Origin of the sequence: Kosakonia sp. R1.Fl, from assembly GCF_023516815.1 — a bacterium.
In the GTDB taxonomy this organism is placed as follows: domain Bacteria; phylum Pseudomonadota; class Gammaproteobacteria; order Enterobacterales; family Enterobacteriaceae; genus Kosakonia.
The window spans coordinates 3,616,495-3,673,350 of record NZ_JAMGSQ010000001.1 but is presented as its reverse complement, the minus strand read 5'-3'; the positions used below and the strand labels follow the sequence as shown (position 1 = coordinate 3,673,350).

53 protein-coding genes, 2 tRNA genes and 4 other RNA genes (1 of these 59 only partly in view) are annotated in these 56,856 nt (G+C 54.0%); 31 read left to right on the top strand and 28 right to left on the bottom strand.

All coding sequences use genetic code 11. The annotated features are described in order from the left end of the window. Positions 1–50 precede the first annotated feature (50 nt). Complete coding sequence (gene adhE / locus M8Q36_RS17400; RefSeq protein WP_016495837.1) at positions 51–2,729, top strand: bifunctional acetaldehyde-CoA/alcohol dehydrogenase; 2,679 nt, start codon at positions 51–53, stop codon at positions 2,727–2,729. 65 nt (positions 2,730–2,794) lie between these two features. Here the strand turns inward: adhE and tdk are convergent, their stop codons facing one another. Further along, the gene (gene tdk / locus M8Q36_RS17395; protein WP_016495836.1) at positions 2,795–3,409 is read right to left on the bottom strand and encodes a thymidine kinase; all 615 of its coding nucleotides are present in this window, start codon (positions 3,407–3,409) and stop codon (positions 2,795–2,797) included. 546 nt (positions 3,410–3,955) lie between these two features. Between tdk and hns the strand changes: the two genes are divergently transcribed. Continuing rightward, positions 3,956–4,369, top strand: a complete 414-nt coding sequence (gene hns / locus M8Q36_RS17390; RefSeq protein WP_017457162.1) for a histone-like nucleoid-structuring protein H-NS — start codon at positions 3,956–3,958, stop codon at positions 4,367–4,369. Positions 4,370–4,644: 275 nt separating this feature from the next. On the opposite strand, the gene galU is transcribed toward hns, so the two are convergent. From galU to rssA, 3 genes are all read right to left on the bottom strand, one after another. Further along, the gene (gene galU / locus M8Q36_RS17385; RefSeq protein ID WP_017457161.1) at positions 4,645–5,556 is read right to left on the bottom strand and encodes a UTP--glucose-1-phosphate uridylyltransferase GalU; all 912 of its coding nucleotides are present in this window, start codon (positions 5,554–5,556) and stop codon (positions 4,645–4,647) included. A gap of 198 nt (positions 5,557–5,754) precedes the next feature. Beyond that, a complete protein-coding gene (gene rssB, locus M8Q36_RS17380; RefSeq protein WP_017457160.1) occupies positions 5,755–6,768 on the bottom strand; it encodes a two-component system response regulator RssB in 1,014 nt (337 codons plus the stop codon). A gap of 90 nt (positions 6,769–6,858) precedes the next feature. Then, on the bottom strand, positions 6,859–7,767 hold the full coding sequence (gene rssA, locus M8Q36_RS17375; protein WP_249881719.1) for a patatin-like phospholipase RssA: 909 nt from the start codon (positions 7,765–7,767) through the stop codon (positions 6,859–6,861). Positions 7,768–7,877: 110 nt separating this feature from the next. Here rssA and M8Q36_RS17370 point away from each other — a divergent pair, with 110 nt between their 5' ends. From M8Q36_RS17370 to M8Q36_RS17335, 8 genes are all read left to right on the top strand, one after another. Next, positions 7,878–8,336 carry a YchJ family protein gene (locus M8Q36_RS17370; RefSeq protein WP_071925192.1) on the top strand — a complete coding sequence of 153 codons (459 nt, stop codon included), beginning with the start codon at positions 7,878–7,880 and terminating at the stop codon, positions 8,334–8,336. Between the two features lie 48 nt (positions 8,337–8,384). Continuing rightward, on the top strand, positions 8,385–9,227 hold the full coding sequence (gene purU / locus M8Q36_RS17365) for a formyltetrahydrofolate deformylase (RefSeq protein WP_016495830.1): 843 nt from the start codon (positions 8,385–8,387) through the stop codon (positions 9,225–9,227). Between the two features lie 194 nt (positions 9,228–9,421). Further along, positions 9,422–9,538: non-coding RNA, RtT sRNA (locus M8Q36_RS17360), on the top strand. Between the two features lie 30 nt (positions 9,539–9,568). Then, a tRNA-Tyr gene (locus M8Q36_RS17355) sits at positions 9,569–9,653 on the top strand. Positions 9,654–9,696: 43 nt separating this feature from the next. Continuing rightward, positions 9,697–9,828: non-coding RNA, RtT sRNA (locus tag M8Q36_RS17350), on the top strand. A 34-nt stretch (positions 9,829–9,862) separates the two neighbouring features. Next, positions 9,863–9,947, top strand: a tRNA-Tyr gene (locus M8Q36_RS17345). 45 nt (positions 9,948–9,992) lie between these two features. After that, a non-coding RNA gene (locus M8Q36_RS17340) (RtT sRNA) lies at positions 9,993–10,124 on the top strand. Positions 10,125–10,169: 45 nt separating this feature from the next. After that, positions 10,170–10,301, top strand: a non-coding RNA gene (locus M8Q36_RS17335) — RtT sRNA. A gap of 155 nt (positions 10,302–10,456) precedes the next feature. Here the strand turns inward: M8Q36_RS17335 and M8Q36_RS17330 are convergent. Further along, positions 10,457–10,900: an Lrp/AsnC family transcriptional regulator gene (locus M8Q36_RS17330; RefSeq protein WP_249882798.1), complete on the bottom strand. Its 444-nt coding sequence runs from the start codon at positions 10,898–10,900 to the stop codon at positions 10,457–10,459. Between the two features lie 109 nt (positions 10,901–11,009). Here M8Q36_RS17330 and M8Q36_RS17325 point away from each other — a divergent pair, with 109 nt between their 5' ends. Further along, positions 11,010–11,897 (top strand): DMT family transporter, encoded by an 888-nt coding sequence (locus tag M8Q36_RS17325; RefSeq protein WP_249881718.1) that lies wholly within the window; start codon positions 11,010–11,012, stop codon positions 11,895–11,897. A 31-nt stretch (positions 11,898–11,928) separates the two neighbouring features. Here the strand turns inward: M8Q36_RS17325 and narI are convergent, their stop codons facing one another. The 5 genes from narI to M8Q36_RS17300 form a co-directional block, all read right to left on the bottom strand. Further along, the gene (gene narI / locus M8Q36_RS17320; RefSeq protein WP_249881717.1) at positions 11,929–12,606 is read right to left on the bottom strand and encodes a respiratory nitrate reductase subunit gamma; all 678 of its coding nucleotides are present in this window, start codon (positions 12,604–12,606) and stop codon (positions 11,929–11,931) included. Then, positions 12,606–13,316 carry a nitrate reductase molybdenum cofactor assembly chaperone gene (gene narJ, locus M8Q36_RS17315; RefSeq protein ID WP_249881716.1) on the bottom strand — a complete coding sequence of 237 codons (711 nt, stop codon included), beginning with the start codon at positions 13,314–13,316 and terminating at the stop codon, positions 12,606–12,608. The genes narI and narJ overlap by 1 nt, the downstream gene beginning before the upstream one ends. After that, a complete protein-coding gene (gene narH / locus M8Q36_RS17310) occupies positions 13,313–14,848 on the bottom strand; it encodes a nitrate reductase subunit beta (RefSeq protein ID WP_249881715.1) in 1,536 nt (511 codons plus the stop codon). The genes narJ and narH overlap by 4 nt, the downstream gene beginning before the upstream one ends. Further along, positions 14,845–18,588 carry a nitrate reductase subunit alpha gene (locus M8Q36_RS17305; protein ID WP_249881714.1) on the bottom strand — a complete coding sequence of 1,248 codons (3,744 nt, stop codon included), beginning with the start codon at positions 18,586–18,588 and terminating at the stop codon, positions 14,845–14,847. Before M8Q36_RS17305 ends, narH begins: the two co-directional genes overlap by 4 nt. A gap of 396 nt (positions 18,589–18,984) precedes the next feature. After that, positions 18,985–20,376 carry a NarK family nitrate/nitrite MFS transporter gene (locus M8Q36_RS17300; RefSeq protein ID WP_249881713.1) on the bottom strand — a complete coding sequence of 464 codons (1,392 nt, stop codon included), beginning with the start codon at positions 20,374–20,376 and terminating at the stop codon, positions 18,985–18,987. A 308-nt stretch (positions 20,377–20,684) separates the two neighbouring features. Between M8Q36_RS17300 and narX the strand changes: the two genes are divergently transcribed. Continuing rightward, on the top strand, positions 20,685–22,487 hold the full coding sequence (narX, locus tag M8Q36_RS17295) for a nitrate/nitrite two-component system sensor histidine kinase NarX (protein WP_249881712.1): 1,803 nt from the start codon (positions 20,685–20,687) through the stop codon (positions 22,485–22,487). After that, complete coding sequence (gene narL / locus M8Q36_RS17290; RefSeq protein WP_016495820.1) at positions 22,480–23,130, top strand: two-component system response regulator NarL; 651 nt, start codon at positions 22,480–22,482, stop codon at positions 23,128–23,130. The genes narX and narL overlap by 8 nt, the downstream gene beginning before the upstream one ends. A 4-nt stretch (positions 23,131–23,134) precedes the next feature. Here the strand turns inward: narL and M8Q36_RS17285 are convergent, their stop codons facing one another. After that, complete coding sequence (locus tag M8Q36_RS17285) at positions 23,135–24,505, bottom strand: YchO/YchP family invasin (protein WP_249882797.1); 1,371 nt, start codon at positions 24,503–24,505, stop codon at positions 23,135–23,137. 145 nt (positions 24,506–24,650) lie between these two features. On the opposite strand from M8Q36_RS17285, the gene M8Q36_RS17280 reads away from it, so the two are divergent. The 4 genes from M8Q36_RS17280 (at position 24,651) to M8Q36_RS17265 (ending at position 27,984) form a co-directional block, all read left to right on the top strand. Further along, positions 24,651–25,199 carry a YbhB/YbcL family Raf kinase inhibitor-like protein gene (locus tag M8Q36_RS17280; RefSeq protein ID WP_249881711.1) on the top strand — a complete coding sequence of 183 codons (549 nt, stop codon included), beginning with the start codon at positions 24,651–24,653 and terminating at the stop codon, positions 25,197–25,199. Between the two features lie 78 nt (positions 25,200–25,277). Next, positions 25,278–25,631: a DsrE/DsrF/TusD sulfur relay family protein gene (locus tag M8Q36_RS17275; protein ID WP_016495817.1), complete on the top strand. Its 354-nt coding sequence runs from the start codon at positions 25,278–25,280 to the stop codon at positions 25,629–25,631. A 107-nt stretch (positions 25,632–25,738) separates the two neighbouring features. Then, positions 25,739–27,523 carry a methyl-accepting chemotaxis protein gene (locus M8Q36_RS17270; protein WP_249881710.1) on the top strand — a complete coding sequence of 595 codons (1,785 nt, stop codon included), beginning with the start codon at positions 25,739–25,741 and terminating at the stop codon, positions 27,521–27,523. A 215-nt stretch (positions 27,524–27,738) separates the two neighbouring features. Further along, positions 27,739–27,984, top strand: coding sequence for a DUF1883 domain-containing protein (locus tag M8Q36_RS17265; RefSeq protein WP_016495815.1), 246 nt, complete (start codon positions 27,739–27,741; stop codon positions 27,982–27,984). A 9-nt stretch (positions 27,985–27,993) separates the two neighbouring features. On the opposite strand, the gene M8Q36_RS17260 is transcribed toward M8Q36_RS17265, so the two are convergent. Both M8Q36_RS17260 and chaB read right to left on the bottom strand, forming a co-directional pair. Then, positions 27,994–28,692, bottom strand: a complete 699-nt coding sequence (locus tag M8Q36_RS17260) for a gamma-glutamylcyclotransferase (protein WP_249881709.1) — start codon at positions 28,690–28,692, stop codon at positions 27,994–27,996. A 171-nt stretch (positions 28,693–28,863) separates the two neighbouring features. Next, positions 28,864–29,094, bottom strand: coding sequence for a putative cation transport regulator ChaB (chaB, locus tag M8Q36_RS17255; RefSeq protein ID WP_249881708.1), 231 nt, complete (start codon positions 29,092–29,094; stop codon positions 28,864–28,866). Positions 29,095–29,368: 274 nt separating this feature from the next. On the opposite strand from chaB, the gene chaA reads away from it, so the two are divergent. Further along, entirely contained in the window at positions 29,369–30,469 is a 1,101-nt protein-coding gene (gene chaA, locus M8Q36_RS17250; protein WP_249881707.1) for a sodium-potassium/proton antiporter ChaA, read from the top strand. A 43-nt stretch (positions 30,470–30,512) separates the two neighbouring features. Here the strand turns inward: chaA and kdsA are convergent, their stop codons facing one another. The 6 genes from kdsA to hemA are packed head-to-tail and all read right to left on the bottom strand — an operon-like array spanning position 30,513 to position 35,830. Then, the gene (kdsA, locus tag M8Q36_RS17245) at positions 30,513–31,364 is read right to left on the bottom strand and encodes a 3-deoxy-8-phosphooctulonate synthase (protein WP_016495811.1); all 852 of its coding nucleotides are present in this window, start codon (positions 31,362–31,364) and stop codon (positions 30,513–30,515) included. Between the two features lie 36 nt (positions 31,365–31,400). Then, complete coding sequence (gene sirB1, locus M8Q36_RS17240; RefSeq protein ID WP_016495810.1) at positions 31,401–32,210, bottom strand: invasion regulator SirB1; 810 nt, start codon at positions 32,208–32,210, stop codon at positions 31,401–31,403. A 3-nt stretch (positions 32,211–32,213) separates the two neighbouring features. After that, positions 32,214–32,606 carry an invasion regulator SirB2 gene (gene sirB2 / locus M8Q36_RS17235; RefSeq protein WP_249881706.1) on the bottom strand — a complete coding sequence of 131 codons (393 nt, stop codon included), beginning with the start codon at positions 32,604–32,606 and terminating at the stop codon, positions 32,214–32,216. 6 nt (positions 32,607–32,612) lie between these two features. Beyond that, positions 32,613–33,452, bottom strand: a complete 840-nt coding sequence (gene prmC, locus M8Q36_RS17230) for a peptide chain release factor N(5)-glutamine methyltransferase (protein ID WP_249881705.1) — start codon at positions 33,450–33,452, stop codon at positions 32,613–32,615. Continuing rightward, positions 33,452–34,534 carry a peptide chain release factor 1 gene (gene prfA, locus M8Q36_RS17225; RefSeq protein ID WP_249881704.1) on the bottom strand — a complete coding sequence of 361 codons (1,083 nt, stop codon included), beginning with the start codon at positions 34,532–34,534 and terminating at the stop codon, positions 33,452–33,454. The genes prmC and prfA overlap by 1 nt, the downstream gene beginning before the upstream one ends. Positions 34,535–34,573: 39 nt before the next feature. Then, a complete protein-coding gene (gene hemA / locus M8Q36_RS17220) occupies positions 34,574–35,830 on the bottom strand; it encodes a glutamyl-tRNA reductase (RefSeq protein WP_086868608.1) in 1,257 nt (418 codons plus the stop codon). Positions 35,831–36,028: 198 nt separating this feature from the next. Here hemA and lolB point away from each other — a divergent pair, with 198 nt between their 5' ends. The 4 genes from lolB to dauA all read left to right on the top strand — a co-directional run bounded on the left by lolB (position 36,029) and on the right by dauA (position 40,373). Further along, entirely contained in the window at positions 36,029–36,649 is a 621-nt protein-coding gene (gene lolB / locus M8Q36_RS17215) for a lipoprotein insertase outer membrane protein LolB (protein WP_200550798.1), read from the top strand. Beyond that, on the top strand, positions 36,646–37,512 hold the full coding sequence (gene ispE / locus M8Q36_RS17210) for a 4-(cytidine 5'-diphospho)-2-C-methyl-D-erythritol kinase (protein ID WP_249881703.1): 867 nt from the start codon (positions 36,646–36,648) through the stop codon (positions 37,510–37,512). The genes lolB and ispE overlap by 4 nt, the downstream gene beginning before the upstream one ends. 125 nt (positions 37,513–37,637) lie before the next feature. Continuing rightward, the gene (gene prs, locus M8Q36_RS17205) at positions 37,638–38,585 is read left to right on the top strand and encodes a ribose-phosphate diphosphokinase (RefSeq protein ID WP_017457137.1); all 948 of its coding nucleotides are present in this window, start codon (positions 37,638–37,640) and stop codon (positions 38,583–38,585) included. Between the two features lie 108 nt (positions 38,586–38,693). Next, a complete protein-coding gene (dauA, locus tag M8Q36_RS17200) occupies positions 38,694–40,373 on the top strand; it encodes a C4-dicarboxylic acid transporter DauA (protein ID WP_249881702.1) in 1,680 nt (559 codons plus the stop codon). Here the strand turns inward: dauA and M8Q36_RS17195 are convergent, their stop codons facing one another. Together M8Q36_RS17195 and ychH are read right to left on the bottom strand one after the other, a co-directional pair. Next, entirely contained in the window at positions 40,374–41,408 is a 1,035-nt protein-coding gene (locus M8Q36_RS17195) for a MerR family transcriptional regulator (RefSeq protein WP_249881701.1), read from the bottom strand. A 113-nt stretch (positions 41,409–41,521) separates the two neighbouring features. Further along, positions 41,522–41,797: a stress-induced protein YchH gene (ychH, locus tag M8Q36_RS17190; RefSeq protein ID WP_016495800.1), complete on the bottom strand. Its 276-nt coding sequence runs from the start codon at positions 41,795–41,797 to the stop codon at positions 41,522–41,524. 271 nt (positions 41,798–42,068) lie between these two features. On the opposite strand from ychH, the gene pth reads away from it, so the two are divergent. Both pth and ychF read left to right on the top strand, forming a co-directional pair. After that, a complete protein-coding gene (gene pth, locus M8Q36_RS17185; RefSeq protein WP_249881700.1) occupies positions 42,069–42,653 on the top strand; it encodes an aminoacyl-tRNA hydrolase in 585 nt (194 codons plus the stop codon). Between the two features lie 126 nt (positions 42,654–42,779). Then, on the top strand, positions 42,780–43,871 hold the full coding sequence (gene ychF, locus M8Q36_RS17180; RefSeq protein ID WP_016495799.1) for a redox-regulated ATPase YchF: 1,092 nt from the start codon (positions 42,780–42,782) through the stop codon (positions 43,869–43,871). Between the two features lie 234 nt (positions 43,872–44,105). Here the strand turns inward: ychF and M8Q36_RS17175 are convergent, their stop codons facing one another. After that, a complete protein-coding gene (locus tag M8Q36_RS17175) occupies positions 44,106–44,630 on the bottom strand; it encodes a lipocalin family protein (protein ID WP_249881699.1) in 525 nt (174 codons plus the stop codon). Between the two features lie 118 nt (positions 44,631–44,748). Between M8Q36_RS17175 and M8Q36_RS17170 the strand changes: the two genes are divergently transcribed. Further along, a complete protein-coding gene (locus M8Q36_RS17170) occupies positions 44,749–45,477 on the top strand; it encodes a MerR family transcriptional regulator (RefSeq protein ID WP_249881698.1) in 729 nt (242 codons plus the stop codon). Between the two features lie 401 nt (positions 45,478–45,878). Next, positions 45,879–46,838, top strand: a complete 960-nt coding sequence (locus M8Q36_RS17165; protein ID WP_249881697.1) for a YbgA family protein — start codon at positions 45,879–45,881, stop codon at positions 46,836–46,838. Between the two features lie 174 nt (positions 46,839–47,012). On the opposite strand, the gene M8Q36_RS17160 is transcribed toward M8Q36_RS17165, so the two are convergent. After that, positions 47,013–47,681 (bottom strand): class I SAM-dependent methyltransferase, encoded by a 669-nt coding sequence (locus tag M8Q36_RS17160; RefSeq protein ID WP_249881696.1) that lies wholly within the window; start codon positions 47,679–47,681, stop codon positions 47,013–47,015. A gap of 161 nt (positions 47,682–47,842) precedes the next feature. Here M8Q36_RS17160 and M8Q36_RS17155 point away from each other — a divergent pair, with 161 nt between their 5' ends. Further along, on the top strand, positions 47,843–48,193 hold the full coding sequence (locus M8Q36_RS17155; protein WP_249881695.1) for a DUF1304 domain-containing protein: 351 nt from the start codon (positions 47,843–47,845) through the stop codon (positions 48,191–48,193). Positions 48,194–48,267: 74 nt separating this feature from the next. Here M8Q36_RS17155 and M8Q36_RS17150 read toward each other — a convergent pair whose 3' ends face one another. Beyond that, complete coding sequence (locus tag M8Q36_RS17150; protein ID WP_249881694.1) at positions 48,268–49,056, bottom strand: AraC family transcriptional regulator; 789 nt, start codon at positions 49,054–49,056, stop codon at positions 48,268–48,270. Positions 49,057–49,133: 77 nt separating this feature from the next. Between M8Q36_RS17150 and M8Q36_RS17145 the strand changes: the two genes are divergently transcribed. From M8Q36_RS17145 to M8Q36_RS17135, 3 genes are read left to right on the top strand one after another with little or no spacing between them, the layout of a single operon-like run. After that, a complete protein-coding gene (locus tag M8Q36_RS17145; RefSeq protein WP_502825476.1) occupies positions 49,134–51,197 on the top strand; it encodes an FUSC family protein in 2,064 nt (687 codons plus the stop codon). Further along, entirely contained in the window at positions 51,190–51,405 is a 216-nt protein-coding gene (locus M8Q36_RS17140) for a DUF1656 domain-containing protein (RefSeq protein ID WP_249881693.1), read from the top strand. The genes M8Q36_RS17145 and M8Q36_RS17140 overlap by 8 nt, the downstream gene beginning before the upstream one ends. Beyond that, positions 51,402–52,313 carry an HlyD family secretion protein gene (locus M8Q36_RS17135; RefSeq protein ID WP_249881692.1) on the top strand — a complete coding sequence of 304 codons (912 nt, stop codon included), beginning with the start codon at positions 51,402–51,404 and terminating at the stop codon, positions 52,311–52,313. The genes M8Q36_RS17140 and M8Q36_RS17135 overlap by 4 nt, the downstream gene beginning before the upstream one ends. 74 nt (positions 52,314–52,387) lie before the next feature. On the opposite strand, the gene M8Q36_RS17130 is transcribed toward M8Q36_RS17135, so the two are convergent. The 3 genes from M8Q36_RS17130 to M8Q36_RS17120 form a co-directional block, all read right to left on the bottom strand. Further along, entirely contained in the window at positions 52,388–53,566 is a 1,179-nt protein-coding gene (locus M8Q36_RS17130) for an alpha/beta hydrolase-fold protein (RefSeq protein WP_249881691.1), read from the bottom strand. Between the two features lie 385 nt (positions 53,567–53,951). Continuing rightward, positions 53,952–54,362, bottom strand: coding sequence for an ASCH domain-containing protein (locus tag M8Q36_RS17125; RefSeq protein WP_249881690.1), 411 nt, complete (start codon positions 54,360–54,362; stop codon positions 53,952–53,954). 100 nt (positions 54,363–54,462) lie between these two features. Next, a complete protein-coding gene (locus tag M8Q36_RS17120) occupies positions 54,463–54,738 on the bottom strand; it encodes a hypothetical protein (protein WP_249881689.1) in 276 nt (91 codons plus the stop codon). Positions 54,739–54,970: 232 nt separating this feature from the next. Here M8Q36_RS17120 and M8Q36_RS17115 point away from each other — a divergent pair, with 232 nt between their 5' ends. Further along, complete coding sequence (locus tag M8Q36_RS17115) at positions 54,971–55,891, top strand: ATP-grasp fold amidoligase family protein (protein ID WP_249881688.1); 921 nt, start codon at positions 54,971–54,973, stop codon at positions 55,889–55,891. Here M8Q36_RS17115 and M8Q36_RS17110 read toward each other — a convergent pair whose 3' ends face one another. Continuing rightward, on the bottom strand, positions 55,892–56,856 hold the 3' portion of the coding sequence (locus M8Q36_RS17110; RefSeq protein ID WP_249881687.1) for an ATP-binding protein. The gene runs 109 nt beyond the window's last position; 965 of the gene's 1,074 nt are visible here — the last part of the coding sequence; its start codon lies off the right edge, out of view; it ends in the stop codon at positions 55,892–55,894. It abuts the gene before it with no gap.

The following is a 56,856-nucleotide window of genomic DNA, read 5'->3' as shown; positions in this document are numbered from 1 at the left end:
ATTAGGCAGCTGGTTTACTAAAAGAGTTTAAACATTATCAGGAGAGCATTATGGCTGTTACTAATGTCGCTGAACTTAACGCACTCGTTGAACGCGTGAAGAAAGCCCAGCGTGAATATGCCAACTTTACTCAAGAGCAAGTAGATAAAATCTTCCGTGCTGCCGCTCTGGCTGCCGCAGATGCTCGTATCCCGCTGGCAAAAATGGCGGTTGCCGAATCCGGCATGGGTATCGTTGAAGACAAAGTGATTAAAAACCACTTCGCTTCCGAATATATTTATAACGCGTATAAAGACGAGAAAACCTGCGGCGTGCTGTCAGAAGATGACACCTTCGGCACAATTACCATCGCAGAACCAATCGGCATTATCTGTGGTATCGTTCCGACCACTAACCCAACCTCTACCGCTATCTTTAAATCGCTGATTAGCCTCAAAACCCGTAACGCAATCATTTTTTCCCCGCATCCGCGCGCTAAAGATGCCACCAATAAAGCAGCTGATATCGTACTGCAAGCAGCCATTGCCGCTGGTGCTCCGAAAGATCTGATCGGCTGGATTGATCAACCGTCTGTAGAACTGTCTAACGCATTAATGCATCACCCGGATATCAACCTGATCCTCGCCACTGGCGGCCCGGGCATGGTAAAAGCGGCGTACAGCTCCGGTAAACCGGCGATCGGTGTAGGCGCGGGTAACACCCCGGTTGTGATTGATGAAACTGCCGATATCAAACGTGCAGTAGCGTCTGTACTGATGTCTAAAACCTTTGATAACGGCGTTATCTGTGCTTCTGAACAGTCCGTTGTTGTAGTTGATTCTGTCTACGATGCGGTTCGTGAGCGTTTCGCCAGCCACGGCGGTTACCTGCTTCAGGGCAAAGAGTTGAAAGCCGTTCAGGACATTATCCTGAAAAATGGCGCGCTCAACGCCGCTATTGTTGGTCAGCCTGCTTATAAAATCGCTGAACTGGCCGGTTTCACCGTTCCAACGACCACTAAGATCCTGATTGGTGAAGTGAAAGTTGTCGATGAGAGTGAGCCGTTCGCCCACGAAAAACTGTCACCGACGCTTGCCATGTACCGCGCGAAAGATTTCGAAGACGCGGTCGAAAAAGCAGAGAAACTTGTCGCTATGGGCGGTATCGGTCATACCTCTTGCCTGTATACCGACCAGGATAACCAGCCAGATCGCGTTGCTCACTTCGGCCAGAAGATGAAAACCGCGCGTATCCTGATTAACACCCCGGCTTCTCAGGGTGGTATCGGTGACCTGTATAACTTTAAACTCGCGCCTTCCCTGACTCTGGGTTGTGGTTCCTGGGGTGGTAACTCCATCTCTGAAAACGTTGGTCCGAAACACTTGATCAACAAGAAAACCGTTGCTAAGCGAGCTGAAAACATGTTGTGGCATAAACTTCCGAAATCTATCTACTTCCGCCGTGGTTCTCTGCCAATCGCGCTGGATGAAGTGATTACTGATGGTCACAAACGCGCGCTTATCGTGACTGACCGTTTCCTGTTCAACAACGGTTATGCAGACCAGATCACTTCTGTGCTGAAAGCGGCTGGCGTTGAAACCGAAGTGTTCTTCGAAGTTGAAGCAGACCCAACACTGACCATCGTGCGTAAAGGCGCTGAATTGGCGAACTCGTTTAAACCAGACGTAATTATCGCTCTGGGTGGCGGTTCCCCGATGGACGCCGCGAAAATTATGTGGGTGATGTACGAACATCCGGAAACCCATTTCGAAGAGCTGGCGCTGCGCTTTATGGATATCCGTAAACGTATCTATAAGTTCCCGAAAATGGGCGTGAAAGCGAAAATGATCGCTATCACCACTACTTCCGGTACCGGTTCTGAAGTTACGCCGTTTGCGGTAGTAACCGATGATGCAACAGGTCAGAAATATCCACTGGCAGACTACGCTCTGACGCCGGATATGGCGATTGTCGATGCCAACCTGGTGATGGATATGCCGAAATCCCTGTGTGCCTTTGGTGGCCTGGATGCGGTAACTCATGCACTGGAAGCTTACGTTTCCGTACTGGCTTCTGAGTTCTCTGATGGCCAGGCGCTGCAAGCGCTGAAATTGCTGAAAGAGAACCTGCCAGCGTCTTACAACGAAGGTTCAAAAAACCCGGTTGCTCGTGAACGTGTTCACAGTGCCGCTACCATTGCCGGTATCGCCTTTGCCAACGCCTTCCTTGGTGTGTGCCACTCCATGGCGCACAAACTGGGTTCGCAGTTCCACATTCCGCACGGTCTGGCTAACGCCCTCCTTATCTGTAACGTTATTCGCTATAACGCGAACGACAACCCGACTAAGCAGACCGCGTTCAGCCAATATGACCGCCCGCAGGCGCGCCGCCGTTATGCAGAAATCGCCGACCATTTAGGTCTGACTTCTGCCGGTGACCGTACCGCAGCGAAAATCGAAAAACTGCTGGCATGGCTGGAAAGCATCAAAGCTGAACTGGGTATTCCGAAATCTATCCGTGAAGCTGGCGTACAGGAAGCTGACTTCCTGGCCAACGTGGATAAGCTGTCTGAAGATGCGTTTGATGACCAGTGTACTGGTGCTAACCCGCGCTACCCACTGATCTCTGAACTGAAACAGATCCTGCTGGATACTTTCTACGGTCGTGAGTACAAAGAAGGTGAAGTGGCGGTAGTGAAAGCTGAAGCTGCTCCCGTTAAAGCAGACAAAAAAGCGAAGAAACCCGCTTAATTGTTAACGTTAATAAAAAAACCCGCTTCGGCGGGTTTTTTATTGCGAAAGAGAGGAAGCAAAAACTAACCTCTGACGCGTTGCTGAATCGTCGTTAAAGAGCCCTCTTGCAGCGCTTCTTTGTAGTGTTTGCGGCACACGGATACATAGCGTTCATTGCCGCCAATAACCACCTGTTCGCCTTCGTTATAAGGGCGCCCCTCTTGATCAAGGCGCAGCACCATACTGGCTTTACGACCACAGAAGCAGACAGTTTTCAGCTCAACCAGTTTATCTGACCAGGCCAGCAAATATTGGCTACCGACAAATAACTCACCGCGAAAATCCGTGCGCAAACCGTAACAAAGCACCGGAATATCCAGTTGATCGACAACTTCAGATAACGCGTACACCTGCTCGCGCGTTAAAAACTGGCACTCGTCGACCAGCACACAATGCACAGCTTGTTGTTGATGCTCAGCGTTGATTTCGTCAAACAGCGATGAGTTGTGATTAAACAAACGCGCTGGTGAAGATAAGCCGATACGAGAGCTAACCTTGCCTGCTCCGAAGCGATCGTCAATTTCGGCGGTGTAAACCACCGTGCGCATCCCTCTTTCCTGATAATTGTAAGAGGATTGTAATAACGCCGTTGATTTCCCCGCATTCATTGCTGAATAGTAGAAATAAAGCTGTGCCATTGCGTGCAAAACCCCAATCAAAGTGTGATATTCCCGGCGCGGAGTGTAGCATATTTTATCTGCTCATCCTGCCGTTGCTCCGCGATTGAAGTAAATCAATTCCCGATAGCAAACTCATAGATATTCCAATAGTTAATCATCTGAGTTGTTACTGACAAAGAAACAGCAATAAGAAATTCATGATCTTACAATTTTTTTTAATCGGAACATTCTCACCCCAGTATACGGAAATTATTAATAATTTAAGGAAGAAGCACATCCAACGCTGGAATACTCAAGGTCGATATTTATCCATAATGGCTATAAACACGGATCAGATTAATCAGAAGTTTATGCATAAACACGCCGTCAAAGGCGCTGCCAGTACATCGGTATAAGATGTTTTTTGTGCGTTTCTTCAAGAAAAATTTAAGTTAGCGATATTTATAAATCGACTTAATAAAGCGGCATTTTGAATTCCTTACATTCACAGCTATTGCACTGGCGAAATTAACGCTCTATTATTAGCCCGACAAACCACCCCAATATAAGTTTGAGATTACTACAATGAGCGAAGCACTTAAAATTCTGAACAACATCCGTACTCTTCGTGCGCAAGCAAGAGAATGCACTCTGGAAACGCTCGAAGAGATGCTGGAGAAATTAGAAGTTGTGGTTAATGAGCGCCGCGAGGAAGAAAGCGCTGCCGCAGCTGAAGTTGAAGAGCGTACGCGTAAATTACAGCAATATCGTGAAATGCTGATCGCTGACGGTATTGATCCGAACGAATTGCTGAACAGCATGGTTACCGCTAAAACCGGCACTAAAGCAAAACGTGCAGCACGCCCGGCTAAATATAGCTATGTTGATGAAAATGGCGAGACCAAAACCTGGACGGGTCAGGGTCGTACTCCGGCAGTAATCAAAAAAGCAATGGACGAACAAGGCAAACAACTTGACGATTTCCTGATCGAGGAGTAATCAAGCCAGATTTCAAAAGGATCCCGCCAACTGGCGGGATTTTTTTTGACAAAGCACACATTCTCTTCACAAATATAGTGTATGGCATTTGGAATATACGTTTCTCGAATGCATATTGCTCAAATCCTGGTCAATTCATTTATTGTTTTGTGCGATATCTCCTGCACAGCTTTGCCGTAACCTTTTCATTCGGAACATTCACAAATAAAAAAGGCCGGAGATAAGCAGTGCAATGCACTATTATCTCCGGCCTTATTCAGACTAAAGAAAGCCTATTATGCTTTCCCGGCGCCGACAGTTTCTTCGAGCCAGGCTTTAAATTCCTCGCCCAGCGAATTGTGACGAATACCATACTCTACGAATGCGCGCATATAGCCAAGTTTATTACCGCAGTCATGGCTTTTACCTTTCATGTGATAGGCTTCTACGGTTTCTTTTTCGATTAGCATATCGATAGCATCGGTAAGCTGGATCTCATCACCCGCTCCCGGAGGTGTTTTCGCCAGCAGCGGCCAAATTTCTGCGCTCAGAACATAACGACCTACAACGGCAAGATTAGAAGGTGCTACGTTAGCTTTCGGTTTTTCAACCACGCCCACCATTGGAACGCTATCACCCGGATTCAGCGTTGCGCCTTTGCAATCCACCACGCCGTAAGCGGTAACATCATCCACAGGTTCAACCATGATCTGGCTGGCACCGGTTTCGTCAAAACGTTTAATCATCTCAGCCAGGTTATCCTGGGACAGATCGGATTCGTATTCATCCAGAATCACATCCGGCAGAATAACCGCTACGGGTTCGTTACCGACTACCGGGTGCGCGCACAATACGGCATGTCCCAGACCTTTCGCCAGCCCCTGACGCACCTGCATAATAGTCACGTGCGGCGGGCAAATAGACTGAACTTCTTCCAGTAACTGACGTTTTACGCGTTTTTCCAGCATTGCTTCGAGTTCGAAGCTGGTATCGAAGTGGTTTTCGATAGAGTTTTTAGATGAATGTGTTACCAGAACGATTTCAGTAATGCCAGCAGCGATACACTCATTTACGACATACTGAATTAATGGCTTATCAACCAGCGGTAACATTTCTTTAGGAATTGCCTTAGTCGCTGGTAACATCCTGGTTCCCAATCCCGCAACCGGGATTACTGCTTTAGTCACTTTCGAATTTATTGCAGCCATTGAAAATCTCCTGGACTGTCCATGCTTGAACATGTTCATGAATTAACTCGCGTCTGAGTATATCAGTACCAACCCATCGACCAGGTCTGAAAAGGACGCGCTTACATCTAATTAGGACTAATACGCATAAACTGCGGCGATAGTACCACCCGTTTTTATGCGGAGGGTAAATCTATCTGCAATGTATGATTCGATCGCTCATTCCGCGCTCAACATTAAACGCAGACGCCCGCCGGCACCCCACACCTGACATTGCCAGGAGTCGCAACGCTGGCTCAACTGATTTAAATAAGTATTGCCAAGCGTACCGAGAGGGACTCCATTGCTGATTTGAATTTGATGATCGCCGGTATTTAACGTTGCGTTAAGACCAGCCGAAACGAGTATCAGGTTTTTCAATTCACTGTGGTAATAACCCACAAGTAGCGGGAACTGACCGGGTAAATTAGCCTGGTGCAATAATTGATTTACCTGCTTGAGCAGCGCGCCCATCTCGGGTAAACGCTGGCGCTGGTGAGAAAGTTGTTCTTGCAGTAACCCATTAAATAAGGCGCGCAGCAGCAGCGCCGCCAGCACGCCGTTATTTTCTGCACGCGTCACGTCCAGGCAATAAAACGCGAGATCCTGACCTGATATCGGCGCGATATCAAGCACCAGACCGGGGCTTTCAACAGAAACCAGTTGGCGATAATTTACCCGACAACCGGAAATAACTTGTTGTACCGGTGGCTGAAGTTCCTGCAATAAATTCGCCGCGGCCTGTGGATTATCGACCAGCGCGTCCCAATCCTGGAACAAGCGCTCCTCTTCCTCAACGCGTGAATTAAACATATTGGGATAAAGACAGGCAAAGAGCGTTTCTTTTAATCGATTAAGATCTTTAACGGGTTTAAGAACGACATCCTGAACGCCAAGACGCAATGCTTTGGCGATATCCGCCATGTTTTCTGTCGCCGATATCACAAGCACCGGCGTTTGCATGCCCCGATTGCGTAACGTCTCAATGAGAACAAGGCCATTCATACGCGGCATTGCAAGATCGCAAATCATAAGATCGGGTTTATTTGCTGCCAACAATTCGAGCGCGACGACCCCATCTTCCGCCAGCAGCGTTATCGCACCTAAAGATTGCAACCACGAATCCAGCAGAGAGCGGAAAACGGGCTCGTCTTCAACGATCAGTATCTGTTTTCCGGTCAACGGCTGCGTCATCTTATCTCCCCTGCCTGACGATAGATCAATAGTGGCATGCTTCGCCGATAATCGCCTGTCAGAATTTGCTGAAGTCTATAAAAACTCTACTTACGAAAGGGTCCGCACTAACGGAAGCAACTCATCCATTTTCTTTTCTGTCGCCAGTTGCCCCGCTGCAATAGCGGCATCTGCCCGATGAAAATCGAGTGTCGAAATTTGTGGGCAGAGAGGTTGCAACAGAATATCTGGCGGATCGCCAGCCATACGATTACGTTTGAGCCGGTTTTCGAGCACCTGAATCGAGGTGCTCATGATTTCCATTGCTGTGGGCGCGATTGGCCGTTTTGGCGTTATCCGCCCCAGCCGTTCACGCAGGCGTTGATGCCAGCGCTGCGTGGCAACCGTGTCGCTGTCTTTATCGTTATTAGAAAGATTCACTGACAGCAGATCTTGCTGCATCAGATGGGCGTCATGCTGCAAATCTACGGCAATCACCACATCCGCACCTAACGCGCGGGTAAGGGAAACCGGTACGGGATTCACTACCGCACCATCCACCAGCCAGTAACCATTATGCGGAACCGGTGACATTAACCCAGGCATACTGCAGGAGGCGCGAACGGCATGATGTAAATCCCCTTCAGTGAACCATAGCTCGCGCCCGGTGCTAAGGTTGGTTGCCACGGCGCCGAAGCGTTTCTGGCAATGGCTAAAATCCGCGAACGGCAACAACTGGCGATACTGATTGAACACGCGTTCACCGCGTAACAGACCACCTCGCTGCCAGGAGAGATCCATCAGCCGCAGCACATCCCAGTAACGAAAAGAGCGTACCCATTTTTCCAGCGACGGCAGACGTCCACACGCGTAAGCAGCACCAACCAGTGAACCAATGGAACACCCTGCCACAATATCAATTTCGATACCCGCGCGTTGCAATGCGTTAATCACGCCGATATGCGACCAACCTCTGGCCGCGCCGGAACCGAGCGCCAGACCAATTTTTACCTTTCTCATAACGCTTATTTTACTTCCCCCGGCTTACTGTAGCCACAGCGCTACGGCTCAGTTAACATATCGCTACCCTGGCGCTAACGCGCCGTTATTTTTATTCCTGGAATGCTATTTTGTCACAATCTTGCCCTTGCGGTAGCGCTCTGGAGTATAGCCTATGTTGCCAGCCTTATCTGTCTGGTGCGCAGCTTGCGCCGGATCCGTCACGCCTGATGCGATCGCGCTATACGGCTTTTGTGTTACATCAGTCAGAGTACCTGGTAAAAACCTGGCACCCATCTTGTGGCGCGGAGGCGTTCCGCCAGCAAATTGAAGCGGGTTTCGCGGCGACCACATGGCGCGGGCTGACGGTATTTGAGCACGCTTACGGCGAAAATGATAATGAAGGCTTCGTCAGCTTCGTGGCGCGGTTTAATGAGCACGGCAAAGACGGCGCAATTATCGAGCGTTCCCGATTCTTAAAGGAGAACGGCCAGTGGTACTATATCGACGGAACGCGGCCGCAATTTGGCCGTAACGATCCCTGCCCTTGCGGGTCAGGTAAAAAATTCAAAAAGTGCTGCGGACAATAAGCCTGCCAGCACCTTATAGCAAACACCATCAACAGGATTTACCCGGCAATGCATTCAACACAACGTAAAATTTTGCGCACCATTTGCCCAGACCAGAAAGGCCTCATCGCGCGAATCACCAATATTTGTTACAAGCACGAACTGAACATTGTGCAGAATAATGAATTTGTCGATCACCGCACCGGGCGTTTCTTTATGCGTACCGAGCTCGAAGGTATTTTTAACGACGCCACATTGCTTGCGGATCTCGATAGTGCGCTTCCGGAAGGTTCTGTACGCGAGCTGAATCCAGCCGGTCGTCGCCGCGTCGTCATTCTGGTCACCAAAGAGGCGCATTGCCTTGGCGATTTGCTGATGAAAGCAAATTATGGCGGACTGGATGTCGATATTGCCGCCGTGATTGGCAACCATGAAACGCTGCGTTCTCTGGTTGAGCGTTTTGATATTCCGTTTGAACTGGTTAGCCATGAAGGCCTGACGCGTGAAGCCCATGATCAGCAGATGGCGCAGGCCATTGAAGCGCACCAGCCTGATTACGTGGTACTGGCGAAATATATGCGCGTATTAACGCCAGAATTCGTGTCCCGCTTCCCGAATAAGATCATCAATATTCACCACTCGTTCCTGCCCGCTTTCATTGGCGCCCGCCCTTATCATCAGGCTTACGAGCGCGGCGTGAAGATCATCGGTGCCACCGCGCACTACGTAAATGACAATCTGGATGAAGGCCCAATCATTATGCAGGACGTGATTCATGTGGATCACACCTATACCGCCGAGGATATGATGCGCGCGGGTCGGGATGTCGAGAAGAACGTATTGAGCCGCGCGTTATATCAAGTGTTAGCACAACGCGTGTTCGTTTACGGCAATCGCACGATTATTCTTTAACCATTAATTTAATGCGTTGTTCGGCTTTGCATCGTTGCGGGCAAAAAGCAGACAACTGATTCATTTTTCTCGTTTCAACGCTTTACAGCGGCGCGTCATTTGATATGATGCGCCGCGCTTCCCGAGATGGAAGCAGGCCAGTAACAAATAGCTTTACCCAGTGGTGGGGTTCCCGAGCGATCATTAGGTAGCTGACTGCAAATATGCCGTCATCGACTTCGAAGGTTCGACTCGAGTGCCAGCGAGAGAACGTTGCCAGAGGCAACGGCCCGAAGGGTGAGGAGCGTTAGCTCCGAATAATCCTTCCCTTTCGCAACATCACAACAATGTAGTATCCCCGTGGTGGGGTTCCCGAGCGGCCAAAGGGAGCAGACTGTAAATCTGCCGTCATCGACTTCGAAGGTTCGAATCCTTCCCCCACCACCATTATTCATCACAGCGATGTGATAACACCGTTAAGTGGTTTTGATGCATGCACTTATCGGGAAGGGCGAGAACCTTCGATTAAGGTTCGACTCGAGCGAAAGCGAGAGAACGTTGCCAGAGGCAACGGCCCGAAGGGTGAGGAACGAAGTGACGAATAATACTTCCCTCACCACCATCTACATCTTGCATCGACAATTTGATTTTCCCCTGGTGGGGTTCCCGAGCGGCCAAAGGGAGCAGACTGTAAATCTGCCGTCATCGACTTCGAAGGTTCGAATCCTTCCCCCACCACCATCTCTTCAAATAAATCCTCAGTCTCAGCAATTGCGCCAATTCTTCATATTCTCCGTTTGGGGAAGGAGGAGAAGCTTCGATTAAGGTTCGACTCGAGCAACGCGAGAGAACGTTGCCGCAGGCAACGGCCCGGAGGGCGAGGAGCGCAAGCGACGAGTAATCCTTCCCCCACCACCATCTCTTCAAATAAATCCTCAGTCTCAGCAATTGCGTCAATTCTTCATATTCTCCGTTTGGGGAAGGACGAGAACCTTCGATTAAGGTTCGACTCGAGCAACGCGAGAGAACGTTGCCGCAGGCAACGGCCCGAAGGACGAGGAGCGCAAGCGACGAGTAATCCTTCCCCCACCACCATCTCTTCAAATAAATCCTCAGTCTCAGCAATTGCGCCAATTCTTCATACTCTCCGTTTGGGGAAGGATGAGAAGCTTCGATTAAGGTTCGACCCGAGCGCATACGAGAGAACGTTGCCGCACCGGGACACCTGACGCGCGTCTGGCGACCGGGCCTTACAGCGGCGGTAACCGCCGTTTAACCGGCGAGCTTTTCACTATCGACGTATTACACTGCGCATATTCGGCAATACCATCCAGCAACGTATCCAGTTGCTCAATCGAGCGCACCACCAGCCGCATAACAAAACAGTCTTCTCCTGTCACTTTGTCGCATTCGATGCATTCCGGCAGCGACTGGAGCATTTTATCCACCTTCTGCAACATGCCTGGCATCGGGCGAACACGCACCAGCGCCTGCAAGCGGTAATCCAGTGCGGTCAGGTTTACGCGCGCGCCATAGCCTTCAATCACGCCGCGCTCTTCCAGCCGTTTCACGCGCTCTGCCGTGCTCGGTGACGTCAGCCCTACTCTCGCACTTAACACCTTCAGTGACTGGCGGGCGTCCTCTGCCAGACAGGCCAGAATCGCTCTGTCGATATCGTCAATAAGGTAATCCATCATCTTTACCTAATTTTTAAAGGAATTAATAGCCATACACCTTACAACAACCATATAAAGCTGGTCGCCATTTTTTCACAATATGCCAACAACCTTCAGGAGATGAAAAATGAAAACTATCCCTAATGGCACCTGGCAGATGAGCCTGGCAATGCTAATTTCCGGGTCGATTGGCGCATTTGTGCTGCTTAGCGGTCTGCCGGTGATAGATGTCGTTTTCTGGCGCTGCCTGATAGGCGCCGGCGCACTATTTCTTTTTATCCGCTTTGGCCGCCAGCCGTTCGTGCGCCTTGCGTTCCCGGTATTACTGCTGGCGATAGCGAGCGGCATCGCGCTGGTGATTAACTGGCTGCTGCTGTTCGCCGCTTACAGCCGCATTTCAATAGGGCTGGCCACCGTGGTCTACAACACCCAGCCTTTTATGTTAGTGCTGATGAGTATGTTGCTCGGCGAGCGCGTTACGCTTACGAAGTGGGGATGGCTGCTGCTGGCGTTTTCCGGCGTTGTCCTCTTGTTGCTCAGTGAATTGCATCACCCGAACACCCAGTGGCTTACCGGCATTGCCATGGCGCTGGGTGCTGCCTTTTTCTATGCCGTCACCGCGTTAATCACCCGCCACCTGAAGCAACTTCCGCCACAGCATATCGCCCTGATTCAGGTATTAACCGGCACGGTGATGTTATTACCGCTGGTGCATCTGCCTGCGGCCGGCGGGACATTCCCGTGGGGTATTTTGTTAACGCTCGGCATTGTACATACCGGCGTGATGTACCAGTTGTTGTATAGCGCGATACAAAAGCTACCCACCCCGCTGATTGGCTCGCTGTCGTTTATCTATCCGCTGGTAGCGATTGTGGTGGATAACGCGCTGTTCGGGCATACATTAAGCGCGGTGCAAATGGCGGGTGGCGTGTTAATTCTGCTGGCAGCCGCAGGTAATAACCTTGGCTGGGGTGAGCGGAAAAGCGCGCCCGCGACAATGCCAACGCGACAGTAAAAAAAGCCCCGCGTTGCGGGGCTTTTTCTGATTAGCGACGGGCGCGAACAATCTGGTATTTGCGTGTCAGGTACTCCACCGGCGCGCTCCAGATATGCACCAGGCGGGAGAACGGGAACAGCACAAACAGCGTCATGCCCAGCACCAGATGCACACGGTAAATAAAGGCCACACCCTCAAGATACGCGGAAGCGCCAGGATGGAACGTCACGACCGACTGCGCCCAGCCAACCAGCTTCATCATTTCGCTGCCATCCATATGCTGAGCAGAGAACGGAATGGTCAGCAGCCCCAGCGCACACTGCACCATCAGCAGCGACATAATCAGGATATCCGCCGCAGTTGAGGTCGCACGAATACGCGGGTTGAATAAACGGCGTTTCAGCAGCAGCAAACCACCCACCAGACACAACACGCCGCTGGCACCACCGCCAATCATTGCCATCTTCTGTTTCACTTCAATCGGCAGGAAGGATTCATACATCCAGTGCGGTGTTAACATACCGAGGAAGTGACCGGCAAAGATCCCCAGAATACCGATATGGAACAGGTTCGAAGCCAGCGTCATCCCTTTACGATCCAGCATCTGGCTGGAGCCCGCCCGCCAGCTGTACTGACCATAGTCGTAGCGCAGCCAACTACCGAGCAGGAAAACGGCCCCGGCAATATACGGATAGATGTCAAAGAAGAACATATTAAGGAAGTGCATTAGCGCTCTCCTCCTGTTGTGATATTCAGATATTGCGGCGCAACGGCACCCGCAAAACGACGCTGATGCGCGGTGATATCAGAATCACCGCAGCCCTGTTCGGCGAAGAATTTCACCTGCTCTTCTTCCCACACAGCATCCAGCGCCTGCGGCGTATCATCGCGGGCTTCACCGGCAATTTTTTCCGCGACCTGCGCGCTATCCACCTGCGTATTCGCCAGCGATAACAGCGCGTCGAACAGCGTTGCATAATGGCTTTCGCGCTGCGCTAAACGCGCTTTTAACAGCGCGAGGATCGGCGCGATATCCTGCAAACCCCCGATAGCCTCAGCCAGGGGCAGCTGTGCCAGATATTCCAGATAGAGCGGCAAATGGTCCGGCAATTCACGGCTATCCAGTTGCAGGCCGTGGCGCTCATACTGCGCCAGCAGATCGACCATCGCCTGCCCGCGATCGCGGGATTCACCGTGGACGTGTTCGAACAGCAGCAGTGAGGTTGCGCGACCACGATCAAACAATTCGCTGTAGTTCGCCTGGGCGTCCAGCAGATCCTGAGACGTCAGATCCCGCAGGAAGACGCCAACCTGTTGAGCGTCGGCTTTGGTCAGGTTTTCACCCGACGCCAGCGCATCGAAAACTTCCTGCTGATGCTGCCATAAGGCAGCGTCCGGGTACTCGAGCAAACGGGAAATAACCACCAGTTCAATCATGGGTGCGGCTCCGTTTTCACTGTCACATCCACAGCGTCAATACGACGGCTGTTGAACAGGTTGAATTTGGTGTCCGAACCGTGGCAACCATCGCCGAAGCTAAAGCCACAACCGTTTTTCTCCGGGAAGGCTTCACGCGCCAGCTCACGGTGGCTCGACGGCACCACGAAACGATCTTCATAGTTAGCAATCGCGAGGTAACGGTACATCTCCTGCGCCTGGGCGGTTGTCAGGCCAACTTCTTCCAGCGCGCGGGTATCTTCAATGCCATCCACGGTTTCCGCACGTTTGAAGTGGCGCATTGCCAGCATACGTTTTAGCGCCAGCAGAACCGGACCGGTATCGCCTGCGGTCAGCAGGTTCGCCAGGTACTGCACCGGAATGCGCAGGCTTTCCACATCCGGCAAAATGCCGTTGCTGCCCAGCTCGCCCGCATCCGCAGCAGACTGGATCGGTGACAAAGGCGGCACGTACCAGACCATCGGCAACGTGCGGTATTCCGGATGCAGCGGCAGCGCCAGTTTCCAGTCCATCGCCATTTTGTAAACCGGCGATTTCTGCGCCGCGTCAATCACGCTCTGCGGCACGCCATCTTCCAGCGCCTGAGCAATCACCGCCGGGTCGTTTGGATCGAGGAACACATCCAGTTGACGCTGGTAGAGATCTTTTTCACTCTCGGTGCTGGCGGCATTTTCAATCGCGTCGGCGTCGTACAGCAGAACGCCGAGGTAACGAATACGGCCCACACAGGTTTCCGCGCAGACTGTCGGCATGCCCGCTTCAATGCGCGGATAGCAGAAGATGCACTTCTCGGATTTGCCGCTCTTCCAGTTGAAGTAGATTTTTTTGTACGGGCAGCCGGTTACGCACATGCGCCAGCCGCGGCATTTATCCTGATCGATCAGCACAATGCCGTCTTCTTCACGCTTGTAGATAGCACCGCTCGGGCAGGTCGCGACACAGGCCGGGTTCAGGCAGTGTTCGCACAGGCGCGGCAGATACATCATGAAGGTGTTTTCAAACTGGCCGTACATCGCCTTCTGCATGTTCTCGAAGTTCTGATCGCGGCTCAGCTTGTCGAACTCACCGCCCAAATCATCTTCCCAGTTCGGGCCTGCGGTGATTTTGTCCATCCGCTGACCGGTTATTACTGAACGCGGGCGGGCAATCGGCTGATGTTTGCCTTCCGGCGCGTTATGCAGGCGCTGGTAGTCAAAATCAAACGGCTCATAGTAATCATCGATTTCCGGCATGTGCGGGTTAGCGAAAATTTTACCCAGCAACATCGGACGGTTACCCATGCGCGGTTGCAGTTTGCCGTTGATTTTGCGGATCCAACCGCCCTTCCATTTTTCCTGGTTTTCCCAGTCGGTCGGGAAACCGGTGCCCGGTTTGGTTTCTACGTTGTTGAACCACGCGTACTCCATCCCTTCCCGGCTGGTCCAGACGTTTTTACAGGTCACTGAACAGGTATGACAGCCGATGCACTTATCGAGATTCAGCACCATGCCGACTTGTGAACGAATTTTCATTTTGCGCTCTCCTGTACCTGGTCATTGCCTTCGCCATCCAACCAGTTAATGTTCTTCATCTTACGCACCACCACGAACTCATCGCGGTTGGAACCGACCGTGCCGTAGTAGTTAAAGCCATAAGCCAGCTGGGCGTAGCCGCCGATCATATGGGTCGGTTTCGGGGTAATACGGGTAACGGAGTTGTGGATCCCGCCGCGCTGCCCGGTAATTTCTGACCCCGGCAGGTTCACAATACGTTCCTGCGCGTGGTACATCATGGTCATACCGGCCGGCACACGCTGGCTGACAACCGCACGAGCCGTCAACGCACCGTTAGCGTTAAAGACTTCGATCCAGTCGTTATCCTCAATGCCGATCTCTTTGGCATCTTTATCGCTCATCCACACCACCGGACCACCGCGCCCCAGCGTCAGCATCAGCAGGTTGTCGCTGTAGGTGGAGTGGATGCCCCATTTCTGGTGCGGCGTCAGGAAGTTCAGCGCTTTTTCCGGGTTACCGTTGGATTTCGTACCCATCACTTCTTTCACCGAATGGGTATCAATCGGCGGACGGTAAACCAGCAGGCTTTCGCCGAAGTCACGCATCCACTGATGATCCTGATACAACTGCTGACGACCAGAGAGAGTACGCCACGGAATCAGCTCATGGACGTTGGTGTAACCGGCGTTGTAGGAAACGTGCTCATCTTCAAGGCCAGACCAGGTAGGGCTAGAGATGATTTTGCGCGGCTGCGCCTGAATATCGCGGAAGCGAATTTTCTCTTCCTCTTTATTCGTGGCCAGATGCGTATGGTCGCGGCCGGTAAATTCACTCAGCGCCGCCCAGGCTTTCACCGCCACATGACCGTTAGTTTCCGGTGCCAGCGTGAGGATCATCTCTGCGGCATCAATGGCGGTATTGAGCATCGGCTGCCCTTTCGCCGGGCCGTCCGCTTTGGTGTAGTTCAGCTTACGCAGCAGATCCATTTCGCTCTGGGTATTCCAGGCGATGCCTTTACCACCGTTGCCGATTTTTTCCATCAGCGGGCCGATGGAGGTAAAGCGCTCGTAGATTGCCGGGTAGTCGCGTTCCACCGGAATAATGTGCGGTGCGGTTTTGCCCGGGATCAGGTCACATTCGCCCTTCTTCCAGTCTTTCACATCCAGCGGCTGCGCCAGTTCAGCAGCGGAGTCATGCTGAATTGGCAGCGTCACGACATCGGTCTCTTTGCCTAAATGTCCAACGCACAACGCGGAGAAGGATTTGGCGATACCTTTGTAGATTTCCCAGTCGCTTTTGGATTCCCATGCCGGGTCAACAGCGGCAGAAAGCGGATGAATAAATGGATGCATATCCGAGGTATTCATGTCGTCTTTTTCGTACCAGGTTGCGGTTGGCAGCACAATATCTGAGTAGAGACAGGTGCTGGACAGACGGAAATCGAGGGTGACCACCAGGTCCAGTTTGCCGTCGAGGCCGTTGTCATGCCATTCCACTTCTTCCGGTTTCACGCCGCCCTGTTTGCCCAGATCTTTGCCCTGAATACCGTGTTCGGTGCCCAGCAAGTACTTGAGCATAAACTCGTGACCCTTACCGGAAGAACCCAGCAGGTTGGAGCGCCAGATAAACAGGTTACGCGGGTGGTTTTTGCCGTTTTCCGGCTGTTCAGCTGCGAAACGCAGCGAACCGTCTTTCAGCGATTTAACGGTGTAATCGACCGCGCTCATGCCCGCTTTTTCCGCTTCAGCGGCGATACGCAGCGGGTTGGTGCCCAGTTGCGGCGCGGACGGCAGCCAGCCCATACGTTCAGCGCGCACGTTAAAGTCAATCAGATGGCCGGTATAGCGGGATTTATCCGCTAACGGCGACAGGAATTCCTGCGCAGTTACTGTTTCGTAACGCCACTGGCTGGAGTGGTTATAGAAATAGGAGGTGCTGTTCATGTGACGCGCCGGACGCTGCCAGTCGAGGGCAAATGCCAGCGGCTGCCAGCCGGTTTGCGGGCGCAGTTTTTCCTGACCAACATAGTGCGCCCAGCCGCCGCCGCTCTGTCCCACGCAACCGCAGAAGACCAGCATATTGATGATCCCACGGTAGTTCATATCGAGGTGATACCAGTGGTTCATCCCGGCACCGATGATAACCATAGAACGGCCATGCGTTTTATCGGCGTTATCGGCGAATTCACGGGCGATACGAATAATTTGCGCCTGTGAAACCCCGGTGACTTTCTCAGCCCAGGCCGGTGTGTAAGCTTTGACTTCGTCGTAACGAGTTGCGCAGTTTTCATCACCCAGACCGCGATCCAGGCCGTAGTTCGCCATGGTCAGGTCGTAAACGGTGGTCACCAGCGCGGTGGAACCGTCAGCTAATTGCAGGCGTTTAACCGGCAGTTTGTGCATCAGGATATTATCAAGTTCAACGCCAGCGAAATGCTCGGTGTTGTCGCCACCAAAGTACGGGAAGCCGACCTGCGCGATATCGTCTTGTTTACCCAGCAGGCTCAAGTTCAGCTCTACGTCCGCACCACTGCTGCCATCGCGCTGCTCAAGGTTCCACTTACCTTTTTCACCCCAGCGGAAACCGATGGAGCCATTCGGCGCGGTCAGGTTACCTTCGCTATCGAGGGCAACGGTTTTCCACTCCGGATTATTTTCCTGGCCCAGCGCATCCACCAGATCGGCGGCGCGCAGCATGCGGCCTGCCGCATAGTAACCGTCGCGCTCTTCGAGCATGACCAGCATCGGCATGTCGGTATAACGGCGAACATAATCGGTGAAGTACTGGCTTGGTTTATCGAGATGGAATTCACGCAGCATGACGTGGCCCATCGCCATTGCCATTGCCGCATCGGTGCCCTGCTTCGGCGCCAGCCACAAATCACACAGTTTGGCGATTTCGGCGTAGTCCGGCGTGACCGCAACGGTTTTGGTGCCTTTGTAGCGTACTTCGGTAAAGAAGTGCGCGTCCGGCGTACGGGTCTGCGGAACGTTAGAGCCCCAGGCGATGATGTAGCTGGAGTTGTACCAGTCGGCGGATTCCGGCACGTCGGTCTGCTCGCCCCAGGTTTGCGGAGAGGCAGGCGGTAAGTCGCAGTACCAGTCGTAGAAACTGAGACAGGTGCCGCCCAGCAGCGAGAGATAACGCGCGCCAGAAGCGTAAGACACCATCGACATCGCCGGGATCGGCGAGAAGCCTGCGACACGGTCCGGGCCGTACGTTTTCACGGTATAAACGTTCGAAGCCGCAATCAGTTCGTTCACTTCCTGCCAGGAGGAGCGCACAAAACCGCCGCGACCACGCGCCTGTTTAAAGCTCTTCGCTTTTTCCGCATCTTCGATGATGGAAGCCCAGGCATTAACCGGATCGCTGTGCTGCGCTTTCGCTTCTCGCCACAGTTTGATCAGGCGTTTACGCATCAGGGGGTATTTCAGGCGGTTCGCACTATAGAGGTACCAGGAGTAGCTGGCACCACGCGGGCAGCCACGCGGTTCGTGGTTCGGCATATCTGGACGGGTGCGCGGGTAGTCTGTCTGCTGGGTTTCCCAGGTGACCAGACCGTTCTTCACGAAGATCTGCCAGCTACACGAGCCCGTGCAGTTTACGCCATGGGTAGAACGCACGATTTTGTCGTGCTGCCAGCGGTTACGGTATCCGTCCTCCCAGTCCCGGTTGGTGTTTAAGAGCTGGCCGTGCCCATCGGCAAAGGTTTCGCCTTTCTGTTTGAAGTAGCGAAACCGGTCCAGGAATTTACTCATCGGGGGTTCTCCTGTTGGAGCCTGTCAGGCTCTCTTGGTAAATCGACATTGCTGCAATTGCGGCGAAGGTAACCCCCACAAAGACAAAGAGAATTGATGGTGATCAAGCTGCCAAAGCTTCGTTTCTGTGCCAAAAACACGGAGTACCCACAAAGAGTTAGGGTTTTCTATTTTTTAATCCATTGATAAATAATGGTTTTATATAAACTTGCAGCGGTGCAAGCAGATAATTCCGCGTTCCGGGGTATTAAGGGGTAGATGAACCTGCAAAGTGATGCCTGTCACAGAGGTTTCCGCAGCACGCCGCTGAGAAAATCTCAAAGTATGTTGTAACTAATGACGACATAAAAAAAGCGCGGCTTTCACCGCGCAAGGATAATCAACATTTACTGAGTGTTATTGTTTTTTACGCCCGTATATCACCCAGGTGATCACCACGCAGGCGATATAGAACACAAGGAACACTTTCATCGCGCCTGCCGGTGAGCCGGTTAACGCCAGTGAAGTGCCGAATGCTTTAGGAATAAAGAAACCGCCAATCGCGCCAATTGCCGAGATAAAACCCAGCGCTGCGGCTGTTTCGGTGGCGGCTTCACGCATTGCTTCGCTTTCACTGCCGCCGCGTTGTTGCACGCGTTCCATGGTTTTTTTGCGGAAAATCACCGAAATCATCTGGAACGTCGAGCCACTGCCCAGCCCGGCCGTCAGGAACAGCACGAGGAAGACGCAGAAGAATGCGGTGAAATTGCCGCCAGTGCCGCCGGATGGCAGGGTCAGGAACAGCAAGGCGCTGAAAATGGCCATCAGCACAAAGTTCACCAGCGTTACGCGAGTACCGCCGAGACGGTCAGAAATCGCGCCGCCTGCGGAGCGCGCCAGTGCGCCCACCAGCGGGCCGAAGAAGGCGAAATGCAGGATCTGCACTTCCGGGAACTGAGTTTTCGACAGCATCGCAAAACCGGCAGAAAAGCCAATAAATGAGCCGAACGTTGCCAGATACAGGAAGCTCATAATCCACAGGTGCGAACGTTTGAGCACCGGAAGTTGCGCGCTAAGCGAGGCTTTAGAGGTCGCCAGCTCATTCATACCGAACCAGGCTGCCAGGGTAAACACCGCCAGTAACGGTACCCATATCCAGGCGGCGTTTTCGAGGTATAACAACGAACCATCAGGTTGTGCGACACCGGTACCGCCAAAGGCGGCAAAAATGGAGAAAGAGACCGCCAGCGGTGCGATCAACTGCATCACGCTCACACCGAGGTTGCCAAAGCCACCGTTAATGCCGAGCGCGCCGCCCTGCTTCTGTTTCGGAAAAAAGAAGCTGATATTCGCCATGCTGGAAGCAAAGTTCGCACCAGCAAAACCGCACAGCAGCGAGATAATGATAAACGTGCTAAACGGCGTACTCAGATCCTGCACGGCAAAACCGAGCCACACACATGGAATGATTAAAATCCCGGTGCTGAAAGCTGTCCAGCGACGACCGCCGAACACCGGCACCATAAAAGAGTACGGTACGCGTAACAGTGCGCCGGACACCGATGGCAACGCTGTCAGCATAAAGAGTTGGTCAGTGGTAAACTGAAAACCCACTTTCGGGAGATTGACGGCGACTGCGCTAAAAAGCATCCAGACGCAGAAAGCCAGAAGAAGACAAGGCACGGAGATCCACAAGTTGCGGCTCGCAATCTTATTGCCCTGCTGTTGCCAGAATGCCGGTTCTTCAGGACGCCAGTCGGTAATAACCCGCGCTGACGAACTTTTTTCCGGGATGGTTGAGTGCTGCATATACACCTCTGCTGTTCGGTTTGATGCCTGCCACCTTAGTTTTTATAGCGGTAGTTAAGTTGATATAAATCAAAGGAAAAGCAGCCCATTTCACGAGCGAAAAATCACCATGCTCATTTATGAGTACCTTTTACCGGCAAAAAAGGTGTGGTTTTTCACGGTTCTGACCTTCCCTACTCAGATTGTTCCCACTCTTGTCGGCTCGCTGGCAATAAAGGAGTAATCCTTTAGAGGTATGGGTATACCCCAGGCGATGGCAGACAATAGCGCCATCCGCACTGCACGCGGCCGAGGAGCCTTAATCACCTATGCTAAAACGCCTTTTTTCACCGATCTCGCTGGTTAACCAACTGGCGTTGTTGATGCTGCTGTCGACCGCCATCGGCGTGACGGGCATGGCGATCTCCGGCTGGCTGGTACAAGGCGTTCAGGGCAGCGCACATGCGATCAACAAAGCCGGTTCACTGCGTATGCAGAGCTACCGCTTGTTGTCCGCCATTCCGCTGCATGAAGACGAGCAATATTTGCTCGACGAAATGGAGTACACCGCATTCAGCCCGGAGCTGGCGCAGGCGGCACAGCGCGACGGTCAACAAGCGCAGCTCGCGGCATTGCAAAACTACTGGCGCAGCGACGTCGTACCGGCGATAAAACAGGCGCAACAACCATCACAAGCGGCGGAAATTATTGCGATTTTCGTTGGGCGAATCGACCGGCTGGTTACCTCGTTTGACCGCAGTACCGAACACCGTATTGAACAAGTGGTGGTGATGCACCGGCTCATGGCGATAGTGATGGGCCTGTTATTGCTGTTTGCCGTGGTCTGGCTGCGGGCGCGTCTACTCCGTCCGTGGCAGCAATTACTGAGCATGGCGCGTGCGGTCAGCCAGCGTGATTTTACCCAGCGCGCACGCATCAGCGGGCGCAACGAGATGGCAACGCTTGGCGAGGCGTTAAATAACATGTCGGCCGAGCTGGGCGAGAGCTACGCGATACTGGAACGCCGGGTACAGGAGAAAACCGCCGGGCTTGAGCAAAAGAACCAGATCCTGTCGTTTTTATGGCAGGCTAACCACCGGCTGCATTCGCGTATCCCGATGTGCGAGCGCCTGTCACCGGTGTTGAACGGTTTGCAGAATTTAACCCTGCTGCATGATATTGAGCTGCGGGTGTACGATCTGGAAGATGAAGAAAATCATCAGGATTTTACCTGCCAGTCGGATGCGAGCTGCGATGACAAAGGCTGCCATTTATGTCCGCGCAACGGTATTCTCACCGAATCCAGCGGGTTTGGCACCACGTTGAAATGGCGTCTGGCGGATGCGCACATGCAGTATGGTTTGCTGCTGGCAACGCTGCCGCCGGGCCGCCATTTAAGCCATGACCAGCAGCAACTGGTCGACACGCTGGTGGAACAACTCACCGCGACGCTGGCACTCGATCGCCATCAGGACAGGCAGCAGCAGTTGATGGTCATGGAAGAGCGCGCCACCATCGCCCGCGAATTACACGACTCTATCGCGCAGTCCCTCTCCTGCATGAAGATGCAGGTGAGTTGCCTGCAAATGCAGGGCGACGCGCTGCCGGAAAACAGCCAGCAGTTGCTGGGGCAGATCCGCAACGAGTTGAATACCTCATGGGCGCAGTTGCGCGAGTTGCTGACCACGTTTCGTTTACAATTAACCGAACCAGGGCTGCGCCCGGCGCTGGAGTCCAGTTGCCAGGAGTACAGCGGTCGTTTCGGTTTCCAGGTACGTCTTGATTACCAGCTCCCGCCCCGACTGGTCCCGGCGCATCAGGCGATTCACCTGTTACAGATAGCCCGCGAGGCGTTGAGCAATGCATTAAAACACTCCGGCGCAACCGCGGTCAGCGTCGCAGTGCAACAGCAGGAAAACCGGGTAATATTGCGCATCACCGACAATGGTTGCGGCATCCCGGTCAATGCTGAAAGGACGAACCATTATGGATTGATAATTATGCGTGACCGCGCGCAAAGCCTGCGCGGCGATTGCCAGGTTCGCCCCGGAGCATCCGGCGGCACCGAGGTCGTCGTGACGTTTATTCCAGAGACGTTTCTCACATCCATGCAAGGAGATACCCATGAGTAATCAGGATCCGGCCACCATCCTCCTGATCGACGACCATCCAATGCTGCGAACCGGCGTGAAGCAGTTAATCAGCATGGCTCCCGACATCACCGTGGTCGGCGAAGCCAGTAACGGCGAGCAAGGCATTGAACTGGCGGAATCGCTGGACCCGGATTTGATTTTGCTGGATCTCAACATGCCAGGCATGAACGGGCTGGAAACGCTGGATAAACTGCGGGAAAAAACCCTGTCGGGTCGCGTTGTTGTCTTTAGCGTCTCCAACCATGAAGAAGACGTGGTGACCGCGTTAAAACGCGGCGCAGATGGCTACCTGCTGAAAGATATGGAGCCGGAAGATCTGCTGAAAGCGCTGCAACAAGCCGCGGCGGGCGAAATGGTGCTCAGCGAAGCGCTCACCCCGGTGCTGGCCGCCAGCCTGCGCGCCAACCGCGCCACCACTGACCGTGATATCACCCAGCTTACGCCACGCGAACGCGACATTCTCAAGCTGATTGCCCAGGGGCTGCCGAACAAAATGATTGCCCGCCGCCTGGATATCACCGAAAGCACGGTTAAAGTTCACGTCAAACACATGCTGAAGAAAATGAAACTGAAATCCCGCGTTGAAGCCGCCGTTTGGGTGCACCAGGAACGTATTTTCTGACAGGTTACGGGTCTGGCAGCGTCCAGCCCGTATTACTGTTTTCCGCTGGCGGGATCACCGGCTCCGTCAGCTTCAGTTCGATAGTGTTCGATTCAACGCGCTGCCCTTTATCGTCTTCCACCAGTGCCGACAACGTCCAGCGGTTGGTGGCACCTTCTGCGCTATCCCAGCGCGGCATAATCAGTGTCCAGCCATCGCTGCTGCGCCCATTGGCTGGCGGCGTGAGGCTTAACGCCTGCGTATCGCCCTGCCAGGTTATCGAACGTACACCGTGAGTGCTGTTAATTTGCAGTTTCAGCGCCACCGTCTCACCCGGCTGTAAATCCCACGGCGGCGTGGCAAGAAATACCGATAACGTTTTACGCTGACGATATTCGAAAACCGGTGCATTGTTGCGCGTCGGGCTGTCATAGCGGCTACCCCGCAGCGAACGGCTCTCTGCCACCTCGCTGGCAGAAAGCTGCTTCCACAGAGGTACACCAAAGCGATAATTCACTTTCAGCCCTAAATCGTTCTGACTAACCCCACTCTCCCCCTGGCGGTGTTCGGCGGTCAGCGTCACCAGCGGGACCGGCGTGTAATTCACCCCCAGCTTCACCGCCACCGGGTTGTGATAGCCGGTGCCGGTGTCAAACAGATCAACGCTGTTGCCGAAATATTGCTCGACGCTGACGCTGGTATTGAGTTGCTGATAAAACGGCAATCGCGCCTGCGCCGTAACATCGTAGCCCCGCGCCATACGCTGTTGCAGCGTGGCGGTCTGGTACTCCCAGCTGTTTACCGGCTGGTAGTAGTTTGCTGAAAAGCGTAAGTACTCGCCCCAGGCCTCAGCGCCCAGCCCGGCGCGACCAAGGTTGTCATCAAGCAGATTATCGTAAAAGGTGTTGTAGCCGAGCAGCCAGTCGCCGGCGATCCAGCGCTGACCGACGCCAACGTTTCCCACCAGCCCGGCATCCTGCTGCGTCAGTCCAAGCTGGCTCCAGCTGAGATAGCCATTATTATCCTGCAATGGCACAAACCAGTCGCCGTGGCTGCCGGTGAACCCGCCTTCATTATCCACTTTGAAATCCACGCTGGCGCTGCCCCACGGCGAAAGCCAGGACTCCACTTGCTGACTCACTTCATCACTGACGACATCGCGTAGTTGTCCGAAAGCAAACTGCCGCGCCTGCTCGCCGGTGGTCAGGCCGTTATCATTCATACTGGCTTCGCCGAACGCTTTCGCCATCTCGGCGAAATGCTTTTCCTGCGCACCATTTTCCGCAGCCATGCCAAGATCCGGCAAACCGTCGCCGTCATTATCGAAGGGGTTTTCTGCTTGCTGTACGAAGCTATTCTGCCGGGCACTGGCGACGCCGCTTATCAGTGACAGCATCAGAAGTGTAAGGAGAGGATAATTCATACCGTTAAGTTTAACGGTTTTGCCTGGGCTTTACAGCCGCAGACAAAATACCAGGAAAAACCTTATCCCGACGCTTCGCTGCAGCTACAGTTAATGCACCCCTTACCGGAGAGCTGACATGAACTCTAAGCATAAACTTTTGTGTAGTGCGATCCTGTTTTATGCCGCGCAGGCCAGCGCCAGCGAGCTGTTTACCCTGCAATCTTCCGCATTTGCCGATAACGCCTTAATGGAGAAAAAATTCGCCGGTAACGCCAGCAATAACCCGAACTGTACCGGCGAAAACCTGTCGCCATCGCTGGTGTGGAACAACCCACCGGCCAATACACAGAGTTACGCGCTGGTGGTACACGATCCCGAAGGCGCGACCGGGCTGGGCGTAACGCACCTTGTGGCTTATAACATCGCCCCGTCCAGCACGGGCTTTGCGCAAAACGATCTGCGCGATGGCAAAGGCTATACGGGCGGTAAGAACACGCCGGGCAATCTGCGCTGGCATGGCCCATGCCCTCCGCCAGGTAGCGGCGCGCATCATTACACCTTTACCCTCATCGCAACTTCGCTTAAACCAACACTGCCTGAAGGGCTGACGCGCGAAGAGTTATTCGCAAAACTGAAAGGTCACACCCTTGCCGCTACCGGGCTTATTGGTCGCTTTGGTCAGTAATTGTTATGACTGCCTTTCGCCCGTTGCCAGGCCGCAGTAGCATAAGCGCCACGAGTCCTGTTTATCGAAGGAGTAAAGATGCAAAAGATCGTGATTATCGCCAATGGCGCGGCGTACGGCAGTGAGTCGCTATTCAACAGCTTACGGCTGGCCATCGCGCTGCGTGAGCAGAGTAGCGACACTGAACTGCGGCTGTTTTTGATGTCCGATGCGGTAACCGCCGGGTTGCGCGGGCAAAAACCTGCCGAGGGCTACAACATCCAGCAGATGCTGGAGATTCTGACGGCGCAAAACGTACCGGTGAAACTGTGTAAAACCTGCACCGACGGGCGCGGCATTACCGCGTTGCCGCTGATTGACGGCGTGGAGATCGGCACGTTGGTGGAACTGGCGCAGTGGACGCTGGCGGCCGACAAAGTATTAACGTTTTAATATTGCGGCGAGTTTAATATTTTTTTCTTATGGGTGGCGTTACGTCATCAAGTTTGCCTGCTGTGTTGCCGATAGCCCTTTAAGACAACACAGCAGGTACTATAACTATGTTCAGATCGATTAAGTCCCGTATTATTGCAGCAACGGCGGGATGTCTCGCCGGCGCTTTGCTGCTTAACACCATCATTAACTATCAGGTAACCAGCCAACACAGCCAACAAACCCAGCAGGATATTCTCTCCAGCACCAGCGCCAGTCACAGTATTGCGATTGCCGACTGGGTCGCCAGCAAAATGAACATGATTGCCTCTTTGCAAAGCGTGGCGTTAACCGACGATCCCGTGCCGGTTTTCACGCAGATCGCGCGCGCCGGTGGGTTTATCAACGTTTATGTTGGTTACGCCACGAAAACGGCGAAATTCTCCGATCCGGGCGGCGTCCCGGCGGATTACGACCCGACAATCCGACCGTGGTATCAGCAAGTGGTAAAAGCCGACGCGCCTGTCGTTACTGCACCTTATGTTGACGCCAGCACCGGTGCGCTGGTGGTGACGTTCGCCGTCCCGGTCAAAGAGAACGGTACGTTAAAAGCCGTGGTTGCAGGCGATGTATCGATGGATAGCGTGGTGGCTAACGTGCGCGGTATCAGCCCAACACCGAACAGCACCGGCATGTTGCTGGCAAGCGATGGTTCGGTGATTGCCGCCGCCAACGACAAACTGACCATGAAACCCTTCAGTGAGGCGATTGGCGGGGTCAGCTTCGAACAGTTGCGGGCAGGAAAACGGGTGGCAGGTGTGTATGCCGGCGAAGATAAAGCGCTGCTGGCAACTCCGGTCAAAGGCACCAACTGGTTGCTGGCGGTAGCGCTTGATAGCGCTGACTCTACCGCAGGACTGCGCGCACAGCTTAAAGCCTCCGCGCTGTCGTTGATTGTGCTGGTGCTGATTGCAGGCGCAGTGATGCACTGGATTGTCTCCACCCTGCTTAAACGTCTGCTGACGGTGCGCGATGCGATGAACGCCATCAGCAGCGGCACCAACGATCTCTCGCAGCGCTTACCGGTGGATGGACATGACGAGGTTTCGCAAATAGCGCATGCCTTTAACGCCTTCAGCGACAAGCTTTCCGTAGTGATGGTTAAACTGCGCGATTCCAGCAATTCGGTACAAGTGGCCGCGCAACAGATTGCCGCCGGCAACCAGGATCTCTCCGGGCGAACCGAACAAGCGGCCTCCAGCCTGCGCGAAACGGCCAGTGCGGTCGAGCAAATCACGGCGTCGGTGGCGCAGTCTACCGACGCCGCAGCACAGGCCAACGATCAGGCGCATGTGGCTTCACAAGCGGCGTCGCGCGGCGGTCAGGTGGTGACGCAAGCGATCAATACGATGCAGTCGATTGAAGTGGCTTCGGCAAAAATTGGCGATATCACGAGCGTGATTGACGGTATTGCTTTCCAGACCAATATCCTGGCGCTCAACGCCTCGGTTGAAGCTGCCCGCGCGGGCGAACAAGGGCGCGGTTTCGCGGTCGTCGCAGGCGAAGTGCGCAATCTTGCCAGCCGAAGCGCACAAGCGGCGAAAGAGATCAAAACGCTGATCGACTCCACCACCGAAAGCGTGGCGACCGGTTCGCGCTTTGTCCGCCTCGCGGGCGACAGCATGACGGATATTGTCGCCAGCATCGATAGCGTGTCGGTGATCATGCGTGAAATCTCCGTCGCCACCAGCGAGCAGATGAAAGGTATTCAGGAAATTAACCATGCGGTGCTAGATCTTGACCGTATGGTGCAGCAAAACGCGGAACTGGTGGTTGAATCGACCGCCGCCGCTGGCGCGCTGCGCTCGCAGGCGACGGAGCTTGCTGAAACTGCCGGTCATTTCCGCATTTAATCTTTTATCGGCGCGTTTTAACCACGGTTTTACGCGCCGTCTTCTTCCCCTGCCGAATAATGTAATTTTTGTTTAATCGTTACGTCATTATTTGATCAAAATCAGCATTCGAACCCCCTCCGTTTGGTGTTATGCACTGAGTGAATTGTGAACAAAGTCACGCACGGGGATCCTTCCCGCACGGATCGCGTTGTTAAAAAACTACGGGGTTAAAAATGGCGGTGGTAAAAGCAAGTCTGAAGTTGTTTGGTGGGGATACAGTAGTTGTTCGTTGTTCCGAAAGTTGTCACATTCATTTGATGAGCGAGAAGAGCCGAACGCCGAACGCTCAAACGGATATTCTGAGTGTCCAGAATCGCGCAAGCGCCTATCTGGCTGTGCCGTACAGCGGCGTCTGGAGTGTGCTGATCGACAGCCACAGCCAGTCGCTGGAGCACTCCATCAGCTACGTCGCCGCTTAACGGTTGCGGTTAGCAGGCAAAACCAGGCTGCATCTCCGGGCCTGGTTTTTCTCCCTCCAGCAGCAAACGCACTTTCCCCACCAGATCGTTCAGACAATCATCCTGCATGCCGAGCTTCATCAGCTCCTGTTCCAGTGAAAAAAGATACTGCGCATTCGTGCCGAGCGGGCCGCTGGCGGCGGCAATCAGCGGGGCAATGGTCTGCGCACGCGTATCGGATTCATACAGCGGATGGCGCGGATCCATAATAAACACCAGCGCATTTACCGTGCGGCCATCATCAAGCGCCAGTTTGCACCAGCTTGGCATGTAACAGCCGGTGATCATTTCGCGTTTCCACAGCAGCGTCAGCTCATCATGCAGGGTGTCGTCGGATAAACGGTACGCCACGCCCGTGGTACGCCCGCCCTCTTTCAGCGCCAGCATGCGTCCAGGCTGGCAGGCGGTGCCGCGCCCGGCGGTTAAGCGCAGGCAAAACGCACGGTGCCACCCCGTCAGCGTGCCGGTGCAGGATTCGTCAAACTCCAGCGCCGGGTTCCACATCAGCGAACCATAACCAAAAATCCACACCGGGCCATCGTCTGGTCGACACGCCAGCGTCGCCGCCAGCGATGCCGCTCGCTGTTCCGCCGACCAAAGTAACGACTCGTCAATATCGCCGAATGCCGTTTTGCAATCTGCTGCTCGCAGAAAATCACGCGTTAACATCTTCTACCTCCGCCACTGCCTGCTTCCGTGCGACTGCTCAACTGCTGCCTTCCCGGCAAATGCTGCTTTAAGCGCAGCTTACTACGACCTTATGCAATTCACAGGCCGCTGGCAATAGCGTCAATCCATCGAATAGAGCTATAAATGGCGAAAAGTAATTATTTCAGCGCGTTACTTCTTTTTATGCCATTTGTCATCGTCACCTTTCTGGTAATCATTTTTTACCGCCGCCCAGGCCACGCGGTGCGCCGTCTCCTCGCGGCTCGTGTCACCCTTGCGATCCTCTTTGTCCTTATATTGCTCCCAGGCGCTGTTAAACGCCTCTTTATAAATTTCCTGCGCATGCGCTGGCAGGACATGTTGCACGCTCTCAGGCAGATCGGATTTCGCTTTATATGGCATTTCACGCTCCTTTTTGCTTAAAGAAATAAGCCTGGACGACAAACACCGGGTGCGCCAGCAGAGGGGACAAAATGCCAGACAGGAATATCTATCCCACTGTAAGATAAATACAAATTAAATGAGAGTGGATATTTTATTTAGTTGATAACAAAACGAAGCGCTGAGGGTAAAACTACGTAAAAACCCCCATCAAAACAGTGATTTTTGTTATTTTATGACCCGTTCTTTTTTTCTCTATAATTCGCAAACACCTGCACTGTGATGGAGCATCATAATGACAACAACGCACGAGGCGGTGAAAACCCGCCACAAGGAGACATCTCTTATTTTCCCGGTGCTGGCGCTGGCAGTGCTGCTTTTCTGGGGAGGTTCGCAGTCACTACCAGCGGTTATCGGCATTAATTTATTAGCACTGGTTGGTATCTTATCCAGCGCGTTTAGCGTGGTACGCCATGCCGACGTGCTTGCCCACCGGCTTGGCGAGCCCTATGGTTCACTGATCCTCAGCCTGTCGGTGGTTATCCTCGAAGTCAGCCTGATTTCCGCATTGATGGCAACGGGTGACGCCGCGCCGACGCTAATGCGTGACACGCTCTATTCCATCATCATGATTGTTACTGGCGGTCTGGTGGGCTTTTCACTGCTGCTGGGCGGGCGTAAGTTCGCCACGCAATATATGAATCTGTTTGGCATAAAACAGTATCTGATAGCGCTGTTTCCGCTGGCGATTATCGTGCTGGTGTTTCCGATGGCGCTGCCGCAGGCCAATTTTACCATTGGTCAGTCGCTGCTGGTGGCGTTGATTTCAGCGGCTATGTACGGCGTATTTTTGCTTATCCAGACCAAAACGCACCAGAGCTTGTTCGTTTATGAACATGAAGACGAAAGTGATGATGACGATCCGCACCACGGCAAACCGTCCGCGCACGGTAATCTGTGGCACACGCTGTGGCTGATTATCCATCTGGTTGCGGTCATTGCCGTGACGAAAATGAATGCGACGCCGCTCGAAGCGCTGCTGACAGAAATGAATGCGCCGGTGGCATTTACCGGCTTCCTGGTGGCGCTGCTGATCCTCTCGCCGGAAGGTTTAGGGGCGTTAAAAGCGGTGCTGAATAATCAGGTACAGCGCGCCATGAACCTGTTCTTTGGCTCGGTACTGGCAACGATTTCCCTTACCGTCCCGGTTGTAACGCTGATTGCGTGGCTAACCGGTAATGACCTGGTGTTCGGCCTTGGCGCGCCGGAAATGATTGTCATGGTCGCCTCACTGCTGCTGTGCCAAATCTCGTTCTCTACCGGGCGAACCAATGTGCTTAATGGCGCGGCGCACCTGGCGCTGTTCGCCGCCTATCTGATGACAATATTTGCCTGACAGGCAGGAACAAAAAACCCCGCATTCGCGGGGTTTTTTATGCTTACTCGGTATCGAGTTCGTCGAAGCTTTTCACCAGATCGTCAATCGCTTTGATCTGTTTTAAGAACGGCTCCAGTTTATCCAGCGGCAGCGCGGACGGGCCGTCACATTTGGCGTTATCCGGATCCGGGTGCGCTTCAATAAACAGCCCTGCCAGGCCGGTTGCCATGCCCGCGCGCGCCAGTTCGGTAACCTGAGCACGACGACCGCCAGACGCCGCGCCGAACGGGTCGCGGCACTGCAACGCATGGGTGACATCGAAAATCACCGGTGAGTTGTTGGAGACTTTCTTCATCACGCCGAAGCCCAGCATGTCGACCACCAGGTTGTCATAGCCGAAGTTCGCGCCGCGATCGCAGAGGATCACTTTATCGTTGCCGCCTTCGTGGAATTTATCGACGATGTTGCCCATCTGACCGGGGCTGACAAACTGCGGTTTTTTCACGTTGATGACCGCGCCCGTTTTCGCCATCGCTTCAACCAGATCGGTCTGACGCGCGAGGAACGCAGGAAGCTGGATCACATCCACCACATCAGCCACCGGCTGCGCCTGCGACGCTTCATGCACGTCGGTGATCACTTTCACGCCAAAGGTCTGTTTCAGTTCCTGAAAGATTTTCATCCCCTCTTCCAGACCCGGCCCACGGTAGGACTTGATGGAAGAACGGTTGGCTTTATCAAAAGAGGCTTTGAACACGTACGGGATACCCAGTTTCTGGGTCACGGTGACATAGTGTTCGCAAATGCGCATTGCCAAGTCGCGGGATTCCAGCACGTTCATACCACCAAACAGTACAAACGGCAGGTCGTTCGCGACGTTAATGTCGCCAATGCTGACCACTTTTTGTTTCATAAAATCGCCTTATCGAGTGTGAATCGGAACAAATCTTTAATGCAGGGTAATCTGCTTGTGTGCAATCGAATTGATTTGCGCGCGGATCATTTCACTTATCGGATCCTCAGGACACTGCTCTACAAAGTAGTTCAAATCATTCAGCGCCACATGGTCACAATCCAGTTGCGCATAAATCAGACCGCGATCGCGGATTTCATACGGATCTTCGGGATTGAACTGCAACAGCGCTTCACTGGCGCGCAACGCCAGTTCCATCTGCTGCTCTTCCATCAGCGCCGACTTCAATGTATCCAGTAATTTGCGGATCACTTCGGCGTTGTCGGCCTCATCGAGATCTTCGTTAAACAGCTCGGCCACCGGGCTGATATTGCCTTTCAGCCACACTTCCAGCGTGTGTTCGTCCAGCGTGTCGCCGTTAAACGGGTTGATCAGCCACATTTCGCCATCCAGCCATTCGGCGCGCAGGATGAGCTGAGTCGGGAAAATCACCGGCGTCAGGGGAATATCCAGCTGACCGGCGACCCACAGTAAAATCGCGCCCAGCGATACCGCGCTACCCTGACGGTTTTGCAGCACTTTATCCAGCCACAGCGCGTCAGATAAACGGTACACGCCGCGCGTATCTTTAAAACCCCATTCGCCGTAAAACAGCTCAACGAGTTTTTCCAGTTGCCAGTCCTGAGGCTTTGCCTGGCCTATCTCCTCACGTGCCAGACTGAGCAACCGCTCCAGTTCGTCTTGCACATATTGCGAAGGAAAGTCATCGCGAATCAGCTCGGAAACAAGGATCATCCCGTCGCATAACGGCGCTTTGTTAAATTCGAAATCAGCTAACGATCTCATGTCTTACCCCAGTATCGGTACTTTTGTGGCGGCGAGTTTAATGATGATGTACAGCACCACCAGCCCCAGCAAGAAAGCGATAAAACCTGTTTGCTGGCTGCGCGGACGATGTCGCCCCAGCGCAATAAAACCCAAAACGATGTAGATGATAACGCCAAACAGCTTTTCAGTCAGCCATGCGCCTTTAACCGTAAATGGCAAATAGCCTGTCACCCACATCAAACCCGCGCCGCTCAGCAGCAGCACGGTATCCACCGTGTGCGGCACCACCCGCACCCAGCGGGCGTTAATACGCGGATCGCCCGACCAACGCCACCAGTAGCGTAAAACAAACAGGCTAACGGTGAGTGCCACAGAGGTCAAATGCAATATAATCAGCAGCTTAAAAGCATTCATTGCCCGTTACTCCTGTAAAGGCCATTGCCCCAGCGTCAGGCGTTCGTTATCACCGTAATCCCGGCACGTTGCAACCTGCTGCCAGCCGTAATGTTCGAAGATAGCGCGAACATCTGCGCCCTGTTGCCAGCCATGTTCCAGCAGCAGCCAGCCGCCGGGCAACACATGCTGGCGGGCATCGTCAATAAGGGTGTGTAAATCCGCCAGCCCGTTGTCGGCCGCCACCAGCGCACTGAGCGGTTCAAAACGCACATCGCCCTGCGCAAGATGCGGATCGTGCTCATCGATGTAAGGTGGATTACTGACAATCATGGCAAATTGCTGCCCTTCAAGCGCGCTGAACCAGCGGCTTTGCAGGATCTCAATATTGGTGATGTTCAGATGTGCAGCGTTGCGTTGTGCCAGCGCCACCGCATCCGGGATCAGATCGACCGCCGTGACGTTGCAGTCCGGGCGCTCGCTCGCCAGCGCCAGCGCGATGGCGCCAGTGCCGGTGCCTAAATCGAGAATGCGACACGGTGAGGAAGGAAGACGCGCCAGCGCCTGTTCAACCAGGCACTCGGTGTCGGGGCGCGGAATAAGGGTTGCCGGCGAGACAAACAGCGGCAGTGACCAGAACTCCCGTACGCCAATCAGGTGCGCCACCGGTTCGCCATTTACACGACGAGCCAGTAACGTCGCCAGCTGTTGCTGCTGCCCGGCGTCAAGCATGGTTTCACCAAACGCGAGAATGAACGTACGCGATTTGCCAGTGACAAACCCCAATAAGATCTCCGCATCGCGGCGCGGGCTTTCGCTCGCGGCAAGCTCACGTATCGCCTGGCGCAACCACTGTTGATAATCCATTATTCCTGCTCGGAGAGCGCCGCCAGCTGGTCGGCCTGGTATTCCTGCACAATCGGTTCGATCAGCATATCCAGCTTGCCTTCCATCACTTCGTCGAGGCGATAAAGCGTAACGTTGATACGGTGATCGGTCACACGACCCTGCGGGAAGTTATAGGTGCGGTTACGGTCGCTGCGATCGCCGCTGCCCAGCAGGTTACGCCGTGTGGAGGCTTCTGCCTGCTGGCGTTTTGCGGCTTCTGCGGCGTGGATGCGCGCGCCGAGCACTGACAAGGCTTTCGCTTTGTTTTTATGCTGCGAGCGTTCATCCTGGCACTCGACCACAATCCCGGTCGGCAGGTGGGTAATACGGATCGCGGAATCGGTGGTGTTAACGTGCTGACCGCCTGCGCCGGAAGAGCGGAAGGTATCAATACGCAGATCGGCCGGATTGATATCCGGCATTTCGGCTTCCGGCAGCTCCGGCATTACGGCCACGGTACAGGCAGACGTGTGAATACGCCCCTGCGATTCCGTTGCCGGAACGCGCTGGACGCGATGGCCGCCAGATTCAAATTTCAGACGTCCGTAAACGCCCTCGCCGCTAATTTTGGCGATCACTTCTTTAAAGCCGCCGTGCTCACCGTCGTTGGCGCTCATGATCTCGACGCGCCAGCGGCGGGATTCGGCATAACGGCTGTACATACGGAACAAATCGCCGGCAAAAAGCGCGGCTTCGTCGCCACCGGTTCCGGCACGAACTTCGACAAACGCATTACGCTCATCATCGGGATCTTTCGGCAGCAGCAACAGTTGCAGTTGCTGTTCAAGTTGTTCGCCTTTTTCTTTCGCGTCGCGCAGTTCATCCTGCGCCAGGTCGCGCATTTCCGGGTCGTCGAGCATCATCTGCGCGGTTTCGATATCTTCCTGAACCTGTTGCCAGTCAGTAAAACAGCGCGACACATCGCTTAGCTGTGCGTATTCGCGCGACAGCGCACGGAATTTATCCTGGTCGGCGATGGTTTGTGCGTCACCGAGCAGCGCCTGAACTTCTTCATGGCGCTCATGCAGGGCTTCCAGTTTGGCAACGATAGAAGGCTTCATAGGCGTAAATGCACCTTTTAATAATAAGAGAGTGTTGTGCTAATCCAGCCCGAGGCTGTTGCGCAGAATATGCAGACGCTCATCATCCCCGTCACGGGCGGCCTGCTGAAGAGATTTGGTTGGGGCATGGATAAGGCGGTTGGTCAGTTTCCACGCCAGGTCTTGCATGATAGCTTGCGGGTCGCCGCCCTGCTCCAGCGCGGCAAGCGCTTTGGCGGTCAGCTCATCGCGCGCCGTTTCAGACTGGCTGCGGTATTCGCGAATGGTTTCGCTGGCGCTTTGCGCACGCAGCCAGGCCATAAATTCACTGGTTTCCTGGGCAACGATGGTTTCTGCCTGCACCGCAGCGGCTTTACGCTGCGCCAGGTTGTGCTGAATAATACTTTGCAGATCGTCGACGCTATAGAGATAGGCGTTCGCCACTTTGCCCACTTCAGGCTCAACATCGCGCGGCACGGCGATATCCACCAGCAAAACAGGCTGATTACGCCGCGCTTTCATCGCGCGTTCCATCATCCCTTTACCAATAATCGGCAGTGGGCTGGCGGTGGAGCTGATCACGATATCGGCATCTTTCAGGCGCTCATCAATGTCGCTTAAAGAAATGACTTCCGCACCGACTTCATCCGCCAGCACCTGCGCGCGTTCACGCGTGCGGTTGGCGATGATCATTTTCTGCACTTTATGCTCGCGCAGGTGGCGTGCAACCAGCTCAATGGTTTCACCCGCGCCCACTAACAGCACGGTGACCGATGCAAGGGATTCGAAGATTTGTCGCGCCAGCGTACAGGCGGCGAAAGCGACCGATACCGCACTGGCGCCAATATCGGTTTCCGTGCGCACGCGCTTGGCGACGGAGAATGATTTCTGGAACATGCGCTCCAGATCGCTGGCGTTGTCATGACCTCGTTGGGAATCGGCAAAGGCCTTTTTCACCTGGCCTAAGATTTGCGGCTCGCCGAGAACCAGCGAATCCAGCCCGCTCGCCACGCGCATTAAATGGCTGACGGCGTCATTATCCTGATGCCAGTAGAGGCTCTGGCGCACTTCGTCTTCACGCAAATGGTGATAATCACACAGCCAGCGCACCAGCGCTTCTTGCAGGTTATCCCGCTCTTCAACACTCAAATAGAGCTCGGTGCGGTTGCAGGTTGACAGCACCACACCGCCTTGCACCATCGGCTGCGACAGCAGGCTTTCTAACGCCTGGTCAAGCGTTTCCGGCGAAAATGCAATGCGTTCTCGCAACGAAACGGGAGCCGTTTTGTGATTGATGCCAAGAGCTAAAAGGGTCATGAGCGCGGGAATAGTACCAACGTTGATAAGGTTAGACTGTACGCATCATACAGGATGAGTGAGGTCAATAAAAGAGACACTACCCTTTCGGAGTAATTGGTAATTTAATGATTTAAGACAACTTGAACGTAGACGCTGTTTCCGAGCGGCGCTAGCATTAAGCGTAATACTGCAACCTCGCAAGGATTTCCCCTCGTTATGACTCTGCCAGACTTTCGCTTTATCCGCCTGCTGCCGCTGGCAAGCCTCGTATTAACCGCTTGTACGCTCAATGCGCCCAAAGGACCGGGACAAAGCCCGGATTCGCCACAGTGGCGTGAACACCAGCAACAGGTGCGCAGCTTGAATCAGTATCAGACGCGCGGCGCATTCGCTTATATCTCTGACGAGCAAAAAGTGTATGCCCGCTTCTTCTGGCAGCAAACCGGTCAGGATCGCTATCGTCTGTTGCTGACCAACCCGCTGGGCAGCACCGAACTGGAACTGAACGCTCAGCCGGGTAACGTGCAACTGGTGGACAACAAAGGCAAACGCTACACCGCCGATGATGCCGAAGAGATGATTGGCAAACTGACCGGCATGCCGATTCCGCTTAACAGCCTGCGCCAGTGGATCCTTGGTCTGCCCGGCGATGCCACCGATTATAAACTTGACGCGCAATACCGCCTGAGCGAGCTGAATTACAACCAGGGCGGCAAAAGCTGGAAAGTGGTATATGGCGGGTATGACAACAGCCAGCCTTCCCTGCCGGCCAATATGGAGTTGAGCGACGGCAAACAGCGCATCAAGCTGAAAATGGACAACTGGATTGCCAAATGACAACGTGGCCCGCTCCGGCGAAACTCAACCTGTTTTTATACATTACCGGCCAGCGCGCCGATGGCTACCACACGCTGCAAACCCTGTTTCAGTTTCTTGATTATGGCGACACGCTGACTATTGAACCACGCAGCGATGGAGAGATCCGCCTGCTGACACCGGTCAAAGGCGTGCCGGACGAAGAGAACCTGATTGTACGCGCCGCACGTCTGCTTATGCAGCGCGCGGCGGAAAGCGGTCGTCTGCCTGCGGGTAGCGGCGCGGAGATCGCTATCGACAAACGCCTGCCGATGGGCGGCGGGCTCGGCGGCGGGTCGTCGAATGCAGCCACCGTGCTGGTCGCCCTCAATCACCTGTGGGGTTGCAAGCTGAGCGTCGATGAGTTAGCCGAACTTGGCCTGCAACTGGGTGCCGATGTGCCGGTGTTTGTGCGCGGTCACGCAGCTTTCGCCGAAGGGGTTGGCGAAATCCTCACTCCGGCCAATCCGCCGGAAAAATGGTATCTGGTGGCGCACCCTGGTGTGGGCATTCCCACGCCGGTGATTTTCAAGGATCCGGAGCTGCCGAGAAATACGCCGCAAAGGTCAATTGATACGTTATTAAAATGTGAATTCGGCAACGATTGCGAGGTTATCGCAAGAAAACGTTTTCGCGAGGTTGATGCCGCGCTTTCCTGGCTGTTAGAATACGCGCCGTCGCGCCTGACTGGCACAGGAGCCTGTGTCTTTTCCGAATTTGACACCGAATCCGCCGCTCGTCAGGTGCTTGAGCAAGCCCCGGAATGGCTGCACGGTTTTGTCGCGCGAGGCGTCAACCTCTCGCCGCTAGCGCAGACCATCGCCGGGCAAGCTGAGCTCCGGTGACAACGTCACACCTGTTCCAGACGTTGCATCGCGCTCTTTAATACACCGCATGGATAGAATTCAGCCCTGACCGCACATTTTGGCCGATTCTATCCACCACTGGACGCATGCCTGAGGTTCTTCTCGTGCCTGATATGAAGCTTTTTGCTGGTAACGCTACCCCGGAACTAGCACAACGTATTGCCAACCGCCTGTACACTTCTCTCGGCGACGCCGCCGTAGGCCGCTTTAGCGACGGCGAAGTCAGCGTACAAATCAATGAAAATGTACGCGGTGGTGATATTTTCATCATCCAGTCCACTTGTGCCCCTACCAACGACAACCTGATGGAATTGGTTGTAATGGTTGATGCCCTGCGCCGTGCTTCCGCAGGTCGTATCACCGCGGTCATTCCTTACTTTGGCTATGCCCGTCAGGATCGCCGCGTGCGCTCCGCCCGTGTACCGATTACCGCAAAAGTGGTTGCCGATTTCCTCTCAAGCGTCGGTGTTGACCGCGTACTGACCGTTGACCTGCATGCTGAACAGATTCAGGGCTTCTTTGATGTGCCGGTAGATAACGTATTCGGTAGCCCAATCCTGCTTGAAGATATGCTGCAACTGAATCTGGACAACCCGATTGTGGTTTCCCCGGATATCGGCGGCGTCGTTCGCGCCCGTGCGATTGCCAAGCTGCTGAACGATACCGATATGGCGATCATTGATAAACGCCGTCCGCGCGCTAACGTTTCTCAGGTAATGCACATCATCGGTGACGTGGCAAACCGCGACTGCGTTCTGGTTGACGATATGATCGATACCGGCGGTACGCTGTGCAAAGCAGCAGAAGCGCTGAAAGAGCGTGGTGCGAAACGCGTATTTGCCTACGCGACTCACCCGATTTTCTCCGGTAATGCGGTAAATAACCTGCGCAACTCTGTGATCGACGAAGTGGTTGTCTGCGACACCATTCCGCTGAGCGATGAGATCAAAGCGCTGCCGAACGTACGTACGCTGACGCTGTCTGGCATGCTGGCTGAAGCTATCCGTCGTATCAGTAACGAAGAATCAATTTCCGCCATGTTCGAACATTAATCGTTGCTGTATAAAAAACCCGCTCAGGCGGGTTTTTTTAGCTTTAAATATTATTTGTATGATTTATTAATTAGTTATCGAATGATTTCCAGGGGACGCCAGATCATTGTGAACAGATTGTTCTCACCTCATGTCATGCCTTTTCGCGCGCTAATCGACGCGTGCTGGAAAGAGAAATACACCACCGCCCGTTTCACCCGCGATCTGATTGCCGGCATAACGGTGGGTATTATCGCTATCCCGCTGGCGATGGCGCTGGCGATCGGCAGCGGCGTGGCACCGCAATACGGGCTTTATACCTCGGCGGTTGCCGGGATTGTTATCGCCCTGAGCGGCGGCTCGCGCTACAGCGTTTCCGGCCCGACGGCCGCCTTCGTGGTTATTCTGTATCCGGTGTCGCAACAGTTTGGTCTGTCGGGCCTGCTGGTAGCGACGCTGATGTCCGGCGTGTTTCTGATCCTCTTCGGGCTGGCGCGCTTTGGTCGGCTAATTGAATACATTCCGCTTTCTGTGACGCTCGGTTTCACCTCCGGGATCGGCATTACTATTGCCACCATGCAGATAAAAGATTTTCTCGGCCTGCAAATGCCGCACGTGCCGGAACACTATTTGCAAAAAGTCGGCGCGCTGGTGATGGCGCTGCCCACGGTCAATCCAGGTGATGCGGCGATTGGTATTGTCACCCTCGCCACGCTGGTGCTGTGGCCGCGCCTGCGTTTACGCCTGCCGGGGCATCTGCCCGCGCTGCTGGCGGGCTGCGCGGTGATGCTGGTGGTCAATCTGCTCGGCGGTCACGTCGCGACCATCGGTTCACAATTTCACTACGTGCTGGCTGATGGTTCGCAGGGCAACGGCATCCCGCAGCTTCTGCCGCAACTGGTGCTGCCGTGGGATCTGCCCGGTTCTGAATTTACCCTGAGCTGGGATTCGCTGCGCGCCTTGCTGCCAGCGGCATTTTCTATGGCCATGCTCGGCGCTATCGAATCGCTGCTGTGCGCTGTCGTACTGGACGGAATGACTGGCACCAAACATAAAGCCAACAGCGAGCTGATTGGCCAGGGGCTGGGCAATATCGCCGCGCCGTTCTTCGGTGGGATCACCGCGACCGCTGCAATTGCCCGTTCGGCAGCCAACGTCCGCGCCGGTGCGACATCACCCATTTCGGCAGTGATCCACTCTCTGTTAGTGATCATGGCGCTGCTGGCGCTGGCCCCCCTGCTCTCCTGGCTGCCACTGTCTGCCATGGCGGCGCTGCTACTGATGGTGGCGTGGAATATGAGTGAAGCTCACAAAGTGATTGACCTGCTGCGCCGCGCACCGGTGGATGACATTGTGGTGATGCTGATTTGCATGTCACTGACCGTACTGTTCGATATGGTGATCGCTATCAGCGTAGGGATTGTGCTCGCGTCGCTGCTGTTTATGCGCCGTATCGCGCGGATGACTCGCCTGGCCGTAGTAAACGTCAGCGTACCGGATGATGTGCTGGTGCTGCGCGTAATCGGCCCGCTGTTCTTTGCTGCTGCAGAAAGTGTGTTCAGCGATCTGGAAACCCGTATCGCCGGGAAGCGCATTGTGGTGCTGAAATGGGATGCGGTGCCGGTACTGGATGCGGGCGGGTTGGATGCTTTCCGTCGCTTCGTCAACCGCCTGCCGCAGGGTACGGAGCTGCGCGTCAGCAACCTTGAGTTCCAGCCGCTGCGCACGCTGGCGCGCGCGGGTATACAGCCAATCCCTGGCCGTCTGTCATTCTTCCCTAACCGCGATGCGGCCTTAGCCGACCTGTAATCATGATGCGCGACGGCGCATCATCACCTCGATCGCCCGTTGTAGCCATTGCAGCACTTCGGGCGTCATCCAGGTTCCTTTCATCAGATGCGGCTCCTGCTGCATTGCACTGCGGAATTTTTGCTGCGTTTGCGGATCGGTTCCGGCGTAAGACTGGAACAGTTCCAGCCAGTTAGCGGCCAGCCCCTGCGCTTCGTCAGACTCTGGATCTACTGCCTGCCGTTGAGCGGTATGCAGTTTCGCCACCAGCGGCGGCCACTCCATCATGCGGTCAAAATAGTGCGCCCGGGTAAACGCCATCTCTTGCGCAGACAAATAACGCTGCCAGATAGCGAGCTTACTTTCCGCAAAACTGTGGGTAATAAAATCGACCGCTTCCTGCGTAATGCCCGTTTGCTCACGCATTTGGGGCTCCACGCGGTGCATCTCATTTAAGCGGGTCAGAAACTCCGGTTTGTTGGCGGTATCCTGCTCCAGCCGCGTCATCCAGCGGGTTGCCAGATCCATCGCGCGCGGAGCATCCACCGGGCACTTCTGCGCTAAAAGGGTTTGCACTTCGCTCACCATTTGCGCCCAGAATCGTTCGCGAGCCTCATCGCGCGAGGCAAACGGTAATTCCTGTAACTCTTGCGGACTAAACCAACGATCGTACATTTTCATTAACTCCAGGGTCTGTAGCCAGGACTCCAGATCGGGCTCCACGCCGCTGGCGAGACCATCACGCAACAGCGCAAGCTGTTCGCGCAGAGTGACAATATTGCGCATTTGCTTGTCGAGCAGCGTGATTTGGTCATCCAGTAATTCCGCCAGCGGGCGCGTTTCCCGCGCCAGATAATCCCCGATTGCCGCCAGTTCCATGCCCGCTTTCGCCAGCGCCTGGATCATATGCAGGCGTTTGACATCAGCGAGCGCATAAAGCCGGTATCCGGCGGCGCTTCGGGCAGAAGGCAACAGCAGACCGATTTGCTCATAGTGGTGCAACGTACGCACACTGATCCCTGCACGTCGCGCTAACTCCCCCACCTGAATCAACATAGCTGCTCCTTTCTCGCCCACAGACTGGACTATCGGGCCTCACGTTACGTGAGGGTCAAGAAAAAAGCCAAAAAAAAACGGTTCCCGCAGGAACCGTTATCGAAACTGACGTTTTAACTATGATGTTGCCGGTCCCTGCGGCAGCGTTTGTCATAATGACGCACCCACCAGTACTTATCGCACACCTGCTCATGACCACTTACGCGGGCGCCAGCGAGCCAGAGAACGGCTCCGAGGAAGATGCTCAGCACAGCGCCATGGGCAAAAAACTGCGGCAGGTTAAGTTGCGGCAGCTGGTTTAAAATGGAATAACCAACGCCGACAACCATCACGACCAACCCCAACCCCATAAGCACATTACCGAGCAACGAAGCGTTTTTGCGTTTCATCTGTCACCTCCGGAACGACGGGTTGGATGGGATAACCCCAATCCTTGTGCGTAAAGTATAGACAGCCACCCTTTTAGCGGTTGCGGGCACGATCACAATTACACATCTATGACTAACACAAATTTACAAATAACCTACTGAACTACTTGAAATTCGAATGGTTGATGTGAGCAATCATTATCATTTTTCGCGTTTCGCCGGGAGAATTTTGTCTTCGCGTCCCGCACAACGTAAACTACGCGCCGGACATTGATCTGGTCAGGAATAAAAAGTGACGATTAAACTGATTGTCGGGCTGGCGAACCCCGGAGCTGAATATGCTGCGACGCGCCATAACGCAGGCGCCTGGTATGTTGATTTGTTGGCGGAGAGAGCCCGCGCGCCGCTGCGCGACGAGCCGAAGTTTTTCGGCTATACCTCGCGCATCAATCTGGCGGGTGAAGACGTGCGTCTGCTGGTTCCCACCACGTTTATGAACCTGAGCGGTAAAGCGGTCGCGGCAATGGCGACGTTTTATCGCATCAACCCGGACGAAATTCTTGTCGCCCACGATGAGCTGGATCTGCCGCCAGGCGTGGCAAAATTTAAGCTGGGGGGTGGCCACGGTGGCCACAATGGTCTGAAAGATATCATCAGTAAATTGGGCAATAACCCCAATTTTCACCGTTTACGCGTTGGAATTGGTCATCCGGGTGATAAAAACAAGGTTGTCGGTTTTGTGCTGGGCAAACCGCCGGTTTCCGAGCAAAAGCTGATTGACGAAGCCGTAGACGAAGCGGCGCGTTGTACCGAGATCTGGCTGAAGGACGGTTTAACCAAAGCCACCAATCGCCTGCACGCCTTTAAGGCGGAATAAGCGGGTTGCGGCGGCATTTTTGCCGCGCGTAACAGCGGTTACGTGTATAATAGCCAAAGTTATTCACTTTTCTACAATCTGTTTTTCGCAACAGGTTGATTATCAAGATATTAAGGTAATTACATCATGGGATTCAAATGCGGTATCGTTGGCCTGCCCAACGTAGGTAAATCCACCCTGTTCAATGCGCTCACCAAAGCAGGTATTGAAGCGGCGAACTTCCCGTTCTGTACTATTGAGCCGAACACCGGTGTCGTACCGATGCCCGATCCGCGTCTGGATAAACTCGCGGAAATCGTGAAACCGCAGCGCATTCTGCCGACCACCATGGAATTCGTCGATATCGCCGGTCTGGTAAAAGGCGCGTCCAAAGGCGAAGGTCTGGGAAACCAGTTTTTGACTAATATCCGCGAAACGGAAGCTATCGGCCACGTTGTGCGCTGCTTCGAGAACGACAATATCATCCACGTGGCGGGCAAAGTGAACCCGGCGGAAGACATCGACGTGATCAACACCGAGCTGGCGCTTTCTGACCTGGATACCTGCGAACGCGCTATCCATCGCGTGTCCAAAAAAGCGAAAGGCGGCGATAAAGACGCAAAAGTTGAGCTGGCTGCGCTGGAAAAATGCCTGCCGCAGCTGGAAAACGCCGGTATGCTGCGTGCGCTGGATCTGAGCAAAGAAGAGAAAGAAGCGATTCGTTACCTGAGCTTCCTGACGCTGAAACCGACCATGTATATCGCTAACGTGAACGAAGACGGCTTCGAAAATAACCCGTACCTCGACCAGGTTCGCGCTATCGCAGAGCAAGAAGGCTCCGTCGTGGTGCCGGTTTGTGCCGCCGTTGAAGCAGATATCGCCGAGCTGGACGATGAAGAGCGTGACGAGTTCATGGCCGAACTGGGTCTGGAAGAGCCGGGGCTGAACCGCGTGATCCGCGCAGGTTACGCCCTGCTGAACCTGCAAACTTACTTCACCGCCGGTGTGAAAGAAGTACGTGCCTGGACCATCCCGGTTGGCGCAACCGCGCCGCAAGCGGCGGGTAAAATCCATACCGACTTCGAAAAAGGCTTTATTCGCGCGCAGACTATCGCGTATGAAGATTTCATCGCTTACAAAGGCGAGCAAGGCGCGAAAGAAGCCGGCAAGATGCGTGCAGAAGGTAAAGAGTACATCGTGAAAGATGGCGATGTGATGAACTTCCTGTTCAACGTCTGAGTCTTTTCTGTTGCCTGATGCGGTGTTATTAAATCGCATACAGGCTGACAAACTCTATAAAATCCACGCAATTGCGTGGATTTTTGTTTTCAGCACATCGCCAGTCATCTCACATAAGCGCAGACAAAATCCCCTGCGGCCTGAAAAAGCCTTGAACTACGCGGCAGGCTCGTCAGCAGATAATCCCCACCGAGCGTTTTTCAGCGCAACATGAGGAATGTTTTTAACGCCCTGTTACTGATTCACCCACACCAGTTGATCAACCCGGAAACCGAGCCCTCGCGCGGTATTCAGGTAATCTTGTTTCACCGCATCGGGCAACGTTGGCGTGCGCGACAGGATCCACAAATAATCGCGGTTCGGGCCGCTCACCAGCGCGTACTGGTAATTATCGTCAAGTTTAATGACGTTATAGCCGCCGTAAAACGGGCCAAAGAAAGAGACTTTCAGCGCCGCTGTCGAAGGCTTGCCGGTGAAATAAGCTTTCCCTTCGCTCTCGCTCCATTTTTGCTTTTGTGGATCATAGCCGCGATTGAGGACGCTGATGCCCCCGTCGCTGCGCTTGCCGTAGGTTGCGGTCACCTGTTCCAGCCCGCGTTCAAAGCGATTCTCCAGACGGGCGACTTCATACCATTTGCCCAGATAACGGCCGGCGTCAAAGCCGGTGATCGGCTGAACCCCTTTTGGCGGCGTCGGGGATTTACAGGCAACCAGTGTCAGGGCGATAGCAACACCGGTCACCACAGGCCATAGCTTCATGAGAACTCCTTTCATCGTCGCGGTTGGGAGTAAAGTGTAGTGCAAAGACTCCGCACTTCATTCAACCCATTAGTATTCGTAGTATATTGAGAGCATTCTCTATTATCAGGTTTCCCTCATGTCTTACTCCATCGGCGAATTTGCTCAACTTTGCGGGATCACCCCGACAACGCTGCGCGCGTGGCAGCGTCGTTACGGCCTGCTTAAGCCGATGCGCACCAGTGGTGGTCACCGGTTGTATAGCGATGATGATGTCCAGCAGGCACTGAAAATCCTCGACTGGGTGAAAAAAGGGGTTCCGGTAAGCCAGGTGAAACCCCTGCTGGCGCGCCCGGAAACGCCCAGGACAAACAACTGGCTCACCCTGCAGGAGAGCATGTTGCAGCGGCTGAAGGAGGGAAAAATCGAATCCCTGCGCCAGCTGATTTACGATTCAGGCCGCGAATACCCGCGCCCGGAGCTGGTCAGCGAAGTGTTGCGCCCGCTGCGCAGTAAGATTTCAGCCAATATCCCGACCATGATGACTCTGCGCGAAGTCCTGGACGGCATTATCCTCTCCTACACCTCGTTTTGCCTCGAAGGAGACAGAAAGGCGCCGGGCGATAACTATCTCATTACCGGATGGCACCTTACCGACCCGTGCGAAATCTGGCTCGAAGCGCTAAAACGTACCGGCCAGGGACACCGTATCGACGTGCTTCCGGTGCCGCCCGCCACGCTGGCTCCGGAGATTTTCCCGCAGCGAAAGTGGCTGCTGGTCACCACGGGAAAACTCTCTGCCGCGCGTAAAAAGCAGATCGCGCTCTGGCAGGCCGCTGTCGTTTCCCTCGAGGTTATCTCGCTCTAAATCCGTTCCTCACTCCTCACCCGCTTCGCGACACAACAGTGAAACGTTGCGGGTCTGTCACTCGCATTAAAAGCGTATAACAACGGCATTAACAATTGATTGAATTTATTACTCAATAAAAAATATCTCCAGCAAAACTTGGACAAATAAATTTAATTGTGTAAGTTTAAAGTATACCGTTATTCCCCGATTTTTAACGCAGGCGGAAAGGTGCATAGGTGTCACCGTTAATAAATCAGCGAGTAAGCCGCAGGCGGGTGAAAGGCAACGGCAGCAGTCACAGGATGGTTTTGCAGGGCGGCACGCATTGAGGTAATACAACCGGGATGAAGAAATCCGCCATACCCATATGCAAAGCGACACTTTTCTTCATCCATAACGCGCAGCAAGAGGATAACCTGATGAACACGCAACCCATCATTGGTATTAGCGGATGTTTAACCGGCTCGGCGGTGCGCTTTGACGGCGGGCACAAACGCATGGGTTTTGTGATGGATGAATTAGCACAGTGGGTAACGTTCAAACCGGTGTGCCCTGAAATGTCTATCGGCCTGCCCGTACCTCGCCCGGCGCTGCGCCTGGTTCAGAACAGCGATTCAACGATCCTCATGCGCTTCAGCCATGCCCCGCATGACGATGTGACGCAGAAAATGGCCGACTTCTCCAAAGCGTATCTTCCGCAAGTGGCCGCGTTATCCGGCTTTATCGTCTGCGCGAAATCGCCGAGCTGCGGCATGGAGCGCGTGCGGCTGTATGATGAAAAAGGCAATCGCGGGCGTAAAGAGGGTGTGGGCCTCTTTACCGGCGCACTGCTGGAGAACTATCCGTGGTTACCGGTTGAAGAAGATGGTCGTTTGCACGATCCACTGTTGCGGGAAAACTTTGTCGAGCGCGTTTTCGCTCTGCACGAACTCAACACGCTCAAGGCCAACGGCCTGACCCGCCGCGCGCTGCTGGATTATCACAGCCGCTACAAGCTCCAGTTGCTGGCGCACGACCAGGCCGGTTACCGGGAGATTGGCCCCTTCGTCGCCTCGCTGCACGAATGGGAAGATCTGGACGCCTTCTTTGTGGCATACCGCGAAAAGCTGATGGCGATCCTGAAAAAAACCGCGTCGCGGAAAAATCATACCAACGTGCTGATGCACATTCAGGGCTACTTCCGTGAACATTTGAACAGCCGCCAGCGGGGTGAATTGCGCGATGTGATCCTCCATTATCGCAACGGGCTGCTGCCGATCCTCGCGCCAATAACGCTGCTGAAGCACTATCTGGCCGAATACCCGGATCGCTACCTGTTAAAACAAAATTACTTTGCCCCCTACCCGGACGTGCTTGGGCTGCGTCTGACCGTCAACTGAATACCATGACAAGAAAGCTCGAATGACCCTGATACGGGCTCCTCTCGTTCCACGTTTAGACGACATCTCTTGTCGTCTTTTTTTTCGCTGCGCGTAGCGCGACGGCCAGCGGTTCTGCGCATGCCATGATTGATATTTCGCTTTAGCGCATCGAAGCGAATCACTACCCGCAGGTCATTGCGCTGAGCAGACTAAGGTCGCATGATCCCACCACGGGTTAGCATTAACGCGGCTTGCCAGCACGGTGAATTGCGCCTGCTGCAGCTCCTCCACTAAGGCCGGGAGTGGTTTTAACGTGCGCCAGGGTTGACCCTCTCTAAGCAGGTGATGGTGTACGGCATCGTAATTCTCCCGGTCTTCCTGATAACGCGGCATCCCGCACATCGAACTGACAATGAAATGTCCTGCGGGTTTGAGCAATCGTCGCACTTCAGCAAAACAGCGTTGCCTTGCCTCGCCGATCAGGCAGTGCAAACAACTGCCATCAATAATCAGGTCGAACGTTGCCGCTTTGCACTGAGGAAGATGGCAGACATCACCGACCCAAAAGTGCGCGCGCAGACCTGCTTGCGTAAAGCGTTCTTCAGCCCAGCGGATCGCGGTTTGCGCGAAATCCACGCCCCACACTTCGTCACCCCGCCGGGCAAAATATTCCGCAGCCATCGCGCCATTGCCACACCCCAGCTCAAGGACTGTTGCACCGGGTTGCGGGAGGTACTGGTGCTGCCCAAGCCATGAAAAAACCTGCTCCTGTTGCGCCTTCGCCCTGAGATACCCCTCTCCGGCCCAGGCGGCTTCTCCGTTTGCTATCCGTTCCTGATACTGTGTTTCGTAGATGTTCATTATTAACCGCTACCTTGCTCAAGCCTGTCGTCAGTCATATTGTCGATGGGGCAAAACGCGATGAAGCGCGAAAAACGACATAATCCTCATCGTGCTCGCTGCGCCAGCCGCCGCGATTATCTATACTCCACGTCACCTGCCCTTTTCCAGTAAGGTTTCCTGTGTTAGCTACTGTTCTCGTTGCGATTGTCGCCGCCATTCATCTGTACATTCTGGTGCTCGAAATGTTTTTGTGGGACACCAAAACAGGCCGCAAAGCCTTTAATCTTAGCGCAGAGTTTGCGCGCGACACCCGCGTGCTGGCTGCGAACCAGGGGCTGTATAACGGCTTTCTGGCGGCGGGGCTATGTTGGGGATTATGGCTGGGTCAAAGCGGCGTGCCGGTTACCCTCTTTTTCCTGATCTGCGTGCTGATTGCCGGGATTTTCGGTGCGGTAACAGCCAGCCGGAAAATACTCTTTGTGCAGGCACTTCCGGCACTGCTCGCATTGATTGCCCTGCTGGTACAGTGAATCTTGTCTCCGCCTGAAAGCGACGGGGCTAATGTCACGCCCAGGCATCAACAACGGTGATTCACGCTTGCAGGTTACGGAGTTTTTCGTTCGGCAAAGTAGTGCGCTGGTGTGCTACCCATCGTTTTTCTGAACATGGTGATAAACGCATTCACGGATTCATAGCCGAGTTTTGTCGCCACGTTTTGCACGGATTCACCGCTGGCCAATGCCTGCAGCGCAATAATCAAATGGAGTTGCTGACGCCATCGGCCAAAGGTCAGCCCCGTCTCGCGCAGCATCAAACGCGCCAGAGAGCGTTCACTGAGCGCCAGGCGCTTCGCCCACGCTTTAAACGTGCTGCGATCTTCCGGGTGGCTCACCAGCGTATCGGCCATGGCGCGTATTTTGGCATGCGCAGAAACCGGTAAACTGAAGTTCTGCTGTGGCATGGTGACCAGCTCATCAAGCGTGACCCGGGTTAGCCTCGCGGCATGGCTATCTGGCGGGTAATCGACATTTTCACGGGTTAAGCGATCAACTAACTCTTTAATCAGCTGAGAAATGGCCAGCGTGCAACAGCGATTCGGCAATGCTGCAGCCCCGGGTTCAATAAAAAGATAATTCAGATGCGCGTTCCAGGTGGCACTGGCGCTGTGAGGTACCCCGCCGGGGATCCATACCGCGCAGTGCGGCGGCACAATCCAGATCTCGTTTTCCGCACGACAGGTCACCGCGCCATACAACGCAATGATTAATTGCCCTTTGCGGTGCGTATGAACCGGCACCTCAGCTTCGTAATCCACGAAATCAAGACGCCGGGCAACTGCCGGGCTGTGCGTGTCATCGGGGTCAAACACGGTTGTGGCGTAGTTAGGCTGCATACGATTGGCAACATTCAGGTATTTTTTGACAGAATAGAGTATTTAATGGCATGCGCAAGCCGGTAATACTTTGCGGCATGAACAAAATCGATTTCTCCCCCAGCCCTTTGTTGCGCGATTTATCTGCCCTGCTTCGTCGTACAGGCAGAATGTTTGGTTCAGTCGCATTAATGGGTGATGCCAACGCGTTACTTTATTCCGCCAAAAGCTTTGCAGCGGCAATGCTCGCGTATTACATCGCCCTATCGATCGGCCTTGAAAAACCCTCGTGGGCGATCATTACCGTTTATATTGTGTCGCAAACTTCGGTTGGCGCGTCGCTGAGCAGAAGCGTCTACCGCTTAGCCGGTACGATAGTGGGTGCCGGCGCGACGGTGTTAATTGTGCCCACATTCGTGAATACGCCGATTTTTTGTAGCGTGATACTCACCGGCTGGATCACCTTTTGTCTCTATTTATCGCTGCTTGAGCGTACCCCCCGCGCTTACGCCTTTGTGCTGGCCGGTTACACGGCGAGTCTGATTGGTTTTCCGGCGGTATTTCACCCCGGCGAGATTTTTGATACCGCCATGGTTCGTGTGCAGGAGATTGGAATTGGCATCTTCTGCGCGGCGCTGATTCACCGTTATGTGTTGCCAAAACGGATCTCCGGCCTGTTCAACAGCAAAATCGCGCAAACACTGAATTCTGCACGTCAGATGCTGGCAGACACGTTGGCGGGAAGTGCCAACGAAGCGGCCGCTAATCTGAAACTGGCGCTGGCGTTACAGTTTCTGCAAGGCCTGAGCCACCATATCCCTTACGACTTTGCCTTCTCAGCGCCGGTGCGTCATGCGCGAAAAGCGCTGCATGATAAGCTGGCGCGCTTGTTGATCGTCAGCGGTGAATTACATGATCGCCTGATGATGGTCACTGCGCTGCCCACCGATATTCAGACGCTGCTGGAAGCGGTGCAAAGCTGGCTCGCCGGGGAAGAGTGCACAAAACGGAAAATAACAGGGCAAGCGCTGGCAGAACGCAGTGCGACGCTAACCAAACGACTCGCCGCCGCAGAGGCACTGACCTTTGAAACGGCGCTGCAGATGAACCTTGTCCGTCACCTCCATGAAGCCATTATCCTGTTGCTGCACTGCGAGCGGCTCGCGGACGCACTCGCGCAGGCAAAACCGGCGCAACTGCCGGCCGAAGATAAACCGGCGAAAGGCTATGTATTCCACCGCGACAGCCTCTCTGCGGCGCGCACTGCGCTGGGAGCTTTCGTCATCATCCTGAGTGGTTGTCTTATCTGGATTGACACAGCCTGGCCCGATGGCGCGACGGCAGTTTCTATCCTCGGGGTCTGCTGCACGCTGTTTGGCAGTTTCGATACCCCGGCGCCGCACATTGTGAAATATATGATAGGTTCCGCCTGGGGCGTAATGATAAGCCTGCTCTACAGCTTTGCCCTGCTGCCTCTGGTAACTGAATTTTCAGTACTGGTTGCGGTGCTCGCCCCGGCCTATCTGCTGGCGGGATCGTTGCAGGCCCGACCAGCCACCACTTTTATGGCCATGGGGATCACCCTGACGCTGCCTATTTTGTGCGAGTTGGGTGCCCACTACAGCGGAGATTTCGCCGTGGCCGTCAATACCGCCATCGCGCTCTTTGCCGCCACCGGCTTTGCGGTGATCACGATGAGCTTGCTACAAACCGTGCAGGCTGACGCCGCCATTGAACGCTTGCTGCACGTCTGCCGACGCGACGTTCGACGCAGCGTGCAAGGCGTATTCAAACCCGATGAAACCCACTGGACCAATCTGATGATAGACCGGACCGCATTGTTACTGCCGCGCTTGCAGCGAAGCGGGCACTCCGCAGAGCAAACGCTCAACCAGATATTGCACTCGTTGCGCATTGGCCTTTCCGTGATGCACTTACGCCGCTTTCAGGCGCAGAAAGAGCGCAAAACAGCACATGAAATTAACGAGATCCTCTCTCTGCTTGCCCGCGATACCGCAACCGGTGCGTTACGTCAGCGGATTGAGGCCATGATTGGCCTCGCATCCCTGCAGCCCCATCAACCGTCGCGCCAGCTCGTTAATTGTCTGGTTGATCTGCACTGCGCATTACGCGAACCGTACACGGAGCGCGCCCATGATTAATGACATTAATCTCGGCGGTGTGTACGTCCCCGGGCTGCTGGTCATCGCCCTGACAGCCTTGTGCTGTACGCTGTTGTGGCTGCCTCTTTTCGCTTTCAGCCGGCGCTATCGCCGTTTGCCCTTGCGTCCGCTGATGAGTATTTCCACTTACATTGTTACTTTTTTCCTGCTTATGCAGGGGCTGAACGCGCTGGGGTTAGTCGTATGAAATCCTTTTTTTCTCTTTTAAGCCGTTATGCACTGACGTTAAGCGCTGTGCTGGTGGCAACCCTCCTCGCTTACATGATGTGGAAACATTACGCGCAGCGTCCCTGGACCCGTGATGGCCGGGTGCGTGCTGATGTGGTGCAGATAGCGCCGGATGTGTCCGGGCCGGTGGCTACTGTCGCCGTTCGCGATAACCAGTGGGTGAATCAGGGCGATGTGCTCTATTCAATCGATCCGCACTGGCTGAAGCTGGCGGTGGTCAGCGCGCAGGCGGATGTCGAGGCCAAACGCCATGAAATGTTGATGCGCCAGGATGCGGCGACAAGGCGGTCACAGATAAAAGGCGTGATTTCCAGCGAAGACTTACAACAAACAGGCAGTGCGGCCAGCATCGCGGCGGCAAATTATCACGGCGCGCTGGCGGCACTGGAACTGGCGCAGCTTAATTTAGCGCATGCCACGGTGCGCGCGCCGGTAGCGGGATATGTCACGCATCTCAGGCTGCGTCCGGGCGACTACGCCACCGCCGGGGAAACCAAAGTGGCCATCATTGATGCGAACAGCTTCTGGGTTGTGGGCTATTTTGAGGAGACAAAACTGCGGCATATTCATGTCGGAAATCGCGCAAAAATCGCGCTGATGGGGTTTAAACCCGTCATCACCGGTCACGTTGAGAGCATCGGGCACGGCATCGGCGACAGCAATGACGAAACGGGCGGTCTTGGCCTACCGGACGTTAACCCCACTTTTAACTGGGTGCGCCTTGCGCAGCGCGTACCGGTCCGTATTCATATCGACAAGCTGCCCGCCGGTGTGGAGTTAGTGGCGGGTTTATCTGCCAGCGTGTCGGTAGAGCCTGCCGGGCGCAAAACATCCCCGTCGTTACTGGCACGAATGACCGGTGAATAACCAAAGCGTTAAATGATGTCTTGATTTTGTCCGCTGGCAGCCTGTCCAGCGCCAGCGGACGATACGGCAACGCCTTATTTAAACAGTTTCTGCACAAACTCAGCATAGGCGGGACGCCAGACATCCATTTCGTGTCCCAGGCCGGGATACGCTTTATAGATAAACGTGATGCCTTTTTGCTCCAGTTCTTTTTTAAGCCCGGCAATATCCTGCCCGGTGACGGTATCTTTTTCGCCGACCACCACCGTGAAGTTATGCAACTGCTTATTCACCTCCTGCGGCTTATTAAGCTGCGCTGTCACGCCGGCATCCGGTACGGTGGCGGTGGTGACACCACTGAATGTCGCCAGCCAGCCAAAACTGTCCAGATGGTTCATCCCGGAAACCAGTGCCTGAAAGCCCCCTTGTGAGAGCCCGGCCAGCGCACGACCGCCAGCATCCTTGCGCACATTAAAGCGGGCATCGACCAGCGGAATGATGTCATGCATCAGTTCGCGGTCTGCCGCTTTGGCATTAAGCGGATAGAACATTTTGCGCCGATCTTTCGGCGGATAATTTTCAGGAATCGCCTGCAGAATATCCGTTTCCGTATCCGGTACCACCACCAGCATGGGTTTGATTTTCCCTTCGGCCAGCAGGTTGTCCATTATCTGCGGCAACCGCCCCTGATCAATGGCGGAAAGGCCGGTATCGCCAAAGCCATGGTAGAAATAGAGCACCGGCAGAGGTTCGCCTTTACCGTTGTAACCCGGCGGCGTCCAGATATACATGCGACGCTCTGAACGCAGCTCTTTCGCGTGGTAGGTCACCGTCAACAAATCACCATGGGGCACAGCGCGATCGTCAAGAATACTGCCCGGCACCAGAATCAGGCTGGTATTGACCTGGCGCTGCGGTTTTTGAAACCGGCTTCCTGTATCCACCGAACGAAAACCATCGACATCAAAGTAATATTCGTACAGGTTCGGTGCCAGTGCGGCGCTTTTCCAGGACCATATGCCGTGCTCATCTTTTTGCATGTCGTGTGAGACAACGCTGTCCGGGGTTGAACCGGTCACCACCGATACCTGTTTTGCGCCCGGCGCGAACAGGCGAAAGGTAATACTTTTATCGGCGTTAACCTGGGTCACATACTGGCTAACCGGCACAGATAAATCCGGCGTCACCGGTAATGGCGCAGCAACGGCAGGAAGCGTCGCGCCCGCAACAAGCGCGCTGACGGTAAGCGCCAGCCAGGTGATGTTTGTCTTCATATTCCACTCCCTCATTGTATTTGTTGTTAAGGCAGAACGTGTTAGCGCATTCCCCCCCCCCCCCGCTTTAACCTGAACGCCAGCATGTGTATCTGATAAATGTCACCCACAAAGGCTGGCAGCAAAAGTTTGCGTATTGAGCGGATTTTTAAAAACCTGTTTCTGTGCGTTTTGCGATATATGTTGCGTAAATCAGCGATTTTTAACCAATTTGAACAGGATTAAGAAAGAGAGGACGTTATCTGAACATCACGTTGAATGTCTGCACAGCAGCTTTTCGACCTGTTGCAGCGGTGCGGGTCTTGAAGGTGAAACAGGCGAAACGCGACCGGCGCGTTTCGCGAAGGGAGTCTGGAAAATGCGGAGCACCCGTCGATGCAGGGTTTCAGAGAGCCTCAACCACCGCGAACTCTTCCGCGACAAGCTCCATCTGTTCAGAGAAAAATCCCGCGCGGGTAAAAAAGGCTTTGTGCTCTTCGCGCCAGTATTCAAGGCTTAAATCGCCCTCGCCCTCTTTTCTGGCAAACGCTTCCGTCACATCGCAAAAACGCACCAGGCGCATCGATAGCATTCTGATGACGCAAACCGGGGAATGTTGCCCGTCGAGAATAATATGATAACTGCCGATTTTGGCTGCCGACTCTTCAGCCAGGTAGGAAGCAAGCGAGCAGCAGGAGGCCGTTTTTTTCCCACTCACTACTAAGCCTACAAGCGCGTTTGCCATCTCCGCATTATCGCCGAATGACCATGCCTGTGCGCCGGGATAGGCGGTTTTTAATTCATCAATTCTCTTCATCCTGAACCTTTTATTGGCGTAACTAAGCGACAACTCGCGTTCTGGGCGGGCATTGTGCCGCCGTATTTCCCATCCATTAACGTAACCGTCTACGTTTTGATCACTGCTCTTTTTTGCGCACAAGAGAGGTGACAATAGCCGTCAATCCACCGATAAGCGGCATCGGTCCTGCGCCGGCGAGGAAGTTTTCGCGATCGATTTGGTTATCACGGCGAATATCCGCAAAGCGGGCAAGCGCGTTTTTTTCACTGCTCGCGCTGATCTCTTCAAACTGTTTTTCGAAACCCTGCGCCACCAGTTGAGAAGCGGCATCCACTTCCGCGATTTTCAGTACAACGATTTGCTTACCTTTTTGATAAAAACTGTAATCCGTCATTTCTCACTCCCTCATAGAAAAGGTGGCCCGACAGGTAATATATCTGGCTTAAGTGAATTCTGAACCTGTTTTCTGCGCAATTTGTTAAGCCGATAAAAGATGCCATCAGGCAGAACTTACCCAACCCGGTTAAGGAAGTGTTGCCAACAACCACTCCATCGTCACTCCATATTAGCGGCAATATAAATCAATAAACCCTCTGCAGAATGTTCATTGTCCGCAGGAGGGAAAAATGAACAACTTTAAATATTTCATGAAATACACCGAGTATCTGGGTCGAAAACTTTTAACCGGTATGGTTCAGGATCACCAGTTTCACAGCAAAAGATTAAAAAGGATCACGGGCAGAACCCCCGATCTGGTTAATCCGGTGACGCTGAGCGAAAAAATATGCTACCGAATGATGTATGACCATAACCCGCTTTACACGCGGCTGGCAGATAAACTGGCGGTGCGCGATTACGTTTTGACGCGTACGCAAAGAGTACAATTACCCACCTTGCTTTGTATTTATAACGACGTGAAAAGCATCGATTTCAGCCAATTACCGGACAAATTTGTGCTGAAGTGTAATCACGACAGCGGTAGCGCAGTAATCTGCACCGATAAGGATAAACTTAATATTGCACGCGCGTTGCAGAAGCTGGATTTTGCCCTGCGCAAAAATATGTATTACACCACCCGTGAATGGCAGTATAAAAACATCAAACCGCTTATATTGTGTGAAAAATACATTGATTTATTTTCCGAAAGAGAAAAAAGTCAAACGCCTGAAATGCTGAGAATACATTGCTTTCATGGCATCGCGGGTTTTATCGAAGCGGATTTTACCGATGCTTCCGGTCATGGTTTTATTAATGTCTACAATCGCTGCTGGCAATTACAGCCCTTTCAGATGGAATATCCCAATATGCCAGGGGCGATCCCCGAGCCGGAATTATTGCACAAAGCGATAACCGCTGCGCAGGAACTGTCAACCGGGATCGATTATTGCCGAATTGATCTTATGCTGCAGCGTGATGTCATTTATTTCAGTGAAATCACCCTCAGCCCCCGGCGCGGCAAGTTACAGATCTCACCGCCAGAGTGGGATACCCGGCTGGGTGAGATGTGGAAAATGACCGCGAGACAAACCAACCCGCAGTTGCAGTAATCACTGTTTTTTCCGTAAGGGCCATGAGAGGCGAAAAATGGAATGGCCCTGATCGGTTAACGTGTAGGTAACGTCGCCCTGATGGGCAAGCATAATGGCTTTCAGCACTGATAATCCCAGCCCACAGCCTCCCGGATTGGTATCCCTTGCGCTGGCGCCGCGCTGAAAGGGGTGAAACATAAATTTATGAAACGCCTCCGGGATCCCCGGCCCCCCATCCTCGATGAGAATAAAGTTCTCGTGTTCATTCGCGCCGTGGCGGATCACCATGCTTTTAGAGGTGGCATATTTTATCGCGTTATCGAAAAGGACGGTCAGGCACTGAATAATTCGCAGCGGATCGCACTGGCATTGCTGGGGGTGTAATTCGGTCGCGACGGTAAAATGGCTGCGTTTAAATTCCAGCGCAAAGGAATCCACCGCGCTCTGAATAATCTCCTGCAAATCCACTTCCGCCAGCGTTAACGTAAATTCGGCCCCGCCGGATGAACTCACCACCCGCAGATCTTCTATCAGGCTGGATAAACCCTCGGTTTGCTTAAGCAGATTGTTAAACAAGGTTGGATTCGGCTCGAATACGCCATCCACCAGCCCCTGTAAACGGCCCCGCAGAATGGTAACCGGCGTGCGAAGTTCATGGGCGATGGCGGCGTTCCAGGATCTGCGCTGCGCATCCATTGTTTGTAGTTTTTCCGCCATCTCATTGAAGTCATTAACCAGATGATTAAGCTCGCCAAGATGGGAACTGGCGCAAAACGCCCGCGCGCCCAGATCGCCCTGGGCTATCCTGCGCAGGCTGGTCGCAACGGAGCTTAACGGGGTCAATATTCTTGCCGACAGTTTTACGGTAAAAAAAAGCGAGATCGATAAACTTATCGCGGAAGCAATCAGGATCCATAACCAGTCCAGATAGGTCATCTGATCCTCATTTCCGGCCATTGCCCCGCCGGGAATGTAATAAATGA

Bases quoted from the DNA above. Each gene is read 5' to 3' on its own strand.
- adhE (WP_016495837.1), top strand. From the start codon at position 51: ATGGCTGTTACTAATGTCGCTGAACTTAACGCACTCGTTGAACGCGTG.
- tdk (WP_016495836.1), bottom strand. From the start codon at position 3,409: ATGGCACAGCTTTATTTCTACTATTCAGCAATGAATGCGGGGAAATCA.
- hns (WP_017457162.1), top strand. From the start codon at position 3,956: ATGAGCGAAGCACTTAAAATTCTGAACAACATCCGTACTCTTCGTGCG.
- galU (WP_017457161.1), bottom strand. From the start codon at position 5,556: ATGGCTGCAATAAATTCGAAAGTGACTAAAGCAGTAATCCCGGTTGCG.
- rssB (WP_017457160.1), bottom strand. From the start codon at position 6,768: ATGACGCAGCCGTTGACCGGAAAACAGATACTGATCGTTGAAGACGAG.
- rssA (WP_249881719.1), bottom strand. From the start codon at position 7,767: ATGAGAAAGGTAAAAATTGGTCTGGCGCTCGGTTCCGGCGCGGCCAGA.
- purU (WP_016495830.1), top strand. From the start codon at position 8,385: ATGCATTCAACACAACGTAAAATTTTGCGCACCATTTGCCCAGACCAG.
- M8Q36_RS17330 (WP_249882798.1), bottom strand. From the start codon at position 10,900: ATGGATTACCTTATTGACGATATCGACAGAGCGATTCTGGCCTGTCTG.
- M8Q36_RS17325 (WP_249881718.1), top strand. From the start codon at position 11,010: ATGAAAACTATCCCTAATGGCACCTGGCAGATGAGCCTGGCAATGCTA.
- narI (WP_249881717.1), bottom strand. From the start codon at position 12,606: ATGCACTTCCTTAATATGTTCTTCTTTGACATCTATCCGTATATTGCC.
- narJ (WP_249881716.1), bottom strand. From the start codon at position 13,316: ATGATTGAACTGGTGGTTATTTCCCGTTTGCTCGAGTACCCGGACGCT.
- narH (WP_249881715.1), bottom strand. From the start codon at position 14,848: ATGAAAATTCGTTCACAAGTCGGCATGGTGCTGAATCTCGATAAGTGC.
- M8Q36_RS17305 (WP_249881714.1), bottom strand. From the start codon at position 18,588: ATGAGTAAATTCCTGGACCGGTTTCGCTACTTCAAACAGAAAGGCGAA.
- M8Q36_RS17300 (WP_249881713.1), bottom strand. From the start codon at position 20,376: ATGCAGCACTCAACCATCCCGGAAAAAAGTTCGTCAGCGCGGGTTATT.
- narX (WP_249881712.1), top strand. From the start codon at position 20,685: ATGCTAAAACGCCTTTTTTCACCGATCTCGCTGGTTAACCAACTGGCG.
- narL (WP_016495820.1), top strand. From the start codon at position 22,480: ATGAGTAATCAGGATCCGGCCACCATCCTCCTGATCGACGACCATCCA.
- M8Q36_RS17285 (WP_249882797.1), bottom strand. From the start codon at position 24,505: ATGCTGTCACTGATAAGCGGCGTCGCCAGTGCCCGGCAGAATAGCTTC.
- M8Q36_RS17280 (WP_249881711.1), top strand. From the start codon at position 24,651: ATGAACTCTAAGCATAAACTTTTGTGTAGTGCGATCCTGTTTTATGCC.
- M8Q36_RS17275 (WP_016495817.1), top strand. From the start codon at position 25,278: ATGCAAAAGATCGTGATTATCGCCAATGGCGCGGCGTACGGCAGTGAG.
- M8Q36_RS17270 (WP_249881710.1), top strand. From the start codon at position 25,739: ATGTTCAGATCGATTAAGTCCCGTATTATTGCAGCAACGGCGGGATGT.
- M8Q36_RS17265 (WP_016495815.1), top strand. From the start codon at position 27,739: ATGGCGGTGGTAAAAGCAAGTCTGAAGTTGTTTGGTGGGGATACAGTA.
- M8Q36_RS17260 (WP_249881709.1), bottom strand. From the start codon at position 28,692: ATGTTAACGCGTGATTTTCTGCGAGCAGCAGATTGCAAAACGGCATTC.
- chaB (WP_249881708.1), bottom strand. From the start codon at position 29,094: ATGCCATATAAAGCGAAATCCGATCTGCCTGAGAGCGTGCAACATGTC.
- chaA (WP_249881707.1), top strand. From the start codon at position 29,369: ATGACAACAACGCACGAGGCGGTGAAAACCCGCCACAAGGAGACATCT.
- kdsA (WP_016495811.1), bottom strand. From the start codon at position 31,364: ATGAAACAAAAAGTGGTCAGCATTGGCGACATTAACGTCGCGAACGAC.
- sirB1 (WP_016495810.1), bottom strand. From the start codon at position 32,210: ATGAGATCGTTAGCTGATTTCGAATTTAACAAAGCGCCGTTATGCGAC.
- sirB2 (WP_249881706.1), bottom strand. From the start codon at position 32,606: ATGAATGCTTTTAAGCTGCTGATTATATTGCATTTGACCTCTGTGGCA.
- prmC (WP_249881705.1), bottom strand. From the start codon at position 33,452: ATGGATTATCAACAGTGGTTGCGCCAGGCGATACGTGAGCTTGCCGCG.
- prfA (WP_249881704.1), bottom strand. From the start codon at position 34,534: ATGAAGCCTTCTATCGTTGCCAAACTGGAAGCCCTGCATGAGCGCCAT.
- hemA (WP_086868608.1), bottom strand. From the start codon at position 35,830: ATGACCCTTTTAGCTCTTGGCATCAATCACAAAACGGCTCCCGTTTCG.
- lolB (WP_200550798.1), top strand. From the start codon at position 36,029: ATGACTCTGCCAGACTTTCGCTTTATCCGCCTGCTGCCGCTGGCAAGC.
- ispE (WP_249881703.1), top strand. From the start codon at position 36,646: ATGACAACGTGGCCCGCTCCGGCGAAACTCAACCTGTTTTTATACATT.
- M8Q36_RS17195 (WP_249881701.1), bottom strand. From the start codon at position 41,408: ATGTTGATTCAGGTGGGGGAGTTAGCGCGACGTGCAGGGATCAGTGTG.
- ychH (WP_016495800.1), bottom strand. From the start codon at position 41,797: ATGAAACGCAAAAACGCTTCGTTGCTCGGTAATGTGCTTATGGGGTTG.
- ychF (WP_016495799.1), top strand. From the start codon at position 42,780: ATGGGATTCAAATGCGGTATCGTTGGCCTGCCCAACGTAGGTAAATCC.
- M8Q36_RS17175 (WP_249881699.1), bottom strand. From the start codon at position 44,630: ATGAAGCTATGGCCTGTGGTGACCGGTGTTGCTATCGCCCTGACACTG.
- M8Q36_RS17170 (WP_249881698.1), top strand. From the start codon at position 44,749: ATGTCTTACTCCATCGGCGAATTTGCTCAACTTTGCGGGATCACCCCG.
- M8Q36_RS17165 (WP_249881697.1), top strand. From the start codon at position 45,879: ATGAACACGCAACCCATCATTGGTATTAGCGGATGTTTAACCGGCTCG.
- M8Q36_RS17160 (WP_249881696.1), bottom strand. From the start codon at position 47,681: ATGAACATCTACGAAACACAGTATCAGGAACGGATAGCAAACGGAGAA.
- M8Q36_RS17150 (WP_249881694.1), bottom strand. From the start codon at position 49,056: ATGCAGCCTAACTACGCCACAACCGTGTTTGACCCCGATGACACGCAC.
- M8Q36_RS17145 (WP_502825476.1), top strand. From the start codon at position 49,134: ATGAACAAAATCGATTTCTCCCCCAGCCCTTTGTTGCGCGATTTATCT.
- M8Q36_RS17140 (WP_249881693.1), top strand. From the start codon at position 51,190: ATGATTAATGACATTAATCTCGGCGGTGTGTACGTCCCCGGGCTGCTG.
- M8Q36_RS17135 (WP_249881692.1), top strand. From the start codon at position 51,402: ATGAAATCCTTTTTTTCTCTTTTAAGCCGTTATGCACTGACGTTAAGC.
- M8Q36_RS17130 (WP_249881691.1), bottom strand. From the start codon at position 53,566: ATGAAGACAAACATCACCTGGCTGGCGCTTACCGTCAGCGCGCTTGTT.
- M8Q36_RS17125 (WP_249881690.1), bottom strand. From the start codon at position 54,362: ATGAAGAGAATTGATGAATTAAAAACCGCCTATCCCGGCGCACAGGCA.
- M8Q36_RS17120 (WP_249881689.1), bottom strand. From the start codon at position 54,738: ATGACGGATTACAGTTTTTATCAAAAAGGTAAGCAAATCGTTGTACTG.
- M8Q36_RS17115 (WP_249881688.1), top strand. From the start codon at position 54,971: ATGAACAACTTTAAATATTTCATGAAATACACCGAGTATCTGGGTCGA.